We start from the raw sequence: 55173 nt of genomic DNA, 5'->3' as shown, positions 1-55173 counted from the left end.
GACGATCACCGCCCGCGTCGAGCCGTCCCCGTCCCGTGACTCGGAGGCCGCACTCATCGACCGCCGCCCCCGTCCCGATCGCCGCGTTCCGGCCCTTCAGCGACGTACTCGTACCCGCGCATCTCTACTCGATCATCCAGTCTGGGGGACTTAAGCGCTCGCCGGTGAAAATCAGCCGTGATAATAGCGAGAGTACATTTATTGGTCGCGTCTCCGGCAGATGAAGTACCACCGGTGACCGCGTGCGGTCGCTGGCGATACCACTATGGCGCAGAGACAAAGCGCGGCGTTGGGCAATTCGACCCCGACCGCCGCAGACGACGGCGACGCCACCACCCACCAGATGCAAGTCCTCGAATTCGAACTGGGTGCGGAAACGTACTGTGTCGACATCGACTACGTCTCCGAAATCGTCGATCGCGGCTCTCTCACGTCGGTACCGAACGCGCCGGCGTACGTCGAGGGCGTGATGGACCTCCGGGGGCGGACGACCTCGATCGTCAACCCAAAGACGCTGTTGAACGTCGAAGACACCGGTGAGGCGAGTCGGATCGTCATCTTCGATCCGAAACGGTTCGAGGACGCCGCCGCGGTGGGCTGGCTCGTCGACGAGGTCGATCAGGTGATCCGGGTCTCGATGGACGACGTCGAAGAACCGCCGATGGAGCACGGCGACTTCATCGAGGGCATCGTCCGCCGCGACGATGACCTCGTCGTGTGGATCTCGCCGACGAAAACGTCCGATTCGTAGCTCGACAGTCACCGACGTGAGGCTGCGTCGGTACCAGCAGTCGCGGTATCGCACAACTCCCAGCAATCGCGGTTTCACACCGATCCCAGCAATCCCGATCCCGTAATCAGGCCCGATACCGGCGAGCACCACTGCGTCGTCTTTCACTCCCGAGCCGTGCCGACAGCGAGTAGCAAGCCGACGGCGACGCCGCCACCGGCGACCCCGAACGCCGGAACGTAGCCGATTCCGTCGGCGATCGCGCCGCCGACGACGCTGCCGATGCCGCCGCCGAGGCTCCCGATCGCCGTGTACAGTCCGAGCGCTTCCGCACGGGCGGATTCGGGTGCGAGCCGCGAGACGAGTCCGGTCGCGGTCACGGCGATGACGGCCCACGAGCCGCCGATCAGGAGGAACAGCGCGCCGACCACCAGCAGACCCGCGGGCGGCGCAACGGCCGCGCCAGCCACGGCGACGATCGGAAACGCGCCCGCGCGAAACAGGAGTGCACCCGCCTGCAGTCGGAACGGGTCGTAGGTCGTCGCCGCCGTCCCCGCGGCCGCGTACGTCGCCGCCGACGCCGCCGAACTCGCGATGAACAGCGCGAACACCTCGTCGGTGGCGTAGCCCGCCTCGACGAGATACGCCGGAAGCGGCCCGAAGAACGCGGAAAACCCCGCGAAGAAGACCGTCGCCGCGAGGAGATACCGCAGCAGCCCTCCGGAAAACCGGGTTCGAAGTCTGGAGAGAACACTCCGACCCTGGCCTCGTTTTGCTCCGTTCCGTCCGAATCCGAGATCACGGAACGCCCCGTACATCCGCGTCGGGCCGAACGGGACGGCTCGCGTCGCGCGGACCGCCGTTCCGTTAGTGAAGACGAACCGGCGTGAGAGTCGTCTGAACCGCTGCTCTGTAATCAGGGAGGGTTCGGGATAGCGCAGGAGTACGACTGCGATCCCGGCGAGCGTGACGACCGCGCTGACGACGAAGAACAGCCGCTTCGAGGCGAGCGGTGAAAACGCGAAGCGGGCTCCGACCACCGTCGACCACGCGCCGCCAGCGATGAGTCCGCCCAGCCAGCCGTACCCCTGAAAGTGGTTCAGGCGACCGAACCGCTGTGGCCACTGCGACGGTTCGTGTCCCTCGACGACGATGATGTTGAGGACGGGTGCGGCCGCGGCGACGACGAACCACAGCGCCGCGTTCGCGAGGAGCACGGTCCACGGAGAGGAGAGGAACGGGAGCAGGAGGAAGACGGCGGACGCGAGCGCGAGCGCGACGAGGATGAACGGGCGTCGGCGTCGAGTCCGCGTCACTAACCGCCCCCAGAGAATCGCACCGGGAACGCCCGCGAAGGCGGCCGTCGCGGCGATGAGACTGACGACGAGCGCGCCCGCACCCAGGTCGATCGCGTACAGCGGCACCAGAAGCGACGCGGCACCGACGGCCGCGTAGCCCAGCGCCCACCCGTAGAGCCAGCCGTCGACTCCTGTGTGTTGCCCGTCGGCTCCACTGCGTTCCCCATCGACGCCTGTGTGTTGCGTCGGTTGACTGTCGCTCTGTGCACGCTCGTCTCCCCCGGCCCCGCTGCGTTCGCTCACAGTTTCGATCGTATGTCGAGCGGACACCTCCGACAGTATCAAGATTGCGGGCGACGACGCTTACGACGACTCGACCACTATGCGCCAGTATCTCAATCTCGTCACCGACGTCCTCGAAAACGGGGGATACAAGCCGAACCGAACGGGAGTCGACACGATCTCCGCGTTCAGCCGCCACTACCGGGTGGATCTCTCGAAGGGGTATCCGCTGCTCACGACGAAGGACCTCTCGGGGCCGCGATGGAACTCGCTGATCCACGAGTTCGTCTGGTATCTCTCCGGCGAGGAGCACATCCGCGACCTCCGCGAGGAGACGGGCATCTGGGACGCGTGGGCCGACGATGAGGGACACCTCGACACGGCGTACGGACGCTTCTGGCGGCGGTATCCCGTTCCCGACGAGGGACTGCCCGGCGAGTCGTGGCCCGACGACGACCACCGCTGGATGAACGACGAGGGGACGTTCGATCAGATCGCCTACGCGCTGGATATGCTGCGCGAGAACCCCAACTCACGCCGGATCGTCGTGAACGCGTGGCATCCCGCGAACGCCGCGGTCTCGACGCTCCCGCCGTGTCACTACACCTTCGTGCTCAACGTGCAGGGCGACCGCCTGAACGTCCACCTCCACCAACGCTCCGGCGACGTCGCGCTCGGCATCCCGTTCAACATCGCCGCGTATGCGTTGCTCGCGACGGCAATCGCCCAACGGACCGGATTCGAGGTCGGAGAGTTCGCACACAGCGTCGTCGACGCCCACGTCTACTGCGGGTCCGGCGAGCGCGGCACGTGGTACGCGGACAACCTCGCCGCGTTGCAGTCCCGCTTTGCGGACGTCGACGACCGCGACGGCTACCGCGACGTCTGCGAGTGGCTCGAAGCGACGGCCCCGCCGGAGGCCGAGGGCGAGGAGCGCTACGATCACGTCCCCGGACTGCTCGAACAGTGCGCCCGGGAACCGCGGGAACGGCCGAACATCGATGTTGCAGACGTGCCGCTCGACGAACTCACGCACGATGACGTCGTCCTGTCCGGATACGACCCCGAACCGGGAATCGACTTCGCGGTGGCCGAGTGATGACGGACGACGTTGCGGACGACACTACGGACCTCGAACTCGTGCTGATCGCCGCTGTCGGAGCGAACCGGGTCATCGGCCGGGACGGCGGGATGCCGTGGCACTTCAGCGAGGATCTGAAGCATTTCAAGCGAATCACGACCGGCCACCCGGTGATCGTCGGTCGCAAGACGTACGAGACAGTGGTCGACGCGCTCGGCGAGCCGTTCCCGGGGCGGACCAGCGTCGTCCTCTCCTCGCAGTCGCTGGACCTCCCTGCGGGTGCGGCACTCGCGAACTCCGTCGAGGAGGCGATCGAACGGGCCGCCGTCGACGCCGCCGAACGAGGGGTCGAGACGGCGTACGTCGCGGGCGGCGGACGGATCTACGAGCAGTTCCTCCCCGTCGCGGACCGCCTGATCCTCACCGAAATTCACGATACATACGACGGCGACACGCGCTTTCCGGCGTGGGACGAAGACGAGTGGACCGAGACCGCGCGCGAGCCACACGGCGAGTTCGACTTCGTCACGTACGAGCGAGAGGACTGTTGAGGGTCCTCTCAGAGAAGGACACCGTATCTTGTCCGCGTCCGCCCCGTCTTGTTTGGGGAGTAACCTTTTGTTCCGCACTCTCGAAGCCCGAGTCATATGAGCGCGACGTTCGAGGTGTACGAGGACCGTTCCGGAAAGTACCGCTGGCGACTCGTTCACGCGAACGGCAACATCATCGCCGACAGCGGAGAGGGGTACGCCACAAAGCAGAAAGCGACGCAGGGAATCGAGAGCGTCAAGCAGAACGCCCCGGACGCGGACGTCGTCGAACGCGACTCCTGAGGGGAATCCCCACGACCAGACCAACGGTTCCGGTAAAATCGTGTGGCGGTGGTGGCTTTATCCGTCCACGGCTCCGAATGCGAGCAGATGAACCAAAACGACCAGCAGGCGTACGATCGGGGGACGTCGCTTTTCTCTCCCGACGGGCGCATCTACCAGGTCGAGTACGCTCGCGAGGCCGTCAACCGCGGCGCACCGAGCCTCGGAATCCGAACGACGGAGGGTGTTGTGCTCGCCGCCCAGCGACGGACGAGTTCCTCGCTGATGGAGGGCGACAGCATCGAAAAGCTGCACAAACTCGACGACTTCTTGGGGGCCGCCTCGGCCGGACACGTCGCCGACGCCCGTCGGCTGATCGACGACGCCCGGACGGCCGCCCAGCGCAACCGACTGCGATACGGGGAACCGCTCGGCGTCGAGACGCTCACGAAAACGATCTCCGATGAGATACAGGAAACCACCCAGTACGGCGGAACCCGTCCCTTCGGTGCCGCGCTGTTGATCGCCGGATTGGACGGCGACGGAACCGAATCGCGCCCGCGACTCTACCAGACCGACCCGTCCGGCGCACCGCAGGAGTGGCGTGCTGTCGCGATCGGTTCCGGTCGCGACGACATCCAGGAGTTCCTCGAAGCCAACTGGTCGGACTCGCTCACCCTCGATGCGGGCGTCGAGCTCGCGGTTCGAGCGCTCTTGATCGCCGACGACGAACTCGATGCACACAGCGTGACCATCGCGACTATCACGACGGAGGGCTATCGCGACGTCACAGAGAGCGAAATCGAGGAGGTAATCGACCGGTACGCCGAGGACGACGACGACTCCGAGGACGTCGAATAGCCGCCTCGCGGCCGCGTCGAAGGCATTGAGAAGTGCGGCACACCACCGCACGGCGGTGGCAAAACGGAACCGTTTTACACATCCCGGGGATATCGAAGGATGTCGAACCGCTCCGTTGGTGTAGTCCGGCCAATCATCTTGCCCTCTCACGGCAAGGACCAGGGTTCGAATCCCTGACGGAGCACTCCTTTTCCCGCGGCTGTCGTGTGCCTTCCCAGCCTCTAGCGTTTGCCAGTCGCTACCCACTGTCCACCTGCGGGTAGGAAGATACCCCAGATTCGGACGACCACAACCGAGGGTGAGAAGGTGGCCGCTTCGGAATCCTCGTTCGAGCGACAGTGACGCACGTTTACAGTCACTGTTTGAGGACCATCGTCGCGACGCCGCCCATCAGCGCGTCGTGTGCGGACGTTGCTGCGGACCGTTTTCTGCGCGTCGAATCCGCCGTCATCGGCGAATGCATACTAATCTGATCTGTGTGGTTGTCGGGAAGTGAACGGCTCTTTTGGGGTATCTGTCGTCCGGGCCGCCGATCCGTGTCAGTCGTCTGGACCCCGGGTCGATATCGGCGTTCTGGGCCGCGAGTGGGTGTCTGTCGCTGAGCCTCCAGTTGCTCGTTTGGTCGCCTATATTTCAGTCGCCGCCCCGAGAGAACTGCCCGGAGAATCCGCGCTGGACGACTTCCGAGAGCGCAGGATGGATGTGAACCGATTCGCGGATGTCCCGAACGGTACCGGATCCCGATTTCATCGCGACGACTACCTCTTGGATGAGGTTGGAGGCCTCCGGACCGATGATGTGACAGCCCAGGATGGTGCCGTCGAGGTCGATTATCGCTTTCAGGAACCCGTCGGCCTGCATCGCGCTCCCTCGCGCGGTCTGATCGTATCGGTACGTACGGGTCGCGTACTCGCGGCCCGTCCCGCTGAGTTCTCCCTCTGAAACCCCGACGCCTGCGACCTCCGGGGACGTGAACACCGCGAACGGCATCGCGGTGTAATCGACTGCTTGGAGGTCATCGCCGAAGAGATTCCGAACGACGGTCTGTGCCTCGTGGTTCGCGCTGTGCTTGAGGAGGTACTCGCCGACGATGTCGCCGAGGGCCCACACGCCGTCGGCGGTGGTCCGGAGGTACTCGTCAGTCTGAACGAACCCTCGCTCGTCGGTTTCGACGCCCGCCACATCGAGGTCGAGCAGATCCGTATTTGGCGTTCGCCCGGTGGCGACGAGCAGTTCGTCGCCGGTGACTGTCAGGCCCTCCCCCTCGACGATGCCACCGTTCTCGCCGTATTCGTAGGGCTGCGCCTCGACGGTAATCGTCCCGTCGGTCTCCGACACGGCGGTCGCGGCGTGGCCGGTGTGCACGGTAAATCGATCGGCGAAGCGTTCGGTGAAGGCCTCGGCGACCTCCTCGTCGGCCTCCGGTAGCAGGTTCGGTCGACGGCCGATGACAGTCACGTCGCTTCCGAACGTCCCGAAGAAGTGGCCGAGTTCCGCAGCGATGTACCCGCCGCCGACGATCACGAGGTGATCGGGCGGCGTCTCCACTTGGAGTGCTTCGGTGCTCGTCAGATAGTTCACGTCGTCGATCCCGTCGATGTCCGGAATCCCCGGTCGTGTTCCCGCGGCGATGAGCACGGTTTCGGCCCGGATTCTGGCACCCTCGTCTTCACCGCTGACGATCTCGACGGTGCGCTCGTCGACGAACCGGCCTTCGCCCTCGTAGAGGTCGTGTCGCGACGACGAGCGGAGGCCGTTTCGGATCGATTCGGCATCGCCTTCGACCTCCTCGTTGACCTCGCGAACGATTTCGGAGAACTGCACGTCGGTGACGTCGGCGTCGATGTGGAACGATCCCGAGTGTTCGATAGTCTCGAGCACTTCCGCGTGGTACAACAGCATCTTCGAGGGGATACACCCCCGGTTGAGACACGTCCCGCCGAGCGGCCCCTTTTCGACGATTGCGACCGACTGCCCGCGGCTCGCGGCCGCGTTCGCGACGTCCAGTCCCGACCCCGAGCCGATGACTAAAAAATCGACCTCGTTCATAGGTTCCCTGCAGCACTGCCGTAGCAATAGTTATGCTGTGTCATCGTTGTGTGTGTCTGAACCGGCCGGATGTCGTATCAGTATTTCCGACAGGTACCGAGACGACGGTTACTGGTCATTGAAGGGGGATGGAGCGCGTGCACGACGCCCCGGTCAGTGTAGGGACGTGTTAGAGATAAGCGTTCAGCGGAGGTGCAACGGGAGCACACAGGAGAGTCCGAAAAGGCAACCGCTGATCTCGGCGACTGCTCGACTAGGTATCGGCTGATCTCAACGACTGCTCGACTGGGTATCGGCTGATCTCAACGACTGCTTGATCCGGCCTCGTCGGGCTTGGTGAGGTGTTCGAGCCCCCAATCCCGCATCGCTTCGATGACGGACCGAAGCGACTTCCCGTGGTCGGTGAGCGAGTACTGCACCCGGAACGGCTTTTCGCTGATAACCGTCCGCTCGACCAGTTGCTTCTCACCGAGATCTTCGAGGCTGTCGGAGAGGACTTTGCTCGAAATCCCGTCCACGTTCTCTTTGAGTTCGTTGAACCCGCTCGGCCCGTGTTCGAGCAGCCGATGGATGATTACCGGATGCCACTTCTTCCCGATGAGCGAGGAGGTGGTCGTGACCGGGCACCACTCTTCGCCCGCGCACCACACTTCGAGTTTCACGTGTTCGTCCGAGGTATCGGTGCTATTCGACATAGTATCCAGTTCCCGATTCGTCGGCATAAGGGTTACCAGTAGAAAGTCGGTAACTACTCCGTAGTGCTCGTCCGGTCCCGTCCGCACGGCTACTGTCTCGATCCATCGATTAGGCCGACGATTTCGCGCTGGAATCCCTCGTCGGTCCAGCGCCACGACCCTACGAACGGGTAGCCATCGAAAGCGCAGATCGCATAAGAGTAACCGGGCCACGTGGCCCGAGCGGCGTCTGTCTCGCTCGGCCGCGGTGGTCCCGTCGGGTGGGTGTGGTAGAATCCCACGACGTCGTATCCGGCGTCTTCGAGGGTTTCCGTGGCCGCCAGCTGTTCTTCGGGATCCATCGCGTACCGGATCTGCGGGGTTTCTGCGATGTTCGCGACCTGTCGCACCTCGTGGACGACGCTCTCCTCGTCGCCGAACTCACCGCCGAGGATTCCGCAGATCTCCTCGTCGGCACCGCCGTATCCTTGGTAGACGATCTCGTCGTAGACGTCTCGGGTCAGGGTGAGCGTGGTCGGGTTCATGGACGTTCCCCCGCGATCACGCACCCTCTCGCTCCAATTCGGACATAGCCGTACACAAGACCGCTGGAAGAATACCCTTTTCGACCGTCGCAGTCGGCGCGCGTCTCTTTGGCGTGGTTTGACCGGATCGATGACGCCGGGCGCCATCACGCACTGAGGGATTCGATCCCGCCGTTGGTATGACTCGTGCGACGCCTGAAGCTAAGTGGGAGCCGAATCGGCGGAACGCGAAACGATTAATCAGTATGAATTCTGCGTGCGCTATGGCGCTGCTAGAGTACGTCGATCCCGAGACTGCAGAGCTCCCCCAGTACGAGTGCGATAGCTCGGAAATATCGTTGTTTCGCGCCGTGCTGCTGAATAACCCGACCGTGTTGGAACGGCGGCTGAGTTATTCGGGGTGGCTCCGAAACGAGGGATCGCTCGAACGCGAACTGAAAGAACTGGCCCACGTCGTCGTCGACCGGACGAACGAGTGCGAGTACTGTACTGATGCGCACACGCAGAACCTCGTCGAGGTGTTCGGCTTCTCCGAGGAACGAATCGATGCGATCGAGAACCGCGAGTTCGACACGTTCGACGACCGAGAGCGGGCCGTGATGCGATTCGCCGAGCAGGTCACTGAGGATCCGAAACGCGTCACCGACGATCACATCGAGGCGCTGCGTACGGTCGGATTTTCGGATGCCGACGTCGTCGAACTGCTCGCGCTCGTCACGTCTGCGATCTCCGCGAACGCGATGATGGATGCGTTGAACGTTCACCCGGTTGACAGACAGACGATGTGATCGCTACGGGATCCGGTCCAAATTCGACCGGCCGTCGGCTCGAACGAGGTTGAATACGAGGTTACCCGTAAGAAATCCCGTATGTTGACAGTTCGGTGAACAGTAATTTAGGGTGCGGTCCTAGGAGGCGACAGTACGTATGGTATGATCTCGATTTCACGACCCCATCTCGCCGTCGCGTCACGTCACAAGTACCGGAACCGCGACGACCGTCGCTCTGTGCGTACCGCGACACCGGACGGTCGCCCGTCGCTCCCCGCAGCAGAGACCGTCATCACGAGACGCGGGAGCGGAGTATGAACCCCGTCGAACGGCTCCATCTCGGCGGGCTCGTCGTGGCCGTCTCTAGCTTCGGAATCACCAGAATCTTCGTCGCACAGACACTCAGAGTCGACGCCGCGCTCCCGTTCGTCGTCGCCGGTCTCCTCCCGCTCGTCGTCGGACTCGCGCTGACGCTCTACGGTGTCGCACTCGCGGTCGGCCCGTTCTCCCACGAATACGTGGTCACTGTCGCGCGCTGGCACCTGTTGGGCGTGACGGCGATGGCTGTCGTGTTCGTGCTTACGAGTCTCGATCAGTACCTCCGTACGGGCCTGGTCACGGTCGGCGTCGATGCGCCGCTACTCGTCGCCAACGTGCTGTTGGGCGGGGCCGTCGGCGGTACACTCACCGGGATGCAGTCCGGGAAGACTCTGCGACAGCAGCGGGAGATCCGGAGCGCGGCGAACCGCGCGCTCTTGGTCAACCGGCTGCTCAAACACGAGGTCCTGAACGCGATCACGATTATCGACGGGCACGCGGACCTGCTCCGGCAGACTAGCGGAACGCGCTCGGAATCGCTGGCGGCGATCCGACGAGCGGTTCAGCGGATCAGATCGACGATCGGTGAAGTCGGAACGATCGCTCGGGACGGTGATCGGGGGAAGCGTATCGACCTCGAACGGGTCCTGCGCGCCGAGATCGAGCGTGTTCAATCCGAAAGCGAGGTCGAGATTCGGATCGATAATCGGACGGAAGACGCCTCGGTCGCCGCCGATAGCCGGATTGAACTCGTCGTGCGTGAGCTGCTCAAGAACGCCGCGATGTACGGCCAAAGGACCGATGTCTCGGTCGTGCTTCGCGAGCGACAGCACGCGATCGAACTGTCAGTTGCCGACGACGGGTCTGGACTCCCGGCACCGCAGCGGGCGCTGTTAGAGGAAGGGTCCTTCCCCGAATTCGACGATCCCACCGCGGGGTTCGGACTTCAGATGGTCCGGCTTCTCGTGGTTCGGTTCGGGGGGACCATCGGCGTCGGGACGCCGCAGGGGGAGGAGACCGGGACGCAGATCACAGTCACGCTCCCGCGGAGCGATCGCGAAGCGATGGACGTGGAGTCTGTCGGTCTCTCGTTTCCCAACCTCGGACAGGCGGTTCTGGGCGGCGTTCTCGGCGGCATCGCAATGGGTGGCTTCTATCAATCGTCGACGGGGTTACTCCCGGTTATCGGATCGCTCTACGGGATTCAGAGCCCGCTGATCGGTTGGGTCACGCACCTGTTTCACAGCGCGATCTTCGGGCTGCTGTTCGCGGCCGCGACTACCAGCCCACGCCTCCACGACCTCGCGTCCGGGGCGATTCGATGCGGGGTGCTCGGTCTCGTCTGGGGGAGCGTCCTCTGGTTCGTTGCGGCCGGTGTGATTATGCCAGTCTGGCTCACGCTTGTCGGAATTCCCACTTCGATCCCGCAACTCTCGGTCGTCGGCCTCGTCGGCCATCTGGTATGAGGCGTGATCCTCGGTGTCTCCTACCACCGGTTCAGTGGGATCGATCTCACACCTCGATTCGACTGAGGTGCGTCTCAGGCGGTTACCCCGACGTTAGGGCGCGCTTTTGACCGTCCGGAGCCAAGCGTGTGGTATGTGCTCCCGCGTTACTCGCCGAGCGGTCCTCGCGGGGCTCGGCGCCGCATCGCTTGCAGGCTGTCTCGGTCGAGTTGACGACGCGTCGACAGCGGCACCCACCGAAGACGAGGTCGGAACGTCGGGTACGGTGACAGCCGAGGGAGGCGGTGACGCCGTCTCGGTCCCGATGGCCGACGAGCGGCTTCCGCTTCCGATGGAACCCGACGAACTCCGGCGCAGGTCGGTGTCGGGCGGCCCGCCGAAGGACGGGATCCCGTCGATTGACGACCCGTCGTTCGCCTCCGCCACAGCGGCGTCGACGGACCTCGAACCAGGAGATCCGGTGTTCGGCGTCGCGATCGGGACTGCGCGGAAAGCGTACCCGCAGTCGATACTGGTCCACCACGAGATCTGTAACGACGTGCTCGACGGCACGCCGGTCAGCGTCACCTACTGCCCGCTCACCGGGACAGCGATCGGATTCGAACGCGGAGAGACGACCTTCGGCGTCTCCGGTCGGCTGATAAACAACAACCTGATTATGTACGATCGGGCCACTGAGACGTGGTGGCCGCAGGTGCTCGCCACCGCGATTCCCGGGCCGTGGAACGAGGATCCCCCGATCCGGTCGCTTTCGGAGTTCCGCATCGTCTGGACCACGTGGGAGCGCTGGTCGCAGCGGTATCCTGACACGCAGGTGCTGTCGAAAGAGACGGGATTCGCCCGCAACTACGCGAACGATCCGTACGGCTCATACAACCCACGGGCGGGATACTACGCGCCGGACTCCCGCCCGATGTTCCGAGCGCTCTCGGACGACGACCGACTCTCCCCGAAGCGGGTCGTTATCGGGACCCGACAGCAGGAGGGCGCGGTCGCATTCGAGAAGGACAGGCTCAGAGACGAAAAGATCGTGTACGGTTCGCTCGACGGAGCGCCGATCGTCGCGGTCTACGACTCCGACCTCGACACGGGTTTCGTCTTCCGAAACCCGGATGAAACGCGGTATGAGTACCGTGACGGTCGCGTCGTCGACACGGCGGGCGGATCCGACGCGGATGGCGAATCCGACGCGACTGGCGCATGGCACGATCCGGCTGCGCTCCCGGGCGAACGGCTGCTGGCGCTCGACGCGATGTGGTTCGCGTGGATCGGGTTTTACCCGGATACAACCCTCTATGCCTGATTCTGGCTCCCCGATAGCGGCGCTTCGATCCGTCGTCGATCGGACGGTCGCCGCCCTGACCGTCGCCCGAACCCGTCGTGACTCGCGAGTCGTGATGATCGTTGTGGCCGGGATCTACCTCCTCGCATACCTCTTCACGGTCGGTGACATCTTCGTCGGTGCGGGTGTCGGGACGTCGATCCGCGTCGTCGACGACCTGACGCGGGCCCTCGTTAGTCAGGGGTTCTTCCGATTCGACGCTATCGCCGTCGTCTCGGTCGGACCGGTCACCTACCTTTTTTCGCCGCTCAACACGGTCGTCGCCGTCGTCCTCGCGGCGCTCGTCGGTACGAATCTCGCGCTCACCTACCTCGGCATCGTTCAGCCGCGCGCCTGCGGGCTGGAGGGTTCGACGGGCGTCCTGGCCGGTCTCCCGGCACTGCTGTCCGGAGCGGCCTGCTGCGGCCCGACGATCCTTCTCGTGATCGGCATCCAAGCGAGCGCGACGATCGTCACCGGATTCCAGTTCCTCGTCCCGGTCGCGCTGGCGATGCTCGTCGGAAGCCTGCTGTTAGTCGGGCGAAACGTCGATCCCGAACTATTGTAGGGTGTGGAATCCCGCACCCACTCGATCGCACGGTTCCGCCCGGTTGGATGGGTCTCCCTCCGATTTATCGATCCTCATTCTTCGATCCCCATACTTCGATCCCCGCCTCTCATCCGACTCTCGATCCTCGGTGCCGGTCTCCACGTTCACACGCGGTGACGCACGTGTAACTGGGTTACTCCCCCGTTCGCGTGAGCTTTAGTGCGTCTCGGGCGTACGAACGGGTGCATATGACGAACGCAGCAGTCGTGATCTTGGCGGGTACAGACGGCCACGATAACCTCGGTCGACTCGTGAACGGACTCGAAACGGCGAAAGAGTTCGCAGAGACGGAGGGCGACGACGTGGAACTGATCTTCGACGGTGCCGGGACTCAGTGGATCCCCGAACTCGAAGACGAGGACAGCGACTACCACGAACTCTATCAGACCGTCCGGGACAGCGCGTCCGCCTGTGACTTCTGCGCCGGTGCATTCGGCGTCGAAGACGCGGTCAGCGACGCGGGCGTCGTGACACTTGATGACCACGACGGTCATCCGAGCATCCGCTCGCTCGTCGACGACGACTACGACATCATCACGTTCTGATCGGCAACTGAAAAGATGGGTGGCCTGGCGACGCTAACGGGCCCTCGAACCGGCTATTCCGTCTCGGACGCGTTCCGATCGAGCGAGTGGATTCGCTTGCGCGCGTCCCTAAACGAGATCGTCGAGGAGACGATCCCGCGTTTCTCGAGTTCGACCACTGCACTTCTGACGGTTCTAGCCGAGAGCCTGGTCGATTCGGCGAGTTGCGACTGCGTCAGCGAGCCCTCGTACTCCAGTGTCTTCGCGACCAACTTTGCGCTCGGTGGGAGGTCCGCCACGTCGGATGGCTGTATCCCGACCATCTGAGAGCCGTCTGGGGCCATTACTCCAACGGAAGTCGTCGACGCCCTTAACTACAACTCAGCTATGTGAGCGGTCTGCACGAGCGACTACGCTCCGAAAATTGGGTGCGATCGCGTTCGTGAGGCCGCTTAGTCCCACAATTGCGTGCGTGTGGACGCCTCGGAGTCTGCCGGGTTGGCGTTACGGCAACTCGGACTGGAGGCCGAATCCGGACGGCCGCGGCGATTCTTCTGATTGCGCTGCGGCCTCGGCTCCGGCGAGCGGGAACGAAATCTCGAAGGTAGAGCCGTCGCCGTCGGTCGATACGAGTTCGATCCGTCCGCCGTAGTACTCGACTAACTTCCCGACCAAGTAGAGTCCGAGACCGTGATTGACCTGGGCCTTTCTCGGCCGCTCGAAGAGGGTGTTTCGGACGTCCTCTGGGATCCCCGGTCCGTTATCTGAGATTGTGATGACGATGCTGTCGTCGACCTTCGCTCCGTCGACGGCGACCCTCGCGACGTCACTGTTGTTGTGCTCGATCGCGTTCCGGACCAGGTTTCCGAACAACCGGCGAATCAACGAATCGCCGTATACGACGGCCTCGTCCGGCAGATCCACCGTGATTTCGACGTCCGGATAGGTCGTTTCTAACAGGTCCGTCTCTTCGGATATCTTCTCGTCGAGATCGATCGGTGTGAACTCGGCGGTCCCGTCCAAGATCCGCAGCAGGATTCGAATGTCCTCGATAATGACCTCCAGATCGGTACTCTGCTGGGAGATCACGTCCGCGTAGTGGTGTGTCTCCGTGTCTGACGCGTTCGTTTCTAACAGCAGCGTCGCGTATCCGTCGATCGTATTCGCCGTGTTCAGCACCTCGTGTCGGAGGAGGCTGTTCAGATACTCGAAGAGATCGCGCTGGGCTTCGAGTTGCTCCATCCGTATTTTCTGGCGCTCTTTCGTCAGCGTGTTCTCGATCGTCCGGGCCTCGGCGATGCCGACCCAGACGCCGACGGTCAACCCGATCGAGAGCCCCCAACGGATCCACGAGGCCACGACGAGTTCAGACAGCGGAAACAACGCCATCAGCGGGACGTTCACCGACAGAAACGCGAAACCTCCCACGAGAAACCAATAGAAGATCCGGGGATATCGATCGCGTCGCATATCGTGACGAGCGAGCCAGCGACCGGCGTACCCGAGTGCGAGGATGAATGGGACCGAAGTGAGGACTCCCACCAGAAACGTCTGGTCGATTCCGAGTGCCGTTATATCGCTTGGAACGCGTAGCACGAAGCGGAGCACTGCCCCGATGAGTATTTCGAGAGTGAGAAGCCCGCTGCTCGCGATCAGTAGCTGCGGCAGTCGCTGTTTCAAGAACCGGCTCTCATCGGACATTCGTTCCCCCAGTGATACGAAAGCCCGACGAGGTGTACTTCAATCTTCCTATCAGTGCATTCAGGCCTTCGAAAAGCCCTCCCGACGCCCTGGACCGTGTGGAACCTGCCACGGTCCGATCCGCGAACGGGTGGCGGAACGCGAATCGGGTGCGAGAGACTCTCGCCCGCACGTACACCTATACGCCAGAGTGGCGTAGTGTGGCGTATGCGGACGTTCGAACTCCGAGCCGACGACACCGGGACGATCGAACTCGTCTGTGAACGGAGCGACGACGAAGCGCCCATCCCCCGCGTTCGGTCGTTCGCGGGGCGTGACGAGTTCGGGCTGCTCGTCGACGAGTTGACGCCCGGTGAACGGGTGGTGCTGTTCGTCGACGATCCCGATGAGTAGCGCCGTGAGTCGGTCTCCACCGTGTGCGAGCGTTTCCGACGCCGATCAGCGCTGATCGACTTCTGTGATGTACAGGCCACAGAATTCGCAGATTGTGGTTCTGCGTTTATCTGGACTCGGAACGATTTATTTCTCCGAATCGGGCCGGAGAGAGCCCACCTCGCCGGTCGGCACCTGAGTCGATGAAGGTCCGATAGCACCTCGCTGGCAGCCTCGTCTCAGTCCCACTCGTCGCGATCGCGAAGCCGTTCGTCCAGGTAGTTCGCGGAGAAGAGGGTCGAGCGCGGCTCAGCGAAACGCGCTCGACTAATTTGACGGCGTTCGATCGCTGGTCGGCCCTCGTCTGTCGAAGTCGAGCGCGTCTGACGAAAGCGTAATCCACTGCGACCGCGTAACACGCCGTCAATGCGGGAACTGGTGATGCTGCTGTTGGTCGGGGCCGTGCTCATTCAGTTCCCGCTCGGCGTCGTGATGTACTTCGACGCGAGGCGACTCGACCTCGAGAACCCCGAAGTGTACTGGCTCGGCGTCGTCGCCCCAGCCGTCGGCTTCGTGGTTATCCTCTACTACTTCTCGGAGCGACGGAACCTCCCCAAGAAATCCGAATCGGACCCGCAGGACGGTTCGGCTCGATAACCGCGACTGGCGTCAGTCGGAATCGCACAACACCTCGAACCTACGCAGCGGTCGGCGTCCCCTCGGCCACGAGCGAATCAGTCGCGCTATGAAGGACGTGGAGGATGACCGTCTCGCTCCAGGGGAGAAAACGCGGTTGAATGGAACCCGGGTTCGATGCGTTCAACGATTCAACTGCTCGAAGTATCCAGATAGGCCTACCGCCTCCCGAAGTCTCTTTGATGCAACGAGTCGAAAGGGGGTGTGGAAGACACAAACCGCAGTTGGTACTTCGTAGAACGACCAGTGGGTGAACCGGACGCGGACTGCTTCGAACTCCGAGAAGCGGACGTACCAGATCCCGCCGAAGGTGAACTGCTGGTTCGTGTCGAGTACCTCTCCGTCGATCCGTATATGCGCGGTCGGATGCGGGACAGCGAATCGTACGCGGAGCCGTGGGACGTCGGAGATACCCTGAAAGGAGGCGTGGTTGCCGAAGTCGTCGAGAGCAACAGCGAAGAGTACGACGCAGGCGACTTCGTGACCGGAGAGGGAACGTGGGCTGATTACAGCGTTCTCGATGCAGATGACGTCGCCCCCGTCGATCCCGAGATTGCCGACCTGCCCGCGTACCTCGGCGTCCTCGGGATGCCGGGCCGGACGGCGTACTTCGGGTTGCTCGATGTCGGTGAGCCCAAGCCTGGCGAGACCGTCGTGGTTTCCGGGGCCGCGGGTGCGGTCGGTTCGGTTGTCGGGCAGATCGCGAAGCTAAGCGGCTGCCGCGTCGTCGGGTTCGCCGGGTCGGACGAGAAGACCCGCTGGCTCACCGACGATCTCGGATTCGACGCTGCGATCAACTACAAAGAGACCGACGACTACGGGGCTGCGCTTGACGAGGCCGCGCCTGACGGCGTTGATGTCTATTTCGACAACGTCGGCGGATCGATCACGGACGCCGTCTTCACGAAACTGAACCTCGACGCTCGTGTGGCCGTCTGCGGGCAGATTGCGCACTATAACGACGAGAGTGTCCCGACTGGACCTCGAAAGCTTCCGCTGCTCATCGCGCCACGCGCGAAGGTGCAGGGCCTTCTCGTCGGCGATTACGCAACCCGGTTCGGGAAAGCGAGCGAACAGCTCGCAACGTGGGTTGCAAGCGGCGAGATCGGTCACCGTGAATCAGTCGTTGCGGGCTTAGAGAACGCGCCGGATGCGTTCCTCGGACTATTTTCCGGCGACAACATCGGGAAACAGGTCGTTCGAGTGGCCGAATGACCACCCTGTAGCCACTCGACGCAGATAGCGGGAACAGTCAGCGTCGAACGTACGCAGATCAAGCCGCACCTCGGATCCCGAGTGCACTGCCACAGGACGCGCGAAATTCCTCCGAGAGCGGATTTTGTCTCGGCCAAGTGTCATTTTGATTGAACGACTCGCCGACGCAGAGACGATCTGCGGCGACCGCCAAGGTCGAACTGCCCGAATCGTGAGCGGACACGCTCCGGTTTCGACTCCGACCCTCAGAGCCCGGACCCGCCGTCGACCGGGACGGTCGCGCCGTTGACGAAGCTCGCGTGCTGGCTGGATAGGAAGGTGACCAGTTTCCCGAGATCCAGCGGATCCCCCGGCGACTCGTAGGGACAGTCCGCGAGCACGGCCTCCCAAGCCGACGTGATGTCGGGGAAGTCACCGGCTTCGACCCGTCGGGCGAGAAACGTCTCCAAGTCTTCGGTCTCGTGGGGACCCGGTACGACGGCGTTCACGCGGACATCGGGCGCGAACGTCGTGGCCTGGCTCTCGGTCAGACCCTGAACCGCCCGCCCGTACGCGGTCGCCACCGGCAGTTCGTCGGCGAGTGCGGGGATGGCGGGATTGGCGACGGTGACGACCGTCCCCTGGTCGGAGTCTTCGAGGTGGGCGTAGGACTCACGGATAGCCCAGACGGTGCTCATAAACAGCCGGTCGAATCCCCGGAACCAATCCTCGTCGGAGACGTCGAGAAACCGTTCCGGTCCGAGTGGTCGGGGTCCCGTGACGAGGTGGTCGATGCCGCCGTACTGGTCGACCGTCTCCTCGACGAGTGCCGCCAGGTGATCACGGTTGCGGACGTCTACTTCGAGACCGAAAATCTCGCCCTCGCCGAGAGCGTGAAGTCTGTCGCTGGCGTACGCGAGCCCATCCAGATTCGGCGCGGCAAGGGCGACGTTCGCCCCCTGACGCGAGAACGCTTCCGCACAGGAGTGGCCGAGTCCGGTCCCACTCCCGGTGACCAGCGCCACGTTTCCTTCCAGTCCGAGGTCAATGTCCATATCCGACGCTTGGGTACCAATCCTAAAAGGTTCGTGCCCGGCGAAACTTTTCGACCGCTCCTCGATAACCATCGCTGAATCACTCGCCCGGAGTCTCGTCATCCCAAGCTGGTGCGCCGCTCGTGTTGGTCGTTCGGGCCGTGGGTCTCTCCGTGACGGGGCTCTTTTGTACCGGGGTCGGTTCTCACGGCGCTGTTTGCGGGCCACTCGGTGCGCTCGTCGGCCTTGTCGTTGAAGACGAGTGCCTTCCGGATCGTGCAGAGATCTGCGCAGGGTTCCGACTCGGGGTTTACTTCCGTACCGGGCAGCGCTGCTTGATTTCTGTACTGTGTAGGCCACAGAACTCGCAGATTTTCGGTTCTGTGTTTACCTGAGGTTCAGAAAGGGTTATTTTTTGGAATGGGGCCGGAGGGATTTGAACCCCCGATCGACTGATATCTCCGGTACGCGCCTCGGTACTCCAGAGGGTCGTCATCGCGAACCGATGATCAGTCGGTCGCTCGGTATATCAGTCTGGAGTGTCGTCACCGGGCGCCAAGCCTCTGGAGTCAGTCGCCATGCCGGGCTTGGCCACGGCCCCTGTGTGTTGCATCCGTCCGTATGCCGATACCGCATAAAGGAATTACGATCGGTCGGCGGACTGGAACGACAGGCGGTCGATCACCGATCCGTGTCAGACCACGAGCACTCCTGGCACTTGTAGGCCGTCACGAATTCGGTCACACTCGGCATATACCCGACAGAGATGACGTTTTCGCCACACTCCGGACAGTCAATCTCGGCGTCTTCGATCGCTTCCGCTTCCAGCGGGCGCTCGCCTTCGACGAGTTCGGCGAGCCGCTTCGGGGTGACCATCCGTCCTTCGACGACGCGATTGCTCATATGGCGTCCGACGATGTGCAGGGTGGTAAATCCGTCGTGGCGGGTCCGATCACGACGCGGGAGAATCCCGACGGGCCATCGACCGATCGCCGCAGTCAGAGCCAGGGCGCTCTGGAGCCGTCTGAGTCGGGATAGCCGTATCCGACGTCGCCGCCGGTCTCGCCCGATCCGCCGTCGTCATCGTGGTCGTCATCTTTGTGATCGCCGCCGTCGGTGACGGCCGCGCGGATCGACGCGAGCGCCTCGCCCGCTCCGCCGTCGAGGCTGCCCTGCTCGGCGTCGATATCGAGGTCGTCAGCGTCGTCGGCGTCGACCGACTCGTCCGCCCCGCTGGCGTCGCGCTCCAGACTCGCGTCGGGGTCGTAGGCGAACAGGGCGGTGACGCCCAGCACCGCCAGCGCGACGGGCGCTTGGGTGGGGAGCAGCCCTAGCACGTCGACGGCGAGCATCCCGAGCGCAACCGAGCTACCGAATCGGAAGCGGTCAATGTCGACCGCCCCGCGGAGCTTCGGCGCGAAGACTGCGACCGCGAGCGCGAACGCGACACCGGTTCCGGCGGCGGCGACCGCGCGGGCGACCGTCTCGAGGTTGGGGTCGACCACCAGCGCTGCGCCGCCGAGTTCGAGACTCGCGATCAGACCGAAGCCGATGATGATGCTCGGAGAGGGGAGGTACTCGCCGATCTTCGCCGAGGCCGTCTTCGCCGCGACCGCGAGGATGACGAGTCCGGCGAAGCGGTGGAACACCTCGAAGTTCAGCACGCTCTTCAGCGTCTCCGCGAAGAGCGCTTCGAGTCCTGCGACGGGGAGCAACAGCGCCCCGAGGAGGAGAATCGACGTCACCTGTTCGCGGCGGGTTCCGTCCATCTCCGCGAGGATGACCGCGACGGTCGCCGAACCGCCGAAGATCAGGAGTCCGGTCTCGATGATGCCGAGCGGGCTGCTGAGCGCACCCGCGATGATGAGAGCCGGGAAGATCCCGTCGACGAGCGGGAGGGCCATCACCGTCGCCAGAAGTCGGGTCGCACCGCCGACGCGCTGCTCGAGGCGGAGTGCGACTGGATGCCGTGAGACGCTCATTCGGGACTAACGGCCGTCACCATCGGCCAAGCGGCGATGCGGGCGCAAGCCCGACGCGGAAACGCCGTGGGCCTGCCCGAGCACTCCAAGCGAATCAAGCGCGGACTGCATCCGATTTCCGCGTTTGAAGTTCTGCATCGCTGTAAATGTAAAAGTCGCATCGAATTCCGCGGTCTGCTGAACGGCGATGCGCGATGCAGAGGGACACTCGGAGTCCATACCTAAGTGAAACCGGAGTGGGATATTAAACGTTGTGTGGGACAGCGGCTCACGGTTCTGGGTCTCTTACAGCAGACGGGGACAGAAATCGGTGATTGTGGCGAAATATGGAGGGATCTCGGATGATTCGACGGTATCTCGGTTTCCCCAGGCAATTATTGCGTCCATCTTCAGCTACGTTGTGTGTCTCACTCCGATGGGCGGTTCCCGAGTGTGGCCTGCCTCATCTGCGAAGAATCGCAGATCGGGTCGCTGACGGGCGTATCACGATTGTACGAGAAATTGGACGGAGTATCGCTGTTGCACGAGAATTGGACGGGAGTCTCGCAGTCGTACGGAGTAAGCAGCATTCCCACCGCGTGAGTTATGCAAGATCACGAGCACATTCGGCGACTATATGCCAACAATCTGCACAGCGATGGTGTCTCGCAACGCTTTTGCCAGTCGACTGTGGACCATTTATATGGCGAACGACGGTTCCACACAGGGATCCTTTTCGGAGAAACTACGCGTGCCAGAGGCGTTGACGTTCGACGACGTGCTGCTTCGGCCGATGGAGAGTCGCGTCGAACCCGACGCTGCCGACGTCTCGACGCACGTCTCGAAGAACGTCAAACTGAACATCCCGATCCTCTCGGCGGCGATGGACACCGTCACCGAGGCGGGGATGGCGATCGGAATGGCGCGGGAAGGCGGACTCGGCGTCCTGCACCAGAACATGAATCAAGAGCAGTTGCTCGCCGAAGTCGAGCGCGTCAAGCGCGCCGACGAGCTGGTGATCCGTCGCGAGAACGTCGTCACCGCGAGCCCGTCGCAGACGGTCCGCGACGTTGACGCGATGATGGAACACGAGGGCGTCTCGGGTGCGCCCGTCGTCGACGAGGACGACACGGTGCTCGGGATCATCTCCGCGACCGACATTCGGCCGTACCTCGAAGTCGGCGACACCGACGAGGTGCGCGAGGCGATGACCGACGAGGTTATCACGGCCCCCCGGGACGTCGGCGCGCGCGAGGCGCTCGAACTGATGTACGACCACAAGATCGAGCGCGTCCCCATCGTTGACGACGGCGACCGGCTCGTGGGCCTCGTCACGATGCAGGGCATCCTCCAGCGGCGCGAGCACGAGAACGCCGCGCGCGACGAGGACGGTCGACTCCGCGTCGGCGTCGCCGTCGGGCCGTTCGACAGCGAGCGCGCCGAAGCGGCCGACGAGGCCGGTGCGGACGTCCTGTTCATCGATTGCGCGCACGCGCACAACCTCAACGTGCTCGACAACGCCCGAGACATCAAGTCCTCCGTCGAGGCGGACGTCGTCGTCGGCAACGTCGGCACGCGGGAGGCCGCCGAGGCGGCGGTCGACTTCGCCGACGGCCTGAAGGTCGGGATCGGCCCCGGATCGATCTGTACCACGCGCGTCGTCTCCGGCGCGGGGATGCCGCAGATCACCGCCGTCGCACAGGTGGCCGACGTCGCGGCGCGGGAGGGTATCCCGGTCATCGCCGACGGCGGCATCCGCTACTCGGGCGATGCGATCAAGGCGATCGCCGCGGGCGCGGACGCCGTGATGCTCGGGTCGTACTTCGCGGGGACCGACGAGGCCCCCGGTCGCGTCATCACGATGAACGGCAAGAAGTACAAGCAGTATCGCGGAATGGGCTCGGTCGGGGCGATGAAATCCGGCGGCGGCGAACGGTATCTCAAGGACACCGACGAGGAGGAAGAGGACTTCGTCCCCGAGGGCGTCGAAGCCGCCACGCCGTACAAGGGCACGCTCGCCTCCGAACTGCACCAACTCGTCGGCGGAATGCGCTCCGGGATGGGCTACGTCGGCGCGGAGACGATTCCGGCGTTCAAAGAGCGCTCCGAGTTCGTCCGCATCTCCAGCGCCGGACAGACCGAGGGTCACCCCCACGACGTGATGATCACCGACGAAGCGCCGAACTACAGTCCGGACGGGGACTGATCGGCCGGGATGGGACTAAACAGCCGGACGGGAATTGCTCGGCCGGGACGGAACTGATCGTCGTTTCGACGGGGAATCCCGACACCCGACGCGGGGGCACCCGGTGTCGGGACGGACCACAGCCGCGTCGTAAGGGGTATCTTGATATGCCCCCGCGAGACAATCCTTCGTATCGGTGTTCCCGAAAACACCGCACACCTACCAATGAGCGCTGACCTGCCGATGGTACTCGTCGTCGAAGACGAGCCGGACCTCGCTGACCTGTACGCAACGTGGTTGAGAGACGAATATCGCGTTCGCGTCGCCTACGGCGGTCGCGAGGCGCTCGAAGAGCTGGACGACGAGGTAGACGTCGTCTTGCTCGACCGACGAATGCCGGACCTCTCCGGCGATGAAGCCTTGGAGGCGATCCGCGAGCGGGACGTCGGCTGCCGCGTCGCGATGGTCACCGCCGTCGAACCCGACTTCGATATCGTCGCGATGGGCTTCGACGACTATCTCGTGAAACCGGTCTCTCGGGAGTCGCTCAAGGACACCGTCCAGAACCTGCTCCGTCGGAGCCACTACGACGACGGGATTCAGGAGCTGTTCGCGCTCGCATCGAAAAAGGCCCTCTTGGAGTCGGAGAAAGACGCCGCGACGCTCGAAGACCACGAGGAGTACCAACGACTCACCGAACGCGTCCGTGAACTTCGCACCCAGCTCGACGACACTCTCTCCGCGTTCGACGACGAGCACGACTTCACGGCGATGTACCGCGATCTCGGCGACGATATCGATGTCGAAGCCGAACGCTCCGAATAACGACAGGTTCGGCGGCGCGCTCTTCTCCTCTCCCTTCCCAACTCCGCGTTACCGACTGGCGTCAACCGACAGTCCTTCTCGGAGCCGTCTACCTTTTTGTGCAATATTTTTTGAGTTAAATTAAGATAATATCATATCAGAAAGTGTCAGAAAAATTTATTTTAAAGCGCGCATAGGTACCAATCGTCATGTCCGACAATGACTCCAACGCTGTCGCACAGTACCTGGCCGACCACCCCCGCGCAATGGGCGTCCTGTTCACCGCGCTGCTCCTGCTCTCGCAGGCTGGCGCAGTTGCTGCGGGCAACCACGGCGCGATTTCCGGTCCCTAATTACAGCGAATCGATTCGCAGATTGTCGCTCCACCGCAGCGAACCATTGACCAACACCGGGACGTTCTCCAGCGATAGAAAGTGTTCTAGTTCTGACTCCGTTAACTCGAATACGTCCGCGGTTCCCGACGATAGATAGTACGTTTCGTTTCCGGGCAGATACGGAACGACGAGACTTCCGAGTTCGTACTCAGCGGCGGGGTAGGTCCGGTAATCGACGTCGAACCCGTACTCAGTCCGCGTGATCTTACACATGTTCGGGAGCATCGCCTGCACCTGCGCCACGCAGAACCCCCCGTCGCCGACGACGATGTAGTCGCTCCCGATGTAGCTGTCGCGCTTTGCGATATCGAGGGAGATCCGAATCGGGAATCCGTAGTTCAACAGCCGAGCGAGGGTCCGACCGATGTCGACCGCGCCGCTGTTGACGACGTCGTTCAGCGTGACGATTCCGGCGATCGCCCCGCGTTCGATGAGCTCCATCCCCTGTTCGTAGGACTGACACGCGTTGAGGAGGAACGAGTCGACACCGAGCTCGTCGATGGTCTCGACGTCGAGCGCGCCGTCGGGGCACTGAAACCCGTTCTCGTCGATGTGACCGATGTAGTGGAGGAACTCCGTCTTCTCCGCGAGCACCGAGCGGAGTTCCTCGACCGTCAGTTCGTAGTGCGTCCTGACCTCGAAGGGGAGTTCCTCGCGCGAGCCGTACACCGCCTCGACGGCGTCACGCTCTTCGGCCATCTTCGGGTCGTTACACACCACCGTGATGCCGATATCGCCGTCGATGGGCGCGCGCGACAGGCGGTTCCGATACGCCTGCAACGACGCCTTACTCGCGCCGATCGGGATTCCGGCCCCGAGCCACGCCTGTTCCAGCGAGTCCGACTCCGGCGGCTGGACGTACGCCCGCTGTGCGCTCCTGGTCTCCTGGCTGCGGGTGTCCGAACTCCGCGTGCTCGCGCTCCGTGTGAACGTGTCGTCGGAAGCGAGGGCCGGGGGAGCAGCGCGCTCCGAATCTAACTGGGGGCGCTCGGGTGACGGCTCGTCGTCCGATCGCGGCGAGCCACGACGGACGAAATCCGAGACGGCGTTCGCCTGTATCGTCGACCCTCCGGTCGGCTCCGTCTGCGGCGTCATCACGACCGCGAGGTCGTTCGCGGCGAACGGGAGCACCTCCACGTTCGCCGCCGTCGGTGCGACGTGAGCCGTCAGCTTCCAGTCGGGGATGTGCCCTTCGATCTGCTCGTACGGGATGTCGAGGTAGGCTTCCAGCTGCTCGCCGATCGAGCGGTCGTACAGCGCCGCGAAGTCCAACCCGAGGCGCGGTTCGAGCGCCCGCCGCTCGTGGAGGTCGACCTCGTAGTAGCCTTCTGTTCTGGTGAGACAGTCCAGGAAGAACGTCTGCTTCAACACGCGCTCGACGGAGCGCTCGAACCCAGGGGGACCGCCGAGTTCGTGTGTGAACCCCGCGTCGGTCACGATTCGCGGCATCGACCCGGGGACGACCGCCGCGCCGAGGTAGTACGCCAGCGGCGCGGCGGCGTAGACGTGTCGAAGCGTCTCAGGCAACTTCAGCGTGATCCCCGTCTCCGGCCGTTCGAGACCGTCCGGGGCCGCGAACCGACCGCCGCGTTCGATCAACGGCGGGTGTCCGCGGAGCGTCGGATATGACCGCTCGACGCTCGTCGTTTTCAGCGCCGATCCGAGCAGTGAGACGGCGCGCATCACATCGCGAGGTCGGTCCGTCGTCCGAACGGTCGCCGCCGGACGCTTGTGGTGTGATCGCGCCCCGATCAGGACGTTCGTTCGATCGCCGAACTCGAGCCGCGTGTTTGTCGCGTCCGAAACCACGCGGAGCGAGGAGTCGACTCGAAGGTACAGTTTGATCGGCGCGAACAGCTCGACGCTGTAGGTCCCCTCGGGAAACACCTGGTCCGCGAAGTGCTCCGCCTGCGCCAGCAACTCGCCGTTCCCGTCGCGGACGCAAACGGAGACGACGGTCTCTAAGTCCAACTGGTCCGTCTGAACCATCACGGCCTCGTCGGCGGGGAAGCGGAACGCGTCCGGATCCGCCTGTCGGGGGTGGATTGCCTCGGACGCGGAGAGCACGAACTGACTGCGCTCGATGGGATCGGAAACGACGAGTCCGCCGCGGTCCGACGACCCGTCGAACTCGATCTGGAGGTGGTCGATACCGGGTAGTTCGGTCGGGTCGACAGCCCGGCTCTGTCCCCCTCCCTGCCCATTCATTGTGTCAACACATCACTTACGCAGCAAAAAGCATACTGGTGCCGTATCGCCGTTAGGACTCGATCGGCAGCCACTCGGAGACGACGTCGCCGTCGTGGAGATGCCAGCGCTGTTGCGGCTCGCTGCCGTTGAGTCGTAGTTCGACGATCCCGTCGAACAGCGGGGCGAACAGTCGCGTCGTTTCGGCGTCAAACGGTTCGGGGAGTCGAACGTGCACCATCCCGTCGGCCGTCCTGACATCGTTCGCGAGCAGATGGAGGAACCGGAACACGGTTGGTTCGTCGTACTCGGCCAACAGCGTCGCGATGCAGTCGAATCCGACGCGTAACTCCGCCGGTTCGAGCCCGCCCGCGATCGCCTCGAACTGCTGAATTGCCCGTCCGATTTCGACGCCGAGATCCGAGATCGATCCGTCGACGGTCACTCTCGAACGTTCTCGCGTTTGCCCCTGCCCGTCGGCTCGAGACGAGGGATTCGAAGAAACCTGGGGAGACGATGGACGAAGAGACTGATTCGTGGCGGGTTCAAACGGGGAGGGACGCCCGTCGCCGTCGCTGGACGCGGCTGCCGTACCGCGGGCGTCGACTTCGCACTGGATGATCCGTGTCCACTCCGGGGTCCACCTGTCGACGGATTCGTATCTCCACTGGGGAGCGGTCCCGTCTTCGACGACGAGTCGGCGTCGGTCGCCCGAACAGCCACTCCCGAGGAGACACGCGGAAACCCGAGCGTACACTTCCTCCGGAACCGAGCCGACGACGAGCAGCGCACTGCCCCGGGACTTCAGTTCGTCGAGAGCGGTCGCAACGCCCATGGTGGCACCGACGGTCGATGTATCAGATTCGCCACCTGTGTGCATTCGTGCCGTACCAACACGCTGATTGAAGTAATAGTTTGTGATCGAAGGCGTTACATCATTGCGTTTCCAGGAACGATTCGATCCGATTCAACGCCTCTTTCAGCTCGTTCATTCCCGACGCGTACGACACGCGAAGGTGACCCGCTCCGCCCGATCCGAAGACGCGTCCCGGCACGAGCGCAACGCGCTCCTCGCGGATGAGCGCCTCCGCGAACGCCTCGTCGTCGTCCCACCCCGGCGGGCACTTCGGGAAGACGTAGAACGCGCCTTTCGCCTCGAAGCAGTCCATCCCGATCTCGTTGAACCGCGAGATGACGAACTGGCGGCGGCGATCGAACTCCCGACGCATCTCTTCGACGGCCCCGTCGCACGACTCCAACGCTTCGAGCGCGGCGAACTGCGCGGTCGTCGGGGCCGACAGCATTGTGTACTGGTGGATCCGGTTCATCGCGTCGATCATCTCGCTGGGGCCGAGCGCGTACCCGAGGCGCATCCCCGTCATCGCGTAGGCCTTCGAGAAGCCGTTAAACACCACCGTTCGATCGCGCATACCCGGCAGCGTCGCGATCGAGACGTGATCGTCCTCGTAGCGGAGCGCCGCGTAGATTTCATCGGAGAGGACGAACAGGTCGTGCTCGCGGGCGAACTCGGCCACCTCGGACAGTTCCTCGCGCGTCATCACCGCCCCCGTCGGATTGTTCGGGTAACAGAGCACGAGCGCGGACGCCTCTGCGGCCCCGGCGCGTTCGAGGTCGTCGTACGTCAGCACGAAATCGTTCTCGGCGTGCGTCTCCACCTGGACCACGTCCCCGCCCGAGAACGACACTGTCGGCCCGTAGGAGATGTACGAGGGCTGCGGGACGGCGACGGCGTCGCCGGGGTCGACGAGCGCGCGCATCGCGAGGTCGACGGCCTCACTCGCGCCCGTGCTGACGAGGATCTCCTCGTCGGGATCGTAGGAGAGATCGTATCGCGTCACGTGCGAGGCGATCCGCTGGCGGAGGTCTCGCCGACCCAAGTTCGCGGTGTAGGAGGTGCGGCCCCGCTCCAGCGAGTCGATCGCGGCCGCACGAGCGGCCCACGGGGCGGAGAAATCGGGCTCGCCGACGCCCAGCGAGATGATGTCGTCCATCTCCTCGGCGAGTTCGAAGAACCGCCGGATTCCCGACGGCGGCGTCTCCTTGGCCCGCTGGGAAAGCCGGTCGGACGGCCCCGTCATGGCGAGACGGCGAGGCGGTCGTCGTCGTCGCCGTCGCCGAAGTAAACGCCGCGCTCTTTGTACGTCGTCATCACGAAGTGGGTCACCGTCTGGGTGACCTCCGGGATCGGCGCGATCTGCTCGGAGACGAAGTTCGAGACGTCGTGCATCGATTCGCCTTCGACGTCGACGGCGAAGTCGTAACTGCCGGAGATGAGCCGCAGCGACGAGACCTCGGGGAACTTCGCGATGCGCCGTGCGATCTCCTCGTACCCCGTCTCGCGGTCGAGTTCGACGTTCAACTCGACCTCCGCGCGGACGTGCTCTTCGTCCACGTGGTCCCAGTCGACGACGGCCTGGTAGCCGCGGACCGCGCCCTCGGACTCCAGTTCGTCGACCAGTTTCTCCACCGTTGCTGCGTCGGTACCGAGTTGTCGCGCGATGTCCTCGGTGCTCTGACGAGCGTCACTCAGCAACAGGTCGAGCAGTTCCCGCTTCGCTTCCATACGAGTTGCGAAGCGGGCCCCGTTGAAAGGGTTTGCTCTCCGTCCCATCCGCGCGGTGCTCCGAGGGCGTCGCGCGAACCCGCGCCCGCAGTGGGAAAGGTCCAATACCCCGGCGGTCCCCCACTGGCACGATGGCCCTCCCGGACGCCTTCCTCTCCCCGCTCGGATTCGCCGCCCTCCTCGCCGCGGTCCCCGTGATCGTCCTGTACCTCGTGCGGCCGGACCCCCGCCGCGTGACGCTGCCGACCGTCCGGTTTCTCTCGGACTCCGACGGCACGTCAGCGTCGACGCCGCTCCTCGAACGGCTGAAGCGCAGCGCGCTTTTGCTGCTCCAACTGCTCGCGATCGTCCTCTTCGCGACCGCGCTCGCGACACCGTACGTCCCCGTGTCGGAGTCGGAACTCGTCGAGGAGACGGTCATCGTCGTCGACGCCAGCGCCAGTATGAACGTCGAGACAAGCGCCGAGACGCGCTTCGATCGGGCGATCTCGGCCGCGCGCGCGGAGACGTCCTCGACGACTTCGATCGTCGTAGCCGACGGCCGCGCCTCGATCGCGCTCCGCGGCGGAACCGCGGGCGACGCCGACGACACGCTCGCCTCGTTGCGCGCGACCGACGCCCCCGGAGACCTCCGGACGTCGATCTCGCGGGCGTCGAGCCTCGCCGGAGAGAACGCTCGGATCGTCGTCCTCAGCGACTTCGCGGGCGAGGGCTGGGAATCCGCCGTACAGTCCGCCCGCGCCCGCGGTCTGACCGTCGATCTGCGGCAGTTCGACGGCGGCGGCGACGACAACGTCGGGATCGTCGACCGCGAGTTCTCCGGCGAGGAAGTGACCGTCTCGGTTCAGAACTTCGGCGGGGACGACGTCACCCGCCGGGTTTCGCTGGGCGGAGCCGAAACGACCGTTTCGCTCGCGCCCGGTGACGTCAGGAGCGTCACGCTTCCGGTTCCCGCTGGCGGGGGCGAAGTCCGGCTCTCGCCGGGCGACTCGTTCCCCACCGACGACGTCGCGTACGTGGCCGCGCCCGAGGACGCTGCGGTCGACGTCCTGCTCGTCACTACCGACGAGAACCGCTACCTGACGACGGCGCTGTCGGTGATCGATCCGGTCGAACTCACGGTGGTGGAGCCGCCGGATTCGATCCCCGAACCCCCGGAAGACGCCTACGACGTGGTGCTCTACAGCAACGTCGCCGAGGCCGAACTCGGCGACAGTCACGTGGCCGCTGGCCGCGAGGCGCTCGCGGCGGGCGGCGGGGTCGGGATCCAGGCGAGCGAGTCGATGCCGGTCGACGCCTACGGGGACCTCCTCCTGTTGGATCCGGGCCGTATGGGCTCGAACCCGACGCTGTCGGAGCCGGTTCAAGACGACCTCACACGCGATATAACCTTCCCGCCGCCGGAGCGGTACGTCCGCGGCGATCTCCGGTCCGGACGTGCGCTCGTCTCGACGACTGACGGGACACCGATCGTTGCGACCGCCAGCCACAGCGGCGGGCAGGTGCTCTACTACGGCTATATCGAGTCTGCCTCCGCGTTCAAATACGACTTCGAGTACCCGATCTTCTGGAAGCGGAGCGTCTACGCGCTCGCGGACCGGGAGTCGCTTTCGGAGCTGAACCGCCAGACCGGCGAGCGACTCGCCTTCGCGAACGAGACCGCGGTGGAAACGCCGCGCGGCCAGGTGACCGCTTCGTCCGTCGACGTCGCCGACGTCGGATTCTACGCCGCCGACGGGAGTCGGTACAGCGCGTCGCTCCTGAGTCCGACGGAATCCGCGGTGTCGGCGTCGGAAATCGATCCGGGCGCTGACGGCGGGGAGACGGCGAGAACGGAGGAGCGGACGGTGCCCGATCCGCTGACCGAGTTCGTCGCCCTCGGGATTCTGTCCGTCGTTCTGGGTGAGGTCGCCTTCCTCCGCCGCCGAGGTGACCTGTGATGTCGGCGCTCCCCCGTGTCGCGCTCGCGACGTCGGTCGAACTCACGGACACGTTCTCCGTGGGTCTCGAACGGCCGCTCCTCCTGCTCGCCCTTCCCGTCGCCGCCGTCGCTCTCTGGGCGCTCGTCTTCCGCGGCGCGTCGGGGACCGCCTCCCCCGACTCGCGACGCTGGTTCCTCGCTGCGAGAGTCGCCGTCGTCGCGCTCGTCGTGCTCTCGGCCGCCGGGCCGTACACCGTGCAGTCGCAACTGACGGACGGCGATCCGAGCGTGACGCTGCTGGTCGACGAGTCCGACAGTATGGCCGTCGCGCCGGACGTCGAGGACCGGCTCACCGAGTCCATCGAGGCCGAGGGCGTCTCCGTCCGGCGCGTGCCGGTGGGCGCGGACGCCGACTCGCCGATCGGCGATGCGGTCGCGGCCAACGTGCGGGAAGGCGGCAACCTCGTCCTGCTCAGCGACGGCCGAGTGACGAGCGGACAGTCACTCCCGGCCGCGACCGACCTCGCCCGCTCGGCCAACGCCACCGTCTCTGCGGTCTCGCCCGAACCGCGAACCGCCGAGCGGTACGTGTCCGTCGCGGGTCCGGAGAAGGTGAGCCTCGGCGTCGAAAACCGCTTTGGGGCCCGAGTCGCTGGCGTCGGCCCCAACACCTCCGCGACGCTCACCGTGCGCGTCGACGGCGAGCGGGTGCTCGAACGAACGATGGAGGACGCCCCGCGAACCGTCGAATTCAACCACACGTTCGAGTCGACGGGGAGTCACACCGTCACAGCGGAGATCGACGCGACGGATCGCTTCTCCGATAACGACGTCTTCAGGAAGACCGTCCGCGTCGTCGAGCAACCCGAGATTCTGTACGTTTCGCCCGGCGAGTACCCCTTCCGCGACTACCTCGATCGGCTGTACGACGTCGAGACCGCCGAGGAGGTTCCGGCGGACCTCTCGCCGTACTACGCGGTCGTCGTACAGGACGCTCCGGCCGATTCCATCGACAACGTCGACCGCCTCCAGGAGTTCGTCATCGGCGGCGGCGGCCTGTTCGTCGTCGGCGGTCCCAACGCCTTCGAGAACGGGGGCTACGAGGGCTCGAACCTCGCGTCGATGCTGCCGGTCACGACCGGCGAGGGCGAACCCCGCGCGACGAACATCGTGCTCGCGATCGACGTCTCCGGCAGCGCCGAGGAGGGGATGAGCGTCCAGAAGTCCGCGTCGCTCTCGGTGCTCGAACAGCTCGGCGACGAGAACGAGGTCGGCATCGTCGGCTTCAACTACCAAGCGTACCGCGTCGCCGACGTCGAGCCGCTCTCGGAGAATCGCGGCCAACTGTCAGACAAGATCCGTCGGCTCCGCGCGGGCGGGGCGACGGACATCGCCGCGGGCGTCCGCGGCGGCGGCGAACTCCTCGGCGACCGATCGGGGACGATCATCCTCGTCAGCGACGGTCACGACAACCCCGACGAGGCCGCGAGCGTCGCGTCGGAACTGACAGATCGGGGGGTTCGCGTCGTCACCGTCGGCGCGGGCCAGAGCGTCAACGAGCGGACGCTGCAGACGGTCGCCGGTGCGGGCGACGGCAGCTACTTCCGCGCGACGGAGACGACGCGGTTGGGGATCCTGTTCGGCGGGTCGGGCGCGCCGGGCGCGGCCGAACTCGTCGTCCTCGACCGGGGCTCGTTCGTCACTTCCGGCGTCTCGCTGACGTCGTCGCCAGCGGCGTTCAACGACGTCTCAGTCCGATCGGGCGCTGACTACCTCGTCGCCGGGAGCAACGGGCAGCCCGCGCTCGCGACGTGGCGCTACGGGCTCGGCCGGGTCGCGACGCTCACCGCCCACGGCGAGGACGGGACGCTCGACGGCCTGCTCCGAGAGCCCGACTCGCTGCTCCTGACGCGCACCACGAACTACGCCGTCGGCGACCCCGAACGGAAGGCGACCGGAATCACGGGGATTCCCGACACTCGCGTCGGAGAGTCGACGACCGTGACGTACCGCGGCGACGAGCGACCGCCGAGCGAGAACGCGTCGTTCCGTCGAGTGGACGGGGAGCTGTTTCAGGCGACGGTGACGCCGGGGTCGACCGGCTATCACGACGTGCTCGGCGCGACCTACGCCGCGAACTACCCGCGGGAGTACGCCGCGTTCGGCCCCGATCCGGCGCTCGATACCCTCGTCGACGACACGGGCGGCCGGGAGTTCACCGGCGGTCAGGGTGCGGAAATCGCTCGCTTCGCGACCGAGCGCGCTCGCGGCGTCCGCCCCGTCAGGACCGGCTGGACGTGGCTGTCTCTCGCGCTCGGGCTGTTCGTCTTCACGACTGAGGTGTGCTACCGGCGGCTTCAAGTCCGTCGCCGCAATACCACGTCGGACGGAGGTCTCCCGTGACGTTCGTCGGTCGCCCCCTGAACCGCGCGCTCGTGATCGCCCTCCTCGTCCTCGTCGCGGGGACTGTCGGAGCCACGGTGCTCTTTCAGTCCGGCGTGACCGCGATCGAGACCCAGAACGAGCAGTTGCGCACCCAGAACGACCAGCTGCGCGACGATATCCAGTCCGCTCGCGACCGGATCGAATCGCTCGAAGCGGAGGTGAGTCGCCTGCGGGATGAACTGGAATCGACGCGGGAAACGCTCTCGACCGTCCGCGAGGAGCGGAACGAGCACCGCGAGGACCTCGCATCCGTCTGCGAGCAGTGGCGACAGGAGCGCGACGACGCGCCGGAGGAGTGCGAGGATGTCTAAGGACGCGAACAGTCGTTCGGATTCGCCGCCCGAAGACGGCTCGTCGGATTCGACGAACGGAGGCGGCGCGACCAGTGCGGCAGACGACACCCGGTTCGATCCCGACCCGGGATTCGTCGATGGCGGCGGCGCGCGAGGGAGCGCGGCGGGCGAGGAGAAGGCGCGCTCGGACGACGTCGTGTTTGACGAGGAGAACGCGCGGATCCGCGCCGCCCTCTCGGAAGTCAGGCGCGAGGTCAGAACGGTCGCGCTCCTCTATGCGAGCGTCGAGGCCGCACTGACCGCGCTTCTCGCGAACCTCGTGCTCTCGCTCGTCGAACCGCGGTGGCTCGCCATCGATCTCGGTCTTCCGACCGTCGTGGTCGAGGCGCTTCGGAGCGTCCCGCTCGTCGGCATCGCCGCTCCGACGACGGTCGAAGCCACCTCGCTCGTCGCCCTCGCGCTCGGCGCGGTCGCGTTCGGGGTCGGCTACGCCGCGAGGCTCCGCCGCCCGCTCGTCGAGCAGTTCGAGGGGGCGAATCCCCCGGTTCGAGAAGCGCTGCGGACCGCCCGAGATGCCGTCGACGACGGGGCGGACACGGAGATGGCGCGACGGCTCTACGCCGACGTCGTCGAGACGCTGGGCTCGACCTCGACGCTCGAACTCGTCGAGACGCGCCGCGTGGTCGTGACAGTGCTCCTCGTCGTCGCCGTGAGCGTCGCGAGCGTGCAGGTCGCCGTCGTCGATCCAGACCTCGCGGGCTTGCTGGGTGCCGGTGCCGACCCGACCGTCGAGCGCCCGGATGACGACGGCTTACAGGACGGTGACGAGATCCTCGGCAATCCCGAGGACGTCGGAACGGGTGACGATTCGGACAACATCTCGGTGCCGGGAACGGGCGAGGGCAGCGCCGACGGCCCGACCGGTCCCGGCGGCGGCGTCGGCAGCGGCGGCGGAGGCGGGGAGTTCGACAGCCAACAGTCGGGATACGCCGGGGAAGAGCGGATCGAAGACGCAGAGCTGGTCCGCGAGTACAACCTCAGAATCAGGGAACTCGACGGCGCGGACACGACCAGCGATATCGACGACGCGGACACTACGAACGATGCATCCTAAGCTATGAGCGGAACCAACGAGGAGATCGATCGGATACAGCGCAGACTCGCCGCCCTCCGCGAGGAGGTCGCGAAACGAATCGTCGGCCAGTCCGACGTCGTCGAGCAACTGCTCGTCTGTCTGCTCTGCGACGGTAACGCGCTGATCGAGAGCAATCCCGGACTGGGGAAGACGACGCTGGTGCGGACGGTCGCCGAGGCGACGGATCTGTCCTTCTCTCGAATCCAGAACACGCCGGATCTGATGCCCGCGGACATCACCGGCACGGAGATCATCCGAGAGGTCGGTGGAGAGCGGGAGTTCGTTTTCGAGCGCGGCCCGGTGTTCGCGAACCTCGTCCTCGCCGACGAGATCAACCGCGCGACGCCGAAGACGCAGGCGGCGCTCTTGGAAGCGATGCAGGAGAAACAGGTGACGACCGGCGGGGAGACGCGGGAACTCCCCCGACCCTTCTTCGTGCTCGCGACGCAGAACCCGATCGATCAGGAGGGGACGTACCCGCTCCCGGAGGCCCAGACCGACCGCTTCCTGCTGAAGATCCTCGTTGACTACCCCGACCGCGACGAGGAGCGCGAAATCGTCGACCGGTACACGACGGGCGCGCCCGATCCGTCCGTCGAACGAGTTCTCTCCAGGGACGGGCTCACGCGGGCGCAACAGCTCACGCGGCAGGTCCCGATCGCCGAGGACGTCCGCGACGACGTGATTGATCTGGTTCGCTCGACGCGGACGGCCGAGAACGTCGAATTTGGCGCGAGTCCGCGGGCCAGTATGGGGCTCGTCCTCGCCGCGAAGGCCCGCGCGTTCCTCGACGGCCGCGCGCACGTCGCGTGGGAGGACGTCGAGGCGATGGCGAATCCCGTGCTGCGGCACCGCCTCGTCGTCGACTTCCGCGCCGAGCGGGAGGGCGTGACGCCGGACGACATCGTCTCGACACTGTTGTGAGATGTCGATCGAACCCGACTTCCTCGACGAACTGGCGCGGCTGGAGCGATCGCTGCGTCATCGGACCGACTCGCGGCGGCAGGGCGAGCAGCGATCGGCGAACGTCGGCGAGGGACTCACGTTCAGCGATTACCGCCGGTACACCCCCGGCGACGACGTGCGACTGATCGACTGGCGGGTGTACGCGCGGACGGACGAGCACTTCATCAAGCAGTACGAGGCCGAGCGCGACCTCACGGTCCACGTACTCCTCGACTCCTCGGCGTCGATGGGGTTCGGGACGGAGCGGGCGAACAAGTTCGAATTCGGCGCGCGAGTCGGCCTCGCGTTCGCCTACTTCGCGGTCGTCGGACACGACTCCTTTCGGTTCTCGACGATCGGGACGGACGCCGAGCGACTGGACCGCGGCCGGTCGACGCGGGGGGAGTTGCTTCGGCTCCTCGGCGCGCTGAACGGGACCAACCCGGCCGACCGAACGGCGTTTTTCGACGCGCTCGCGGCCTACGCCCGCACGATCCGGTCACGATCGCTCGTCGTCGTCGTGAGCGACTTCCTGGATTCCCCGGACGCGATCGAAGACGGGATCGCAGCGCTCGGCGACAGCGAGGTCCTCCTCGTCCACCTCGTCGCGCCCGAGGAGCGCGATCCCGACGTGACGGGCGACGCGGTGTTCGAAGACCCCGAAACGGGATCGACCCAGCGCGCGTACTTCGCCGGATCGACCGCCGAGTCCTACCGCGAGCGACTCACCGAACACGTCGACGACGTCGCCGCGCGAGCGCGTCGGCTCCGCGCCGAGCACGTCGTCGTCGACACCGGCGCGGACTTCTTCGACGCGTTCGCCGACATCTGGGCGGCGCGGGAGGCGCGACGGGCGACCGTCGCGGGAGACATTCGCCGAGTATAATTCTCTCCGGCGGCAACTCGCTCCCGTGACCGATGCACAGGACCGCCGGGTCGTCGCCCTCGTCTCGGGGTCGCACTTCGTGAACCACGCCTACATCGTGATGCTGGCCCCGCTCGTGACCGTCCTCGCGGCGCGGTTCGACGTCAGCATCGCCGCGATCGGGCTCGCGATCGGGGTGCAGAACGCCGTCGTGCTCGCCCTCCAGCTTCCGATGGGCTACCTCTCGGACGCGTACAGCCGAACGCTCGTCCTGGGCGTCTCCCTCGTTGTCGGGACGGTCGGCGCCGCGCTCACGGCGCTTTCGCCCACCTACGCCTGGCTCCTCGTCGCGCAGGCGATCCTCGGTGTCGGCATCGCCGGTCATCACCCAGCGCACTACCCGCTCCTCGCCGCGGTTTCGACAGCCGAGACCCGCGGTCGAGCGTACAGCGTCCACGCGTTCGGCGGGGCGGTCGGCCTCGCGGCCCCGTACGCGGTCGTGGCGGCGACGACCGCGCTCGGCCTCTCGTGGCGCGTCGCCGTCGGCCTCGTGACTCTCGTCGGCGGCGTCTACGCCGCGTACTGCCTGCTCGGGTTCCGGCGCGTCGACGACGAGATCACTCAGCCGGGACTCGCAGAGCGCCCCGACGACCGACCGACGCTCTCGTCGGTTCCGGGTCGAGTCCGGGCGCTTGTCCGGACGCTCACCGCCTCGCGCGGCATTCTCGCGTTGACCGTGCTGGCGTTTCTGACGTCCACGGCGGCGTGGACGATCCGCACGTACACGCCGAACCTCCTCGCCGCCGGATACGGCCTGCCTGACGGCACGGCGAGCGCGCTCACCTCGGCGATGCTGGTCGTCGGCGCGGGGCTCATCCTCGTCGGCGGCGCGCTCACGGATCGCGTGGGTGCGGGCCCGGTCGTCATCGGCGGCTACGCGCTGTTGGCCGCCGTCGCTGCGCTGCTCGCGACGCTCGAACTCCCGACGCTCGCGCTCGGCATCGTGCTCCTCCTCAGCGGGAGCATCAGCCTCTCGCGACCGGCGCGGTCGACGCTCGCAGATCTGCTCTCCGCGCGGGCGGATCTCGGGAAGAATTTCGCGCTCGTCACGATCGGGATCTCGCTCGGGGGGACCGTCGCGCCGCCCCTCTTCGGCTACCTGATCGGGGCCGTGGGCCTCGCGCCATCTTTCGCGCTCGTCTCGCTGCTCGGCGCGATCTCGATCGGACTGGCCTGGTGGATCGTTCGCGACGCCGAGACGGCGACGGTCGCTGTCGCTGGTGTGCCGGGCGACGACTGAGCGCGGGCGGACCGAAACGGTGAATCCGATCGCCTCCGCTGCATCCGTATGAGCTATCTCCCGTGGGCGATTCTCGCGCTCGCAGCCTACGCGCTCGTGGCCCCGTTTATGCGCGTCGCAACAACCGGCACGGCGAAGATTCCGAGTAACGTCGCGACGATGATGGCGAACACGATCCTCGTCGTCCTGACCGCCGCCGTCGTGATTTACAACCAGGAGAACGCAGTCGCCTACGTGACGCATCCGAAAGCGGGCTACGTCGCGATCGCGGGCGTCTGCCTGACGGTCGGTATCCTGGCGTACTACCGGGCGCTGTCGCTCGGGCCGGTGAGCGTCGTTTCGCCGATTTTCGGGATGTTCCTCGTGCTCAGTTCCGTCTTAGGGATCGTGTTCCTGAACGAGTCGGTGACCGCCAGAAAGGCGCTCGGGATCGGTCTCGGCATCGTCGCGGTCTACCTCGTCAGCGTCGAGTGAGTCGCGTCGACTGCAGACGAACCGGTCGAACGCCGAGGCGAACTCGTCAGTGTCCGGAACGAACTCGTCGGCCTCCGGAACAAACAACGTCTTTTGTGCGGCGATCCTACCCGCGTGTATGGTCCTAGTCGAATCTGACTCCGCGCTGACCGCGGGCGACGAGGCACCGGCGTTCGAACTCCCCGGCGCGGACGGCGAGACGTACGCGCTCTCGCACTTCGACGAGTACGACGCGCTGCTCGTCGTCTTCACCTGTAATCACTGCCCCTACGCGGAGGCGAAGGTCGACGAACTGAACCACCTGAGTGAAACCTACGACGACCTCGCGGTCGTCGGGATCAACCCGAACGACGCCGAGGAGTACCCCGACGACTCCCTCGAGCGAATGCAGGAACGCGTCGAAGCGGGAGAGATCCGATTCACAGCGTACCTGCGCGACGAATCCCAGGAGGTCGCTCGCGAGTACGGCGCGGTCTGCACGCCGGACCCGTTCCTCTTCGAGAACGACGGCGGCGCGTTCCGACTCGCGTTCCACTCCCGCATCGACGACGCGATGAACCCCGACGCGACGGCGGAGCGCTACGAGATGCGCGAGGCCGTCGAGGCGCTCCTCGCGGGCGAGGAGATCCCGGTCGAGGCGACGCCCTCGCAGGGCTGTTCGATCAAGTGGCTCGACGACTGAGACCCGTCGGGTGACGGTCGACACTGCCAGCGTTTATATACGAAGGCGGGACCACGCACGCCGTGCGTTGACCCCGAACGCAGGGCGTGCCGCGGTTGCGTAGCACAGCGCCCTGCGCCGACAACCGTGCTACCTGTTCGCCATTTCTCGCGTCTCAGCGTCTGTCTGCGGCGCATCGATGCGCCCGCTTTCGCGCATTTCCGATGCGTCCACACGACAGTCACTGGTCGGAATCGAGCGTTTCGGCGCGTTCGAGCGCCTCGCGAGCGTTCCCGACGGCCGACTCCTTCGTCGCGGGATAGGCCTCGACCTTCGCTCGCAGCGTGATCCCGTCGCCGCGTCGGACGTCGCCGCGGAACGCCGCCTGCTTGTCCAGCCGCAGGAACAGTTCGGTGTTGTCGGTGACACGGTCGTCGAGTTCGTCGAGCAGCGCGTCGAACTCGGGGAGCTCCGTCAACCGCGCGAGAACATGCCGAACGTCGTCGGCGTTCTCGACGCGAGCGGAGAGGACGACGATCCGGTCACCGTGGTGGCCCGCGCTCTCGGCTCGCGTGATCTCGAACTCCTCCGGAAGGAACGTCCGCAGCGCGCTCTCGACTCGCTTCTCGTCTTCGGTCTCGTAACAGAAGGTCCGCAGATCGACGTAATGAAACGGAATTCGGGGCATTAGCGGCGCTTCGCACCGGGAGGGGAAAAGTTCGGTTACTCTTCGTCGCTGTCGCCGTCGTCGTCCTCTGCGGCTTCGAGCTGGTCGGCGGAGATGCCGACCTCCTGGCCGTCATCGAAGCTCACGGTGTAGGTGGCGTCGCCGAACATCGTCTCGACGACCTGCGTGACCGTACCGACCTGCCCGTCGTACTCGCTGTGCTTGTCGTGCAGTACCACGCTGTCGTCCTCTTCGAACTCCATACGTGAGAGCGACGCGCGGCGGTGAAAAGTCGACTGGTTCGGAGCGGCCGCTACCCGTCGGCACGGAGGCGGTACGGTAATATGTCACCGTTCCCTGGTGAAACGTATGCGATCAACACGACGCTCCTACCTCGCTGCGCTCGGCGGAACGGGCGCTCTCGGGTCGGTAGCCGGTTGTCTCGGCGGCTCCGGCGGCAGCGGAAACCTCCCGGACGGCTGCGACGTCGGCACCTTGGATTCCGTCTCGTCGCTCCCGCGGCCCGCGCTCGGGCCGGAGGACGCCCCAGTCACCGTCGACGTGTTCGAGGATTTCGCCTGTCCGCACTGCCAGACGTTCACCACCTCCGTCTATCCGGAGATCAAATCGAACTACGTCGACTCCGGCGACGTTCTATATCGGTTCTTCGACTTCCCGATCCCGGTCGACGAGACGTGGTCCTGGGCGGCCGCCTCCGCCGCGCGCGCCGTGCAGGACCACGGCGACGTCGAGACGTTCTTCACGTTCACCGAGCGCGTCTACGAGAACCAGGGCGACCTCCCCGACAGCGGGTATCAGATCGTCCACGACATCGCGAACGACCTCGACGTCGACGGCTGTACGGTCGCCGCCGCGGCCGATCAGGAGCCGTACCGGGAGGTCGCCGAAACCGACCGCGAGACGGGATCTGACAGAGGCGTCCCCGGAACGCCAGCCGTCTACGTCGACGGCGAACTGCTCGACAACTACGGCTGGGAATCGGTCAGCAGCGCGATCGATAGCCGCCTCGACGGGTAGAGAGCGATCACTGCGTCACGGTCCGCACGCACGCTGTGTCACTGCGAAATCTCAGAAACCGGGCGTCTCGCCGGTCGGCGTCGGCAGCGCCCGGAGCGCCCGCGGTGGCACGAGGAAGTTGCCGCGACGCTTCACGAAGATGTACTCCAGAATCCCGTTGTTCACGCGCTGGCGGATCGTCGGCTCCGCGGTCAGGTCGATGCCGTTCATCGCCGCTCGAACCTCCTCGAACGTCGTGATCTCGCGCTGCAGGCTCGGGAAGTGCAGCCCCGCTTCGCCGTCGTCGGTCGACTCGAAGTGCCGTCTGAGCGTCCGAACGGTCCCGTCGTTCGTTCGGTTGCCGCGGGCGGCCTTCTGCGCGTGACCGACGCGTCCGAACCGCCGGGCGTGCTCGCCGACGTCCTCGATCATCTCCGGCGTGATTCCGCTGTCGTCGCCGAGGTTCGACCCGACGTCCTCGACCAACGCGCGCTCGGCGTGCTCGGGTGAGAACAGCTCGGCGACGCGTTCCTCGAAGGACTGCTCGCCGTACCAGTCGTCAAGCCGCATCCGGAGGTTCGAAACGTGTTTCGTCGTCCCTCCCGCGAACGGGCCGTCGGGGAGCGTGACGTACTCCTCGGTCGCCTGGTTCTGTCGGAAGCCCGCCACAAACCCCATAAAGAGCGGCGATTCCTCGGGGACCGGGTTCGAAGATGGAATCCCATTCAGCCCGTCCTGTCGCTCCGCGGGCATCCCGGCTCCGACGAAGCCGCTCCGGCGGTCGTCGACCGCGAACACGTCGGTCAGCGCCGCGTCCATCTCCCGACCGTTCACCGCCGGTTTCTCGCCTCGAAGCGCCTCCTCGGCGGCGAGGATCGCGTCCGCGCGGTCGGATGCCAGATGCAGCAGCGCGTCCTGCTCGTCGAACGTCGGCGTCTCGAACGGCGAGAGCGCCCGCGGTCCGGGGAGGTCGATCGAATCGGGAAGGGGGTCGTCGAAGCGGTCAAAATAACTCGGCGAGTACGCGATGGAGTACAGCAAGCCGTCGCTGCTCCGCTCGTACGCTCGATCGAGCGTCCGAAGCGCCGATTCGAGGGTTTCACGATCCGAGGCGTCGGCCGGGCCGTCTTCGGGTAGCGTCAGATACAACAGCACTTGATGGCGGGGAAGCAGCGTGTTTCCGTGCTCGTCGGTGCGAACGTGCTCGTTCCACGCGTGCTGTCGGTTCGGGAGCGACGAGGGGTCGCCGACCCCGCTCGGAACCGACTCGCCCCCGGTCTGTTCGAGGCACGCGGACAGCGCTGCCGCGCCGCCGACCGCGACCGCACCCTTCAGCACGTTCCGACGCGTGGTCACGCGTTGTCGCGTCGGTTCGCCGTCCCCGTCTGCCATACGCCGCGTTGGCGGCGGACGGCTAAGTGGATTCGGATGCGTCGGGGAAACGACGCGGATATTTGCCCGGAGCGCAAACGCCGGGTCGTGACTCGTCGCGGGACTCGGATTCGCCTCGCGCTCGGGGTGTGGGGAGTGCTCCTCTCGCAGGTCTTTCTATACCCCGGCGTCGAGGACATCGTCGTCGCCCTCGGCGGCTCGGGGACCATCAGCGCCGGAATGTGGTTCCTCGTCGCCGAGTTCGCCGCCTTCGTCGCCTTCGCGAGCGTGTGGGGCGCCGCCAGCGACGCCGTCGGTCATCGGATGCCGCTCGCCGCCGCCGGAGCCCTGGGCGGGGCCGCGGGCTATCTCCTCCTCGCCGCCGCGCCGACGCTCGGCCTCCCGTTTGCGGCCGTTCTCGTCGTTCGAATCGTCGGGGGCGCGGCGACGATCGGCGCGTTCTCGCTCGCGATCACGGCGCTCGCGGACCTCTCCGGCGGAAACGGGCGGAATATGGGCGCGGCCGGGATCGCGATCGGCCTCGGCGCGGCGCTCGGTTCCGTCGTCGGCGGTCGCCTCGCCGACGCCGATCCGCTCTTCCCGCTGTACGCGGCCGCTGGCACGCTCGTCGCCGTCGCGATCCTGTTCGGGACGGTCTCAGAGGAACTGCCGAGCGGCGATCGACTCGGCATCGGCGAGGTGCTCGGCCGACTCCGGAAGCGTCCGGCGCTCGGGGTTCCGTACGCGTTCGGGTTCATCGACCGGATGACAGCGGGCTTCTTCGCGCTCGTCGGCGTCTACTACTTCAGGGAGTCGTTCGGACTCGACGCCGCCGGAGCGGGACTCGCCCTCGCCGCCTTCTTCATTCCCTTCGCGCTGCTTCAGTACCCCGCGGGAGTGCTCTCCGATAGGGTGGGACGAGCGATCCCGGTCGTGATCGGATCCGTCTGTTACGGCCTCGGAATCGTCGCCGTCGGCGTCGCTCCCAGCCTCTGGCTCGCCATCGGGGCGATGGTCGCCGTCGGCGCGCTCGGCGCGTTGGTCGCGCCCGCGACGATGGCCCTCGTGACCGACATCGCGTCGGTAGAGACCCGGGGCGCGGCGCTCGGCGGATTCAACGTCTTCGGCAGTCTCGGCTTCCTCGCGGGCTTTCTCCTCGGCGGAACGACGACATCGAGCGCGGGCTACCTCGCGGCGTTCGCCGTCGTCGGGCTCTCGGAGGTCGCAATCGCGCTCGTCGCCGCGCGGGCCGTCTGGCGGATTTCGGAGTCCGACTACTCGTGGCCCGACACGCGAACGGGCTCGTAGGGCGCTTCGAGGTACTCGATATCGGATTCCGAAAGATCGATCGAGAGCGCCTCGACCGCGTCTTCGAGGTGTTCGACGCTCGTCGTTCCGACGATCGGCGCGTCGACGCGGTCATCGGCGAACAGCCACGCGAGGCCGATCTGCGCCATCTTCACGCCCTTCTCGTCGGCGAGCTCCTCGACGCGTTCGTTGACCTCGCGGCCGCCGCCTTCGAGGTACGGATGCTGATGGGCGGGTTCGTCCGTCTCGCCGCGGGTCGTCGAGCGCGATTCCTCGTGTGGCCGCGCGAGCCACCCACGCGCCAGCGGCGACCACGGGATGACGCCGACGCCCTGTTTCTCACACAGCGGCAGCATCTCGCGCTCTTCCTCCCGGTAGAGCAGGTTGTAGTGGTTCTGCATCGTCGAGAACGGCGTCAGTCCGAGCCGTTCGGCGACCTGCTGGGCCTCGGCGAACTGGTGCGCCCACATCGACGACGCGCCGAGGTATCTGGCCTTCCCGCGTCGCACGGCGTCGTCGAGCGTACGCATCGTCTGCTCGATCGGCGTGTCGTAGTCCCACCGATGTATCTGGAGCAGATCGAGCGTATCCATTCCCAATCGGTCCAGCGAGTTGTCGAGCTCCTGTTCGATCGCCTTTCGGGACAATCCCCCGGAATTGGGATCGTCCTCGCGCGCTTGGAAGTACACCTTCGAGGCGACGACGAACTCCTCGGGATCGTACTCGGCAAGCGCCTCGCCGAGCACTCGTTCGGACTCGCCCACCGAGTACATATTGGCGGTGTCGAAGAAGTTCACGCCGAGTTCGATGGCTCTGTCGACGAGCTCCTTGCCTTCCTCCTCGTCGAGGACCCACTCGCGCCAGTCGCTGTCGCCGAAGCTCATACAACCGAGGCAGATCTTCGAGACCGTCATTCCCGTGTCACCGAGTGTCGTATACTCCATACGGAATCTCATACGGTGCAAGGTCAAAAAGCCACCAGCGCTGTGAATTGCCGCCTTCCCGTTATCTCCTCGCTGAGACGATACCAGACACTTGTGCGCGAGGGTGAAACTAATACCCCGGCAGTCGTATCGTTGAGATGAGAGGTCCCCTCTCGTGAACCGGGATGTCACGCGATACACACAGACGGCTCGTACTCGTCCTCCTCGCCTCGCTCGTCGTGTTGGGCGGGTTGCCGATGGCGGCGGGCGCACAGCAGTTCGGCCCGAGCGGATCGGGCGCTGACGGCGTCGCTGGCGGTGTCGTTCGGGTCGACACCGGAGAAACGCACCAGGGTGATCTCGACGCGGCGGCCGGAAGCGTCGTGATCGCTGGCACCGTCGACGGCGACGTCTCGGCGGCCGCGGGCTCCGTGATCATCGCCGAATCCGGCCGCGTGATCGGTTCGCTCGATGCAGCAGCCGGAAGCGTCGTGATCGAGGGATCCGTCGACGGCGACGTCACGGTGGGCGCTGCGGCGCTGGAGATCCGCGAGGGCGCACGCGTCGGTGGATCGTTGGAAGCCGGTGCTGCGGACGTCCGCTTGGAGGGACAGATCGACGGCGACGCGACCGTCGGAGCCGACACGCTCTCGATCGGTGCGCCCGCTTCCATCGGCGGCTCGCTGACGTACGACGCCGAGGAGTTCTCCCTGTCGGAGGATGCGACCGTCTCCGGGACCGTCATCCGTGACGACTCGCTCTCGGTCACCGGACCCGACGTGTTCGGCAGCGGCGCAGAACTGCCGACCATCCCCGTCTGGGTCGGAGTGCTGTACGGCAGCCTCGTGAACCTCTTGCTCGGGGCGATCCTCCTTTTGGCCGCGCCCCGCTTCGCCCGCGACGTTGCCGCAGTCGGGACGTCTCGGACGCTTCGCAGCGGCGGGATCGGCCTGCTCGTGCTCCTCGGGACGCCGATCGTCCTCCTGCTCCTTCTCGTTACGATCGTCGGCATTCCGATTTCGCTGGCCGGTCTCGTTCTCTTCGCGCTCCTCCTGTGGGTGACGTCGGTGTACGGAATGATCGTCCTCGGAACTGGACTACTCTCGCTCGCCGACGTCTCGAACCGCTGGGCCGCGCTCCTCGTGGGCGTCGCCGTCGTGGCGGTCCTGGATCTCGTCCCGTTCGTCGGGGCACTCGTCACCCTCCTCGTCCTCCTCGTTGGGCTCGGGGCGTTCGTCTCCGCGCTCCACAACCGCCGGGGTGACTCAGCTGACGGCGACTCGGCTGACCGCGGCTCGGGAATCAGATCCCGCGACACCGACGCGGCTCGGTAAGCTCGGATCGCGAGAACGCCCCTCGACTCTCCTGCCGCGGGCGGTCCGCAGTGCCGTACCTTCTTGATGCGGCCCCGCGTTCGGCCGGTATGTACGTCGCAGATCAGACGTGGCCCGAGCTCGGAGACTACGTCGCCGAGGAGTCGATCGCGATCGTCCCGCTCGGCTCGACCGAGCAACACGGGCCGCACCTCCCGCTCGCCACCGATCACCTCATCGCCGAGGGACTGGCCCGCGAAGCGGCCGACCGAACGGGGTTTCTCTGCACGCCGACGGTGACCGTCGGCGTCAGCCCGCATCACCGGCAGTTCCACGGGACGATGTGGGTCGACGCGCCGCAGTTCCGCGACTACGTCGAGTCGATGACGCGGAACCTCGCGTACCACGGTATCGACCGCGTCGTGTACGTCAACGCCCACGGCGGCAACGTCCAGCACCTCCGCGAGGTCGGCCGCCGACTCCGCGACGACGGGTCGATGTACGCGATCGAGTGGATGTGGGACGAGTCGATCCCCGACCTCGTCGACGAGGTATTCGAACATAACGGCCCCCACGGCGGCCCGAAAGAGACGGCGATGATCCAACACCTCGCGCCCGAACTGGCGCGCGAGGACCGGCTCGAAGCCGCTCGCGACGGCGGTGTCGTCGACCTCGATGCGGCCGCAGATCTGCTGCAGAAACACGGTGCACGAACGTTCTACGACGCGATCGAGAACTCCGACAACGGCGTGTTCGGCGATCAGACCGACGCGACTGCGGCGGTCGGCGAGGAGCTGTTCGAGGCGGCGGTCGACCAGCTCGTACAGCTACTCTCGTGGCTCGACGACCGACGCATCGAGGATCTGCTCGCTCCGGCTCACGTCGATCCACAGCCGGGCAGTCGACGGAGCGAGTGAACGTCGCCTCCGACGAAAAGCGAAATCAACGGGATCCGTTCGCACAGCGAAATCAACGACATTCGTACGGTGGAATCGACGGCGCGCTATCCAAAAGGGCTATTCCGACCCGCTCGTTCCGTTCTCGAACGACGCCGAGCCGTCGAACTCGACGTCGTCGAAGGATGCGAATGCGTCGCGGAAATCCGACTCGCTCAACTCTGCGAGCGTGTCGTCCATTTCGGCCCGAAGCGCTTCCATCCGTTCGGTCAGTTCGCGGTACTCGGTCTCGTCGTCGACGGAGACGTCGGGAGAAGATTCCAGCGCCGCCTTCTTCGAGGCGAGTCTGAAGAACTCCTGAGACCGCTCGTCGTAGTTTGCCCGCCGGAGCAACACCTCGACGAGTCCGTGGAGGTCGTCCTTGGTCACCGGTTTGACCAGGTAATCGTCGAACTGCATCTCGACGATGTCGACGTCGGGTTCGACCGCCGTGATCATCGCGACCTGCGTGTCCAATCCGCGCGCCCGCATCGCTTCGAGGACCTCGTCGCCGGTCAGGTCCGGCATTCGGCGGTCAAGCAGGACGACGTCCGTGCCCTCATCGACCAGTTCCAGTGCAGTTTTTCCATCCGTTGCCGTTTGCACCTCGTAGACGTCCGAGAGGTAGATGGCATAGAGTTCCGCCAAATCGGGCTCGTCTTCGACGACGAGGACCCGGGGTGTAGCGCCGTCCATTTCAATCCACCACCCCTCTCGAAGCCCGCCGTCTAAATTCTTGCCCTCAGTATATCGATTCTGATAGTCACCGCTCTCCACGCGAGTCACCCACGCCACGCGAACAGGAACGCGCCGCTCTGTGGGTGAGAAATGCGAAATCGTGGTGAGAATCGACGGGGTCGCCGACCACAGTACCGCTGTTGGGGGTCGTCCTTACAGGCGCTGGAGGTTCGTCGCTCGCGGGCCCTTGTCGGCCTGCTCGATGTCGAATTCGACTTCCTGACCTTCCTCGAGGTCTGGACCGCCGATGTCTTCCATGTGGAAGAAGACGTCCTCGTCAGAATCGTCGCTTTCGATGAAACCGTAACCGCCCGTGTCGTTAAAGAACGCAACCGTACCTTTCGCCATTGCGACCGGACCAACGCGGAGGCGATAAATAAGCCTTGTGTCGCAGAATCTGACCAGATACCCGAAGGTTCCTGTGGTTACTTGCCGTATTCTGCTGGATAGTCGCAGTCGGATCTACTCAGAGAGCCGCCCCGAGATACACCGCCGCGGCAGTCACGAACACACCCACTGCGAGCAGGCCGTAGTTCGCGATCGCGTTGTCCGCTCGCCAGAAGCCGAGCGTGTAGGTTCGCGTCGAGAACGGCCAAAAGAAGTTGACGCCCGCCGGAGTGAGCACGTCGCCGAGGAGGTGTGCGACCACGGTGACCGCGCCCAGTGCGAACCCGGCTACAGCGAGGGACACGCCGCCGAGAACCGTGTCGATAGGAAGTGAGCTTCCGCCGACACTCGCCGTTTCGAGCGCGAATCCCGCAGCTCCGAACGCGCCGCCGACAAGCGCCGCGAAGACGAGCGAGTGCGTCGGACCGCGGTGCGGGATCCCCGGAATCCGATGGTCCACGTCGGGAAGCATCGCCAGCGAGAGCATTGCACCGCCCGTAACGATCGCGAGACCCGCTTGGTCGATGGCGAGCAACACGAACGCGATCGGGGCGAAGACCAAGAGCGAGACGCCGTAATGGCCCTTCTGGTACATACTCGTGGCTGGTCGCGGGCACACAAAAGCGTCGTGACCGAGGGCTCGTAGCGAAGCGGAAAGACGCAAGTCGACCGGACGCCTACCCGATGTTGTGATCCGAAATCTCGCGCGCGACGTGCAGGCCTTCACCTCGAACGTCTTTCTCGTCACCGGCGACACGACGGCGCTCATCGACGCGGGCGCGAACTTCGATCTCGTTTCCCGCGTCGACGACCACGTCGACGACCTCGATCGGCTGTATCTCACGCACACCCATCCCGACCACGTGGAGAACGTCGCCGCCGTCCGCGACGCCTTCGACGTCGAAACGTGGGGCTACGATCCCGAGAGCGAGTACGTCGACAACGCGATCGACGACGGAGAGACGGTTCCGGTCGGCGACGACGACTACGAGGCGCTGTTCACGCCGGGGCACGCCCCAGACCACCTCTGCCTGTACGCGGCTTCCACCGGCGTCTGTTTCGCGGGCGATCTCGTCTTCGCGAACGGTTCGTTCGGCCGAACTGATCTGGCGGGCGGCGACCGGCCGACGCTCGTCGAGAGTATCGGCTCACTTCGAGAAGCCGTCAGCGAGAACCTCACCGCGCTCCACGTCGGTCACGGTCCCAGCGTCCTAGAGCGTCCGCTCGACGACGTCGAACTCGCGTATAGAGCGGCTCAAATGGGTTGATTTCGGGGCGACCTCGGACGATTTGACCCCAGAGCGACCTCAGACGAGTTGACTCCAGAGCGACCTCAGACGAGTTGATTCCGGAGTGACATCAGGTAATTCGACTTCGGAAAGAGGCTCGTCTTCGTACGAGACACCTCATCAGACGTCGGACGCGGCGCCGGGCGAGAGTCGCGCCTCGAACAGCCGCGCCTCGCAGTCGTTGCACGTGGCGGCAACGACCTCGTAGGACCGACAGCAGGACTCGACGGTTTCTTCGTCGAGCGCGACGCGGCCCGCACAGGACGGGCAGCGCTCCAGCCACAGCCGAAGTGCGCCCAGGAGTTCCAGCCGCGGTTCGGGGTTCAGATTGGCCCACGCGGTCGACCGCTCGCGGAGCACCGTATCGGCGGCGACGTCGGCGACGAACGCCGCGTCCGACTCCCACTTCGCGAGCGTCATCGATCCGGTCGTCGCGACGAAGGCGTTCGCGCGGCGTTCGGTCGTTAGTTCCGAGAGGTCTGTATCGAGGCCGGAGAACAATCGGGAGACGGATGCGGTGTCGGCATCGATCCGGTCGGATTGCTCGTGCCAGGACTCGCGAAACCGGGGCGTCAAACACAGGTCGTCAGCGCGTTCGTCACACGGTTCGAGGACGGACAGCGACAGCAGCGTTTCTTCGATCGCCCCGGCGTCGAGGTCGACGTCCGAATCGTGATGCGTCCCGAACAGCCGATGGATGCGCTCCGGGAGGTATCGCTTCGTGAGCGTCGGCGTTCCGGGTACCAGATACCCGCGGAAGTAGATGGCTGCGAGTCCGATTCCCGCGGCCGCGACGCCCAGCGGGATCCACACCGCTCCGACGGCAGCGGCCACCAGGGCCGTGATGGCGACGTTGATCGCGGTGCACGGCAGACAGCGGTTTTCACCGGTGTACTCGGGCCGTTTCAATCTGAACGTTCCGCCGTTGAGCGTGGTCATCGAGCGGGTCTGCGTTACAGGAACAGATAACTAATTGTCGATTAACCGCCCCGAATGACAGACTGTCTCCGGGGATCACGGTCGCACAATCTCCGAAGACTGCGGTCTCAAAAGAATTACCTAACATCGAGTAAATAGAATCCTATGGGAGTCGACTACGCCGAGTTACACGATCCGAACGCGGAGTACACGATGCGGGAGCTTTCCGGTGAGACGATGGGCGTGCGAGCGAAGCGCGGCGGCGGCCGCGACGTCGAGATCACCGACGTGCAAACGACGATGGTCGACGGCAACTTCCCGTGGACGCTCGTGCGCGTCTACACCGACGCCGGAATCGTCGGCACCGGCGAGGCCTACTGGGGCGCTGGCGTCCCGGAACTCATCAAGCGGATGACGCCGATGATCGTCGGCGAGAACCCGCTGGACATCGATCGGCTCTACGAGCACCTGATCCAGAAGATGTCCGGCGAGGGATCCGTCGAGGGCGTCACCGTCACTGCCATCTCGGGCGTTGAAATCGCGCTTCACGACCTCGCGGGTAAGATCCTCGACCTCCCGGCGTACCAGCTTCTGGGAGGGAAATACCGCGACGAGATGCGCGTCTACTGCGACTGCCACACCGAGGAGGAGGCCGACCCCGACGCCTGCGCCGACGAGGCCGAGCGCGTCGTCGAAGAACTGGGATACGACGCGCTGAAGTTCGACCTCGACGTGCCCTCGGGGCTCGAAAAGGACCGCGCGAACCGCCACCTCAGGCCGGGCGAAATTCGACACAAAGCGGAGATCGTCGAGAAGGTCACAGAGCGCGTGAAGGACCGCGCGGACGTCGCGTTCGACTGCCACTGGACGTTCTCGGGCGGGTCGGCCAAGCGGCTCGCGGCGGCGATCGAGGAGTACGACGTCTGGTGGCTCGAAGATCCCGTGCCGCCGGAGAACTTGGAAGTCCAAGCGGAGGTCACGAAGTCGACGACGACGCCGATCACTGTCGGCGAGAACAGGTATCGGGTGACCGAGGAGCGTCGCCTGATCGAGAACCAGGCGGTCGACATCATCGCGCCCGACCTCCCGAAGGTCGGCGGAATGCGCGAGACGCGGAAGATCGCCGACGTGGCGAATCAGTACTACGTTCCGGTCGCGATGCACAACGTCTCCTCGCCGGTCGCGACGATGGCCTCCGCGCAGGTCGGCGCGGCGATTCCGAACGCGCTCGCCGTCGAGTACCACTCCTACGAGCTGGGTTGGTGGGACGAACTCGTCGAGGAGACCGTCATCGAGGACGGTTCGATCGAGATCCCCGAGAAACCGGGGCTCGGTCTTACGCTCGATCTGGACGCCGTGGAGGGTCATATGGTCGACGGCGAGGAGTTGTTCGACGAAACGTAGTTTCGTGGAGCTCGCCGGACCGCGTCCGGCGGCGTTCGACTGAACGAAGCGAAGTCGGGCTCGCGGGGCTATGCTCCGCGGTGTTCGACGTAGTTTCGTCGGCTGTGTTTCGTAGTTATCCTGTCTCAGTCCGACTCATCACGGGCCGTGGCGTTCGGGTCGATACCGAGAGACCGGAGCGCGTCGGCGGTATCGTCGTAAGCCAGGCGGATCGTGTACCCAGCGACCAACTCCGCCGTTTCCCAGTCGCGTTCGGTCTCACAGCGTGCAGAGAGCAGCTGCAGCCCGTCATCGAGGGCTCCCGCCGTCTCTGTCCGGAGGTCCGAAAAGAGACTCTCCCGGCGCGCAGCGGCCTTCGCTCGCCGTCGTCCGAAGAAATCGACGAGTCGCGCGTGCGTCCGGAGCGAGACGAGCGGTCGACCGACCATCCCCCCGGCGACCCGTTCGATCGTCGACTCACGCCCGCGGAGATACGCGTGCATCGGTCCCGGCGGGCCGCCTCGCGGCGTCCACTCGGTGAGTTCGGCGGCGACCCGCTCGCGGTGCTCCGCCTCCTGGGCGACGACGGACTCGAACGCCGCGCGGGCGTCGTCGTCAGCGGCGTCAGCCGCCCACTCGGTGAACGTCGCTCGCGCGGCGCGCTCGCTCTCCGCCGCGGCGTCGAGTAGCGCCGTCGCCGTCACTTCGCCTCCGGACGCCGCGGCGAGGAAGTCCGAGGAACCGAGAAGCGCCAGTTCCTCGGCGTGCGCGGATTCGAGTCGGTCGCGGAGGTCGTCGGCCGTCGAATAGCTGTTCGATCCGCCATCGTTCTCACCGCTCATACCGTGTAGAATCCCTCGAAGCTATAGTAGCGTTTGCAAGTCTTCGCTCACTCGACCGCACGCTGTTGTGCGGTCGGATGAGAATCAGTTGCAACCGCTACGGTAATCGGTGTCGTCGGTGACCACGACGACTCGCGCTTAGTCGTCGTCCGCTGCGGCGGCGGCGTCGGTCGCGTCCTGCTCGATGCTCGGGGGATAGACGCCGCGGTCGAGTTTCAGATCGCTCTGCGGGCGGGCCATACACGTCAACGCGTAGTTCTCGCGCTCCTCGTCGGTGAGTCCTCGCGCCGCTGGCTGGGCGACGTCCCCCTCGATGATCTCCGCCGAACAGGCCAGACACATCCCGACGCGGCAGGAGTACTCCTGTGCGATCCCTTCTTCGATGCAGGCTTTCAGAATCGTCTGCTTGTCCGATACCTCGATCGCCTCGCCCGTGCCGACGAACTCGACGGTGTAGTCAGTCATACCTCGCCGTTCGACGGATCGATTCAAAACTCTTTGCGAAGCGCTCGCCCCCGGTGACCTCGATCCGAAGCGAATCGGGGGACTGGCAGTGACAGCTGTGTGACTCCATTCTTGCCGTCGAACGCCGCGCTCCCGTAGTCGAACACCGTCGCTCGCTACTCCTCCAGTTCTTCCGCCTGCGATCGAACGGTCATCACCGGGACCTCGGCGGTCCTGACGACTTTCTCCGCGACGCTCCCGAGGAGGAAGCGCCCGACACCGGTCCGCCCGTGCGTTCCCATCACCACGAGGTCGACCCCCTCGTCAGCGGCGTACTGGACGATCGTTCGGTGGGCGATCCCGGTCTGTACGGACGTTTCGACAGTCACACCGGCGGCCTCGGCTTCTTCGACCACACGGTCGACAGCCTGATTCCCCTCCTCGCGGAGCGCCTCGACGACGATGTCCGAACCGACTTCCATCGCCGAGTACGCGCCGGTGTCGATGACGTACAGCGCGTGGAGCGTCGCGCCGTACTGTTTGGCGAGTTCGATGGCGTGCTCGACCGCCCCCTCACTGGCGGCGCTCCCATCCGTCGGAACGAGGATTTTATCGTACATCGCGTGTTAACGTACGTCATCGGGGGTTTAGAAACTACCCGTGACTCTCGCCACGTGAAACGCGCAACTGGTGTTCCCACTCGTCGGCGATGAGACGCGAGTCGTTCGCCGTCAGTGCCGGATCGGCCACACGCCGTCAGTTCCGTACGATCACCCGTCGACGACGGTCGGATCGATCACTCGTCGTCGGGAGTGGGTTGGTACGTCCCCGGCGCGTTCGCGGCCGTCATCTCGTCGGGGTCGTCGCCGCGGAATCGAAGAATCGCTCGCTCGCACGCTTGGAGTGCGTCGACGCGCTCCGTTTCCCCGTCGAGCGGGACTGTCTCCACGACGGTCCACGATTCCGCGTCCGCCTCGAAGGCGAGTCCCTTTACCCAGGTCTCGGCGGCGACGAGGAGGCCGGACGCCCGCCCCTCGTCCTCGATCGGAACGGCCAGTTCCAGTGCCTCGGCCGCGTTGAGTTGTACCAGTTCCTGTGGGTTCAACGGCCGCGCTGGCAACGAATCGACGACACTCATACGTCGACTTGCGGGAGGACGCCGCTTGTGGGTTGTGATTGTCGTTGCCGGGGCATCGAATCCCTCGTCGAATCGAACCCCTCGTCGAATCGAGTCCCCCGTCCGGTCGAGTCGCGATCTGCCGAACCGACGCCGATCACAACACTTCTACCCTCCGGGTGGTCACAGCCTCGTATGTCGCGCGAGGGCGACGTCGAGTCCGAGGGTTCCGAGCGGCGGCGCGCCCCGTTCGCCGCTGCATCCGTCGGGCGTGATCCCGTCGTTGTCGCAGTCTTCGCACTCTCGCTCGTCGGGTTGGCGCTCCGAGTTATCCGCCTCGGCGAGCGGCCGTTCCACTGGGACGAGGCCCGCGTCGGCTACTGGACGCTCCGCTATCTGGAGACCGGTGCCTACCAGTATCGGCCCGTCGCGGGCGGCCCCCTTCTCTACCTCCTCGATCGAACCCTGTTCGACGTCGTCGGCGTCTCCGAGCGTGTCGCCAGACTCCCGGTCGCGCTGTTGGGCTCGGGTCTCCCGCTCGTCGCACTGCTCTTCCGCGACCGTCTCGACGACGCGGAGACGGTGTTGTTCGCCGCGCTGCTGGCCGTCCACCCGTTCCTCCTCTACTACTCGCGATTCCTCCGCGGCGACGTGCCGCTCGCGCTCTTCGGTCTCGCGTTCGTCGGGTTCGCGGTCCGGGCGTGGGATCGCGGGAGTCGCCGCGACGCCTACGCCGCGGCGGTCGCGTTGCCGCTCGCCGCGTCGGCGTCGGGGTTCGTCGCGGGCTACCTGCTCTGTTGGCTCCTCGCGTGGGCACTGGTCATCGACCAGCGGAGCGTCGCCGCGGACCGCGGTTCGAGCGCCCGCGCGACGCTCGCGGAACTCCGGACGCGGCTGTCGGGGTCCGCGACTCCCGCCGCCCGCGCCGGGCTTCTCGCGACCGGCGTGACGGCGTTTCTGTTCGCACCGCGGTCGGGCCCCGGCGTCGACGTCGGCCTCTACGATCCCGCGACGGTGCACCTGGCACTCTACGCGGGCACCGTCGGTGCCGTCCGTCAGTTCGTCGGTGTTCGAATCGTTCACCGCGGCCCCGACGGGGTTCACGCGTTCATTCCGCATCTCGGCGATGCGGTCAGGCTTCTCGTCTCGCTCGCACTCCCGGTGCTCGTATTGGGCGTCGGAACGGCGCTGTGGGCGCGATACGGCACTTCCCGCCGACCACTCGTCGAGGGCGTCGGCTACTGGGGTCTGGCGGCGATCGTTGTCTTCCCGACGGTATCGGAGGTTTCGGCCCCGTGGACGCTCGTGCACGTGATCGCGCCGATGTGTCTGCCCGCGGCGGTCGGTCTCGTGGCGGTCGTTCGCCGGGGATTCGCTGCCGCCTCGGTCGCGGGTGATGACGCACCGCTATCGACGCCCGACGTCGACGCCGGAACCGTCGTCGCCCTCGTGCTCGTCGTCGTCGCGGTCGCCGCGCAGATGGGTGCCGTGGCGGCTGCTGGTGTCTACGGGCCGTCCGACCGGAGCAACGAACTGGCGCAGTTCGCCCAACCCGCCGACGACCTCGAACCGCTGGCGGCCGCCGCGGGAAACGTCGCGGACGACGATCCCTCGACCATAGAAGTGCTGTACGTCGGCTCGGCCTACTATATTCCGAACGAGCGCACGACGCTCAGCCCACCGGTCGGCGACGCGTGGGGTAACCGCCTCCCGCTGCCGTGGTACTTCGAGTCGACGGGTGCCGACGCGGCGAGCACAGAGAACGTAACGACGTTCGACGCCGCGTACGGAACCGAGTCGGTGCCGCCGATCGTCGTCGCCGATCCGGATCACCGCGCCGCACTCTCCGAACGGCTCGGGGCCGAGTACAACGCATCGACGTACCGACTCGGGCTGTGGAACCGAGAGGTCACGGTGTTCGTTCGAGAACGGGTTGCGGGCTGACTCCGGTGAAGCGTGGCACTGATGGGACTATCTCAGCGCGTGAGAAGAAAAGAGACGCAGAGAACCGAGATCCGCTCAGCGGAA

Annotated in this window: 59 protein-coding genes and 2 tRNA genes (1 of these 61 running past the window's edge); 33 read left to right on the top strand and 28 right to left on the bottom strand. The window is 65.4% G+C overall.

The genetic code is table 11. The annotated features are described in order from the left end of the window. A protein-coding gene (gene cheB, locus FJT57_RS02140) for a chemotaxis-specific protein-glutamate methyltransferase CheB (protein ID WP_144901224.1) crosses the window boundary here: on the bottom strand, positions 1-57 show its beginning. 1188 nt of this gene lie to the left of the window's left edge; 57 of the gene's 1245 nt are visible here — the first part of the coding sequence; the start codon lies at positions 55-57; its stop codon lies beyond the left edge, outside the window. Between the two features lie 208 nt (positions 58-265). Between cheB and FJT57_RS02135 the strand changes: the two genes are divergently transcribed. Further along, positions 266-751, top strand: a complete 486-nt coding sequence (locus tag FJT57_RS02135) for a chemotaxis protein CheW (RefSeq protein WP_144901222.1) — start codon at positions 266-268, stop codon at positions 749-751. A 143-nt stretch (positions 752-894) separates the two neighbouring features. On the opposite strand, the gene FJT57_RS02130 is transcribed toward FJT57_RS02135, so the two are convergent. Then, complete coding sequence (locus FJT57_RS02130) at positions 895-2331, bottom strand: MFS transporter (protein ID WP_144901220.1); 1437 nt, start codon at positions 2329-2331, stop codon at positions 895-897. Between the two features lie 79 nt (positions 2332-2410). Here FJT57_RS02130 and thyA point away from each other — a divergent pair, with 79 nt between their 5' ends. The 5 genes from thyA to FJT57_RS02105 all read left to right on the top strand — a co-directional run bounded on the left by thyA (position 2411) and on the right by FJT57_RS02105 (position 5248). Beyond that, complete coding sequence (thyA, locus tag FJT57_RS02125; protein ID WP_144901218.1) at positions 2411-3409, top strand: thymidylate synthase; 999 nt, start codon at positions 2411-2413, stop codon at positions 3407-3409. Beyond that, positions 3409-3942 (top strand): dihydrofolate reductase, encoded by a 534-nt coding sequence (locus FJT57_RS02120; protein ID WP_144901216.1) that lies wholly within the window; start codon positions 3409-3411, stop codon positions 3940-3942. Before thyA ends, FJT57_RS02120 begins: the two co-directional genes overlap by 1 nt. A 96-nt stretch (positions 3943-4038) precedes the next feature. Beyond that, on the top strand, positions 4039-4224 hold the full coding sequence (locus tag FJT57_RS02115; protein WP_144901214.1) for an HVO_2922 family protein: 186 nt from the start codon (positions 4039-4041) through the stop codon (positions 4222-4224). Positions 4225-4311: 87 nt separating this feature from the next. Next, positions 4312-5064 (top strand): archaeal proteasome endopeptidase complex subunit alpha, encoded by a 753-nt coding sequence (gene psmA / locus FJT57_RS02110; protein ID WP_144901212.1) that lies wholly within the window; start codon positions 4312-4314, stop codon positions 5062-5064. A gap of 109 nt (positions 5065-5173) precedes the next feature. Next, a tRNA-Glu gene (locus FJT57_RS02105) sits at positions 5174-5248 on the top strand. Between the two features lie 449 nt (positions 5249-5697). On the opposite strand, the gene FJT57_RS02100 is transcribed toward FJT57_RS02105, so the two are convergent. From FJT57_RS02100 to FJT57_RS02090, 3 genes are all read right to left on the bottom strand, one after another. Beyond that, positions 5698-7113 (bottom strand): dihydrolipoyl dehydrogenase, encoded by a 1416-nt coding sequence (locus FJT57_RS02100; protein WP_144901210.1) that lies wholly within the window; start codon positions 7111-7113, stop codon positions 5698-5700. A 302-nt stretch (positions 7114-7415) separates the two neighbouring features. Beyond that, the gene (locus FJT57_RS02095; RefSeq protein ID WP_144901208.1) at positions 7416-7808 is read right to left on the bottom strand and encodes a winged helix-turn-helix transcriptional regulator; all 393 of its coding nucleotides are present in this window, start codon (positions 7806-7808) and stop codon (positions 7416-7418) included. An 89-nt stretch (positions 7809-7897) separates the two neighbouring features. Beyond that, positions 7898-8332, bottom strand: a complete 435-nt coding sequence (locus FJT57_RS02090; protein ID WP_144901206.1) for a desampylase — start codon at positions 8330-8332, stop codon at positions 7898-7900. Between the two features lie 263 nt (positions 8333-8595). On the opposite strand from FJT57_RS02090, the gene FJT57_RS02085 reads away from it, so the two are divergent. The 5 genes from FJT57_RS02085 to FJT57_RS02065 all read left to right on the top strand — a co-directional run bounded on the left by FJT57_RS02085 (position 8596) and on the right by FJT57_RS02065 (position 13362). Beyond that, positions 8596-9120 (top strand): carboxymuconolactone decarboxylase family protein, encoded by a 525-nt coding sequence (locus FJT57_RS02085; RefSeq protein WP_162524299.1) that lies wholly within the window; start codon positions 8596-8598, stop codon positions 9118-9120. 296 nt (positions 9121-9416) lie between these two features. After that, positions 9417-10886: a sensor histidine kinase gene (locus tag FJT57_RS02080; RefSeq protein ID WP_144901202.1), complete on the top strand. Its 1470-nt coding sequence runs from the start codon at positions 9417-9419 to the stop codon at positions 10884-10886. 133 nt (positions 10887-11019) lie between these two features. Continuing rightward, entirely contained in the window at positions 11020-12189 is a 1170-nt protein-coding gene (locus tag FJT57_RS02075; protein WP_144901200.1) for a DUF3179 domain-containing protein, read from the top strand. Further along, positions 12182-12775, top strand: coding sequence for a hypothetical protein (locus FJT57_RS02070; protein WP_144901198.1), 594 nt, complete (start codon positions 12182-12184; stop codon positions 12773-12775). The genes FJT57_RS02075 and FJT57_RS02070 overlap by 8 nt, the downstream gene beginning before the upstream one ends. A gap of 230 nt (positions 12776-13005) precedes the next feature. Further along, positions 13006-13362 (top strand): DsrE family protein, encoded by a 357-nt coding sequence (locus FJT57_RS02065; RefSeq protein WP_144901196.1) that lies wholly within the window; start codon positions 13006-13008, stop codon positions 13360-13362. A gap of 53 nt (positions 13363-13415) precedes the next feature. Here FJT57_RS02065 and FJT57_RS02060 read toward each other — a convergent pair whose 3' ends face one another. Both FJT57_RS02060 and FJT57_RS02055 read right to left on the bottom strand, forming a co-directional pair. Next, positions 13416-13685, bottom strand: a complete 270-nt coding sequence (locus FJT57_RS02060; protein WP_144901194.1) for a MarR family transcriptional regulator — start codon at positions 13683-13685, stop codon at positions 13416-13418. Between the two features lie 160 nt (positions 13686-13845). Beyond that, the gene (locus FJT57_RS02055; protein ID WP_144901192.1) at positions 13846-15042 is read right to left on the bottom strand and encodes a sensor histidine kinase; all 1197 of its coding nucleotides are present in this window, start codon (positions 15040-15042) and stop codon (positions 13846-13848) included. Positions 15043-15249: 207 nt separating this feature from the next. Here FJT57_RS02055 and FJT57_RS02050 point away from each other — a divergent pair, with 207 nt between their 5' ends. From FJT57_RS02050 to FJT57_RS02040, 3 genes are all read left to right on the top strand, one after another. Continuing rightward, positions 15250-15435, top strand: coding sequence for a hypothetical protein (locus tag FJT57_RS02050; protein WP_144901190.1), 186 nt, complete (start codon positions 15250-15252; stop codon positions 15433-15435). A gap of 405 nt (positions 15436-15840) precedes the next feature. Beyond that, positions 15841-16071, top strand: a complete 231-nt coding sequence (locus FJT57_RS02045; protein WP_144901188.1) for a hypothetical protein — start codon at positions 15841-15843, stop codon at positions 16069-16071. A 243-nt stretch (positions 16072-16314) separates the two neighbouring features. After that, complete coding sequence (locus tag FJT57_RS02040) at positions 16315-17325, top strand: NADP-dependent oxidoreductase (protein WP_144901187.1); 1011 nt, start codon at positions 16315-16317, stop codon at positions 17323-17325. 245 nt (positions 17326-17570) lie between these two features. On the opposite strand, the gene FJT57_RS02035 is transcribed toward FJT57_RS02040, so the two are convergent. From FJT57_RS02035 to FJT57_RS02015, 5 genes are all read right to left on the bottom strand, one after another. After that, positions 17571-18359 (bottom strand): SDR family NAD(P)-dependent oxidoreductase, encoded by a 789-nt coding sequence (locus tag FJT57_RS02035; RefSeq protein ID WP_162524298.1) that lies wholly within the window; start codon positions 18357-18359, stop codon positions 17571-17573. A 400-nt stretch (positions 18360-18759) separates the two neighbouring features. Continuing rightward, a tRNA-Trp gene (locus FJT57_RS02030) sits at positions 18760-18939 on the bottom strand. An 80-nt stretch (positions 18940-19019) separates the two neighbouring features. Next, positions 19020-19241, bottom strand: a complete 222-nt coding sequence (locus FJT57_RS02025) for a DUF5795 family protein (protein WP_275264619.1) — start codon at positions 19239-19241, stop codon at positions 19020-19022. Between the two features lie 95 nt (positions 19242-19336). Continuing rightward, positions 19337-20320: a DUF5794 domain-containing protein gene (locus FJT57_RS02020; RefSeq protein WP_144901183.1), complete on the bottom strand. Its 984-nt coding sequence runs from the start codon at positions 20318-20320 to the stop codon at positions 19337-19339. 6 nt (positions 20321-20326) lie between these two features. Then, positions 20327-20539, bottom strand: a complete 213-nt coding sequence (locus tag FJT57_RS02015) for a hypothetical protein (protein ID WP_144901181.1) — start codon at positions 20537-20539, stop codon at positions 20327-20329. Positions 20540-21002: 463 nt separating this feature from the next. Here FJT57_RS02015 and guaB point away from each other — a divergent pair, with 463 nt between their 5' ends. The 3 genes from guaB to FJT57_RS16550 all read left to right on the top strand — a co-directional run bounded on the left by guaB (position 21003) and on the right by FJT57_RS16550 (position 23641). Then, complete coding sequence (guaB, locus tag FJT57_RS02010; protein WP_144901179.1) at positions 21003-22505, top strand: IMP dehydrogenase; 1503 nt, start codon at positions 21003-21005, stop codon at positions 22503-22505. Between the two features lie 204 nt (positions 22506-22709). Continuing rightward, the gene (locus FJT57_RS02005) at positions 22710-23309 is read left to right on the top strand and encodes a HalX domain-containing protein (protein ID WP_144901177.1); all 600 of its coding nucleotides are present in this window, start codon (positions 22710-22712) and stop codon (positions 23307-23309) included. A gap of 188 nt (positions 23310-23497) precedes the next feature. Continuing rightward, positions 23498-23641, top strand: coding sequence for a DUF7503 family protein (locus tag FJT57_RS16550; protein WP_203229071.1), 144 nt, complete (start codon positions 23498-23500; stop codon positions 23639-23641). Here FJT57_RS16550 and FJT57_RS02000 read toward each other — a convergent pair whose 3' ends face one another. From FJT57_RS02000 to FJT57_RS01985, 4 genes are read right to left on the bottom strand one after another with little or no spacing between them, the layout of a single operon-like run. After that, positions 23642-25891 carry a hypothetical protein gene (locus FJT57_RS02000; protein ID WP_238993879.1) on the bottom strand — a complete coding sequence of 750 codons (2250 nt, stop codon included), beginning with the start codon at positions 25889-25891 and terminating at the stop codon, positions 23642-23644. A gap of 52 nt (positions 25892-25943) precedes the next feature. Further along, entirely contained in the window at positions 25944-26750 is an 807-nt protein-coding gene (locus tag FJT57_RS01995; RefSeq protein ID WP_238993878.1) for a DUF7504 family protein, read from the bottom strand. A 55-nt stretch (positions 26751-26805) separates the two neighbouring features. Next, positions 26806-27969: a pyridoxal phosphate-dependent aminotransferase gene (locus FJT57_RS01990; protein WP_144901175.1), complete on the bottom strand. Its 1164-nt coding sequence runs from the start codon at positions 27967-27969 to the stop codon at positions 26806-26808. Then, on the bottom strand, positions 27966-28454 hold the full coding sequence (locus tag FJT57_RS01985) for an Lrp/AsnC family transcriptional regulator (RefSeq protein ID WP_144901173.1): 489 nt from the start codon (positions 28452-28454) through the stop codon (positions 27966-27968). The genes FJT57_RS01990 and FJT57_RS01985 overlap by 4 nt, the downstream gene beginning before the upstream one ends. Before the next feature lie 131 nt (positions 28455-28585). Here FJT57_RS01985 and FJT57_RS01980 point away from each other — a divergent pair, with 131 nt between their 5' ends. The 9 genes from FJT57_RS01980 to FJT57_RS01940 all read left to right on the top strand — a co-directional run bounded on the left by FJT57_RS01980 (position 28586) and on the right by FJT57_RS01940 (position 38514). Continuing rightward, positions 28586-30394 carry a vWA domain-containing protein gene (locus FJT57_RS01980; protein WP_144901171.1) on the top strand — a complete coding sequence of 603 codons (1809 nt, stop codon included), beginning with the start codon at positions 28586-28588 and terminating at the stop codon, positions 30392-30394. Continuing rightward, positions 30394-32778 carry a vWA domain-containing protein gene (locus tag FJT57_RS01975; RefSeq protein ID WP_144901169.1) on the top strand — a complete coding sequence of 795 codons (2385 nt, stop codon included), beginning with the start codon at positions 30394-30396 and terminating at the stop codon, positions 32776-32778. The genes FJT57_RS01980 and FJT57_RS01975 overlap by 1 nt, the downstream gene beginning before the upstream one ends. Then, the gene (locus FJT57_RS01970; protein WP_162524297.1) at positions 32775-33131 is read left to right on the top strand and encodes a hypothetical protein; all 357 of its coding nucleotides are present in this window, start codon (positions 32775-32777) and stop codon (positions 33129-33131) included. The genes FJT57_RS01975 and FJT57_RS01970 overlap by 4 nt, the downstream gene beginning before the upstream one ends. Beyond that, positions 33124-34227, top strand: coding sequence for a DUF7502 family protein (locus FJT57_RS01965; RefSeq protein ID WP_144901165.1), 1104 nt, complete (start codon positions 33124-33126; stop codon positions 34225-34227). The genes FJT57_RS01970 and FJT57_RS01965 overlap by 8 nt, the downstream gene beginning before the upstream one ends. A 3-nt stretch (positions 34228-34230) precedes the next feature. Further along, entirely contained in the window at positions 34231-35172 is a 942-nt protein-coding gene (locus tag FJT57_RS01960) for an AAA family ATPase (RefSeq protein ID WP_144901163.1), read from the top strand. A gap of 1 nt (position 35173) precedes the next feature. Further along, on the top strand, positions 35174-36079 hold the full coding sequence (locus FJT57_RS01955) for a DUF58 domain-containing protein (protein WP_144901161.1): 906 nt from the start codon (positions 35174-35176) through the stop codon (positions 36077-36079). Positions 36080-36104: 25 nt separating this feature from the next. Beyond that, positions 36105-37358, top strand: coding sequence for an MFS transporter (locus tag FJT57_RS01950; RefSeq protein ID WP_144901159.1), 1254 nt, complete (start codon positions 36105-36107; stop codon positions 37356-37358). Positions 37359-37406: 48 nt separating this feature from the next. Further along, the gene (locus tag FJT57_RS01945) at positions 37407-37832 is read left to right on the top strand and encodes an EamA family transporter (protein ID WP_144901157.1); all 426 of its coding nucleotides are present in this window, start codon (positions 37407-37409) and stop codon (positions 37830-37832) included. A gap of 118 nt (positions 37833-37950) precedes the next feature. Next, entirely contained in the window at positions 37951-38514 is a 564-nt protein-coding gene (locus FJT57_RS01940) for a thioredoxin family protein (protein ID WP_144901155.1), read from the top strand. A gap of 220 nt (positions 38515-38734) precedes the next feature. Here the strand turns inward: FJT57_RS01940 and FJT57_RS01935 are convergent, their stop codons facing one another. After that, positions 38735-39181: an RNA-binding protein gene (locus tag FJT57_RS01935; RefSeq protein ID WP_144901153.1), complete on the bottom strand. Its 447-nt coding sequence runs from the start codon at positions 39179-39181 to the stop codon at positions 38735-38737. 35 nt (positions 39182-39216) lie between these two features. Beyond that, the gene (locus FJT57_RS01930) at positions 39217-39423 is read right to left on the bottom strand and encodes a DUF1918 domain-containing protein (protein WP_144901151.1); all 207 of its coding nucleotides are present in this window, start codon (positions 39421-39423) and stop codon (positions 39217-39219) included. 106 nt (positions 39424-39529) lie between these two features. Between FJT57_RS01930 and FJT57_RS01925 the strand changes: the two genes are divergently transcribed. Next, on the top strand, positions 39530-40198 hold the full coding sequence (locus FJT57_RS01925; RefSeq protein ID WP_144901149.1) for a DsbA family protein: 669 nt from the start codon (positions 39530-39532) through the stop codon (positions 40196-40198). A gap of 51 nt (positions 40199-40249) precedes the next feature. Here the strand turns inward: FJT57_RS01925 and FJT57_RS01920 are convergent, their stop codons facing one another. Then, the gene (locus FJT57_RS01920) at positions 40250-41569 is read right to left on the bottom strand and encodes a DUF7405 family protein (RefSeq protein WP_144901147.1); all 1320 of its coding nucleotides are present in this window, start codon (positions 41567-41569) and stop codon (positions 40250-40252) included. Between the two features lie 87 nt (positions 41570-41656). Here FJT57_RS01920 and FJT57_RS01915 point away from each other — a divergent pair, with 87 nt between their 5' ends. Then, entirely contained in the window at positions 41657-42856 is a 1200-nt protein-coding gene (locus tag FJT57_RS01915; RefSeq protein WP_238993877.1) for an MFS transporter, read from the top strand. On the opposite strand, the gene FJT57_RS01910 is transcribed toward FJT57_RS01915, so the two are convergent. Next, on the bottom strand, positions 42823-43800 hold the full coding sequence (locus tag FJT57_RS01910) for an aldo/keto reductase (protein WP_144901143.1): 978 nt from the start codon (positions 43798-43800) through the stop codon (positions 42823-42825). The two genes, FJT57_RS01915 and FJT57_RS01910, sit on opposite strands and share 34 nt — an antisense overlap. A gap of 164 nt (positions 43801-43964) precedes the next feature. Between FJT57_RS01910 and FJT57_RS01905 the strand changes: the two genes are divergently transcribed. Together FJT57_RS01905 and FJT57_RS01900 are read left to right on the top strand one after the other, a co-directional pair. Continuing rightward, positions 43965-45113, top strand: coding sequence for a bactofilin family protein (locus tag FJT57_RS01905; protein ID WP_144901141.1), 1149 nt, complete (start codon positions 43965-43967; stop codon positions 45111-45113). 89 nt (positions 45114-45202) lie between these two features. Continuing rightward, positions 45203-46009 (top strand): creatininase family protein, encoded by an 807-nt coding sequence (locus FJT57_RS01900; RefSeq protein WP_144901139.1) that lies wholly within the window; start codon positions 45203-45205, stop codon positions 46007-46009. 99 nt (positions 46010-46108) lie between these two features. Here FJT57_RS01900 and FJT57_RS01895 read toward each other — a convergent pair whose 3' ends face one another. The 3 genes from FJT57_RS01895 to FJT57_RS01885 all read right to left on the bottom strand — a co-directional run bounded on the left by FJT57_RS01895 (position 46109) and on the right by FJT57_RS01885 (position 47747). Continuing rightward, a complete protein-coding gene (locus FJT57_RS01895) occupies positions 46109-46723 on the bottom strand; it encodes a response regulator (RefSeq protein WP_144901137.1) in 615 nt (204 codons plus the stop codon). 195 nt (positions 46724-46918) lie between these two features. Then, positions 46919-47113 carry a cold-shock protein gene (locus tag FJT57_RS01890; protein WP_144901135.1) on the bottom strand — a complete coding sequence of 65 codons (195 nt, stop codon included), beginning with the start codon at positions 47111-47113 and terminating at the stop codon, positions 46919-46921. Between the two features lie 118 nt (positions 47114-47231). Further along, the gene (locus FJT57_RS01885; protein WP_144901133.1) at positions 47232-47747 is read right to left on the bottom strand and encodes a metal-dependent hydrolase; all 516 of its coding nucleotides are present in this window, start codon (positions 47745-47747) and stop codon (positions 47232-47234) included. Between the two features lie 94 nt (positions 47748-47841). On the opposite strand from FJT57_RS01885, the gene FJT57_RS01880 reads away from it, so the two are divergent. Continuing rightward, complete coding sequence (locus FJT57_RS01880; RefSeq protein ID WP_144901131.1) at positions 47842-48420, top strand: MBL fold metallo-hydrolase; 579 nt, start codon at positions 47842-47844, stop codon at positions 48418-48420. Positions 48421-48561: 141 nt separating this feature from the next. On the opposite strand, the gene FJT57_RS01875 is transcribed toward FJT57_RS01880, so the two are convergent. After that, positions 48562-49380, bottom strand: coding sequence for a hypothetical protein (locus FJT57_RS01875; protein WP_144901129.1), 819 nt, complete (start codon positions 49378-49380; stop codon positions 48562-48564). 144 nt (positions 49381-49524) lie between these two features. Here FJT57_RS01875 and FJT57_RS01870 point away from each other — a divergent pair, with 144 nt between their 5' ends. Further along, complete coding sequence (locus tag FJT57_RS01870) at positions 49525-50763, top strand: mandelate racemase/muconate lactonizing enzyme family protein (protein WP_144901127.1); 1239 nt, start codon at positions 49525-49527, stop codon at positions 50761-50763. 125 nt (positions 50764-50888) lie between these two features. Here FJT57_RS01870 and FJT57_RS01865 read toward each other — a convergent pair whose 3' ends face one another. The 4 genes from FJT57_RS01865 to FJT57_RS01850 form a co-directional block, all read right to left on the bottom strand. Then, a complete protein-coding gene (locus tag FJT57_RS01865) occupies positions 50889-51584 on the bottom strand; it encodes a rubrerythrin family protein (RefSeq protein ID WP_144901125.1) in 696 nt (231 codons plus the stop codon). Between the two features lie 138 nt (positions 51585-51722). Continuing rightward, positions 51723-52049 (bottom strand): 2Fe-2S iron-sulfur cluster-binding protein, encoded by a 327-nt coding sequence (locus FJT57_RS01860; protein WP_144901123.1) that lies wholly within the window; start codon positions 52047-52049, stop codon positions 51723-51725. A gap of 155 nt (positions 52050-52204) precedes the next feature. Then, positions 52205-52648 (bottom strand): universal stress protein, encoded by a 444-nt coding sequence (locus FJT57_RS01855; RefSeq protein WP_144901121.1) that lies wholly within the window; start codon positions 52646-52648, stop codon positions 52205-52207. Between the two features lie 176 nt (positions 52649-52824). Next, positions 52825-53166, bottom strand: coding sequence for a hypothetical protein (locus tag FJT57_RS01850; protein WP_144901119.1), 342 nt, complete (start codon positions 53164-53166; stop codon positions 52825-52827). A 174-nt stretch (positions 53167-53340) separates the two neighbouring features. Here FJT57_RS01850 and FJT57_RS01845 point away from each other — a divergent pair, with 174 nt between their 5' ends. Beyond that, on the top strand, positions 53341-55089 hold the full coding sequence (locus FJT57_RS01845) for a flippase activity-associated protein Agl23 (protein WP_144901117.1): 1749 nt from the start codon (positions 53341-53343) through the stop codon (positions 55087-55089). Positions 55090-55173: the final 84 nt, after the last annotated feature.

The organism is Halobellus captivus, from assembly GCF_007655485.1.
Taxonomy (GTDB): domain Archaea; phylum Halobacteriota; class Halobacteria; order Halobacteriales; family Haloferacaceae; genus Haloquadratum; species Haloquadratum captivum.
The sequence above is the reverse complement of the archived record's forward strand: the minus strand, read 5'-3'. Positions and strand labels throughout refer to the sequence as shown.

Excerpts from the sequence above, each read along its gene's own strand:
- FJT57_RS01965 (WP_144901165.1), top strand. The coding sequence starts at position 33,124 with ATGTCTAAGGACGCGAACAGTCGTTCGGATTCGCCGCCCGAAGACGGC.
- FJT57_RS01980 (WP_144901171.1), top strand. The coding sequence starts at position 28,586 with ATGGCCCTCCCGGACGCCTTCCTCTCCCCGCTCGGATTCGCCGCCCTC.
- FJT57_RS01905 (WP_144901141.1), top strand. The coding sequence starts at position 43,965 with ATGTCACGCGATACACACAGACGGCTCGTACTCGTCCTCCTCGCCTCG.
- FJT57_RS01990 (WP_144901175.1), bottom strand. The coding sequence starts at position 27,969 with ATGACGGGGCCGTCCGACCGGCTTTCCCAGCGGGCCAAGGAGACGCCG.
- FJT57_RS01875 (WP_144901129.1), bottom strand. The coding sequence starts at position 49,380 with ATGACCACGCTCAACGGCGGAACGTTCAGATTGAAACGGCCCGAGTAC.
- FJT57_RS02035 (WP_162524298.1), bottom strand. The coding sequence starts at position 18,359 with ATGGACATTGACCTCGGACTGGAAGGAAACGTGGCGCTGGTCACCGGG.
- FJT57_RS02135 (WP_144901222.1), top strand. The coding sequence starts at position 266 with ATGGCGCAGAGACAAAGCGCGGCGTTGGGCAATTCGACCCCGACCGCC.
- FJT57_RS01985 (WP_144901173.1), bottom strand. The coding sequence starts at position 28,454 with ATGGAAGCGAAGCGGGAACTGCTCGACCTGTTGCTGAGTGACGCTCGT.
- FJT57_RS02100 (WP_144901210.1), bottom strand. The coding sequence starts at position 7,113 with ATGAACGAGGTCGATTTTTTAGTCATCGGCTCGGGGTCGGGACTGGAC.
- FJT57_RS01930 (WP_144901151.1), bottom strand. The coding sequence starts at position 39,423 with ATGGAGTTCGAAGAGGACGACAGCGTGGTACTGCACGACAAGCACAGC.
- FJT57_RS02090 (WP_144901206.1), bottom strand. The coding sequence starts at position 8,332 with ATGAACCCGACCACGCTCACCCTGACCCGAGACGTCTACGACGAGATC.
- FJT57_RS01940 (WP_144901155.1), top strand. The coding sequence starts at position 37,951 with ATGGTCCTAGTCGAATCTGACTCCGCGCTGACCGCGGGCGACGAGGCA.
- FJT57_RS01885 (WP_144901133.1), bottom strand. The coding sequence starts at position 47,747 with ATGTACCAGAAGGGCCATTACGGCGTCTCGCTCTTGGTCTTCGCCCCG.
- FJT57_RS02065 (WP_144901196.1), top strand. The coding sequence starts at position 13,006 with ATGACGAACGCAGCAGTCGTGATCTTGGCGGGTACAGACGGCCACGAT.
- FJT57_RS01845 (WP_144901117.1), top strand. The coding sequence starts at position 53,341 with ATGTCGCGCGAGGGCGACGTCGAGTCCGAGGGTTCCGAGCGGCGGCGC.
- FJT57_RS01945 (WP_144901157.1), top strand. The coding sequence starts at position 37,407 with ATGAGCTATCTCCCGTGGGCGATTCTCGCGCTCGCAGCCTACGCGCTC.
- psmA (WP_144901212.1), top strand. The coding sequence starts at position 4,312 with ATGAACCAAAACGACCAGCAGGCGTACGATCGGGGGACGTCGCTTTTC.
- FJT57_RS01900 (WP_144901139.1), top strand. The coding sequence starts at position 45,203 with ATGTACGTCGCAGATCAGACGTGGCCCGAGCTCGGAGACTACGTCGCC.
- FJT57_RS02000 (WP_238993879.1), bottom strand. The coding sequence starts at position 25,891 with ATGAATGGGCAGGGAGGGGGACAGAGCCGGGCTGTCGACCCGACCGAA.
- FJT57_RS02045 (WP_144901188.1), top strand. The coding sequence starts at position 15,841 with ATGCGGGAACTGGTGATGCTGCTGTTGGTCGGGGCCGTGCTCATTCAG.
- FJT57_RS16550 (WP_203229071.1), top strand. The coding sequence starts at position 23,498 with ATGTCCGACAATGACTCCAACGCTGTCGCACAGTACCTGGCCGACCAC.
- FJT57_RS02005 (WP_144901177.1), top strand. The coding sequence starts at position 22,710 with ATGAGCGCTGACCTGCCGATGGTACTCGTCGTCGAAGACGAGCCGGAC.
- FJT57_RS01920 (WP_144901147.1), bottom strand. The coding sequence starts at position 41,569 with ATGGCAGACGGGGACGGCGAACCGACGCGACAACGCGTGACCACGCGT.
- FJT57_RS02085 (WP_162524299.1), top strand. The coding sequence starts at position 8,596 with ATGGCGCTGCTAGAGTACGTCGATCCCGAGACTGCAGAGCTCCCCCAG.
- FJT57_RS01925 (WP_144901149.1), top strand. The coding sequence starts at position 39,530 with ATGCGATCAACACGACGCTCCTACCTCGCTGCGCTCGGCGGAACGGGC.
- FJT57_RS02070 (WP_144901198.1), top strand. The coding sequence starts at position 12,182 with ATGCCTGATTCTGGCTCCCCGATAGCGGCGCTTCGATCCGTCGTCGAT.
- thyA (WP_144901218.1), top strand. The coding sequence starts at position 2,411 with ATGCGCCAGTATCTCAATCTCGTCACCGACGTCCTCGAAAACGGGGGA.
- FJT57_RS02075 (WP_144901200.1), top strand. The coding sequence starts at position 11,020 with ATGTGCTCCCGCGTTACTCGCCGAGCGGTCCTCGCGGGGCTCGGCGCC.
- FJT57_RS02115 (WP_144901214.1), top strand. The coding sequence starts at position 4,039 with ATGAGCGCGACGTTCGAGGTGTACGAGGACCGTTCCGGAAAGTACCGC.
- guaB (WP_144901179.1), top strand. The coding sequence starts at position 21,003 with ATGGCGAACGACGGTTCCACACAGGGATCCTTTTCGGAGAAACTACGC.
- FJT57_RS01935 (WP_144901153.1), bottom strand. The coding sequence starts at position 39,181 with ATGCCCCGAATTCCGTTTCATTACGTCGATCTGCGGACCTTCTGTTAC.
- FJT57_RS01855 (WP_144901121.1), bottom strand. The coding sequence starts at position 52,648 with ATGTACGATAAAATCCTCGTTCCGACGGATGGGAGCGCCGCCAGTGAG.
- FJT57_RS02015 (WP_144901181.1), bottom strand. The coding sequence starts at position 20,539 with ATGGACTCCGAGTGTCCCTCTGCATCGCGCATCGCCGTTCAGCAGACC.
- FJT57_RS02020 (WP_144901183.1), bottom strand. The coding sequence starts at position 20,320 with ATGAGCGTCTCACGGCATCCAGTCGCACTCCGCCTCGAGCAGCGCGTC.
- FJT57_RS02060 (WP_144901194.1), bottom strand. The coding sequence starts at position 13,685 with ATGGCCCCAGACGGCTCTCAGATGGTCGGGATACAGCCATCCGACGTG.
- FJT57_RS02095 (WP_144901208.1), bottom strand. The coding sequence starts at position 7,808 with ATGTCGAATAGCACCGATACCTCGGACGAACACGTGAAACTCGAAGTG.
- FJT57_RS01890 (WP_144901135.1), bottom strand. The coding sequence starts at position 47,113 with ATGGCGAAAGGTACGGTTGCGTTCTTTAACGACACGGGCGGTTACGGT.
- FJT57_RS01865 (WP_144901125.1), bottom strand. The coding sequence starts at position 51,584 with ATGAGCGGTGAGAACGATGGCGGATCGAACAGCTATTCGACGGCCGAC.
- FJT57_RS02120 (WP_144901216.1), top strand. The coding sequence starts at position 3,409 with ATGACGGACGACGTTGCGGACGACACTACGGACCTCGAACTCGTGCTG.
- FJT57_RS01860 (WP_144901123.1), bottom strand. The coding sequence starts at position 52,049 with ATGACTGACTACACCGTCGAGTTCGTCGGCACGGGCGAGGCGATCGAG.
- FJT57_RS01895 (WP_144901137.1), bottom strand. The coding sequence starts at position 46,723 with ATGGACGGCGCTACACCCCGGGTCCTCGTCGTCGAAGACGAGCCCGAT.
- FJT57_RS02050 (WP_144901190.1), top strand. The coding sequence starts at position 15,250 with ATGCGGACGTTCGAACTCCGAGCCGACGACACCGGGACGATCGAACTC.
- FJT57_RS02055 (WP_144901192.1), bottom strand. The coding sequence starts at position 15,042 with ATGTCCGATGAGAGCCGGTTCTTGAAACAGCGACTGCCGCAGCTACTG.
- FJT57_RS01910 (WP_144901143.1), bottom strand. The coding sequence starts at position 43,800 with ATGGAGTATACGACACTCGGTGACACGGGAATGACGGTCTCGAAGATC.
- FJT57_RS01960 (WP_144901163.1), top strand. The coding sequence starts at position 34,231 with ATGAGCGGAACCAACGAGGAGATCGATCGGATACAGCGCAGACTCGCC.
- FJT57_RS01955 (WP_144901161.1), top strand. The coding sequence starts at position 35,174 with ATGTCGATCGAACCCGACTTCCTCGACGAACTGGCGCGGCTGGAGCGA.
- FJT57_RS02025 (WP_275264619.1), bottom strand. The coding sequence starts at position 19,241 with ATGAGCAATCGCGTCGTCGAAGGACGGATGGTCACCCCGAAGCGGCTC.
- FJT57_RS01975 (WP_144901169.1), top strand. The coding sequence starts at position 30,394 with ATGTCGGCGCTCCCCCGTGTCGCGCTCGCGACGTCGGTCGAACTCACG.
- FJT57_RS01870 (WP_144901127.1), top strand. The coding sequence starts at position 49,525 with ATGGGAGTCGACTACGCCGAGTTACACGATCCGAACGCGGAGTACACG.
- FJT57_RS01850 (WP_144901119.1), bottom strand. The coding sequence starts at position 53,166 with ATGAGTGTCGTCGATTCGTTGCCAGCGCGGCCGTTGAACCCACAGGAA.
- FJT57_RS01995 (WP_238993878.1), bottom strand. The coding sequence starts at position 26,750 with ATGCACACAGGTGGCGAATCTGATACATCGACCGTCGGTGCCACCATG.
- FJT57_RS02080 (WP_144901202.1), top strand. The coding sequence starts at position 9,417 with ATGAACCCCGTCGAACGGCTCCATCTCGGCGGGCTCGTCGTGGCCGTC.